This window comes from Roseateles sp. P2_H4, assembly GCF_056403315.1.
This window is the reverse complement of the sequence record NZ_JBFUFR010000007.1, coordinates 109613-164669: the sequence shown is the minus strand read 5'-3', so window position 1 is coordinate 164669 and position 55057 is coordinate 109613. Positions and strand designations below refer to the sequence as shown.

Here is a 55057-nt window from a genome sequence, read left to right as displayed (position 1 = left end):
CACCGCGCGCTTGACCAATTGGTTCAGCACGCCACCGTCGACGGCGCCGCTGTTGCGGGTCAGCATCTCGGCCTCCAGCGGGCTCAGCACCGCGGGGTCCACGCTCATGCCCTGGAACAGACCGCGGTTGTCGAAGGCATTGGCCAGCTTGGCGCCGCTGCCGGTCAGCTTGCCCTGGGCCAGGCCCACAGGGCTGGTCAGCCCGGTACGCGCCGAGGGCTTGTTCATGAAGACGGTGACCTTCTCGCCGACCGTCCAGCCCGGCAGGCCCTCGATACGCGTGGCCAGCAGGTATTTGCCATCGGCCATGCGGCGGTTCTTCAGCAGGCCGTACTGGCGAAAGCGGTAGCTGCTGTCCGTCGCCAGCTCGCGCTTCACGCTGCCCTTGACCTTGAGCGTGACCTCCGTGAAGGGCACGCCGCGGTCGAAGCCGTCGCTGATCTTGGCGACATCGCCGCTGACGATGACATCAGCGGTCGCGATCATCTGCTTGAGGTTCTGGTGCACCAGCTGGGTGGCGTGGGCGGCCGGCGCCAGCAAGGCGGCCAGGCCGCCCAGCAGGGCCAGGCGCCGCAGCGCGGAGAAGGGTTCTCGGTTCATGGCGAAAAGCGGTTGGGTTTGCGGGCGGACAGCGCTCCGCCAACCCAGGGCCCGCGCTCATGCCGCCGGCCCGGGTTCGTGGTCGTCCTGTCCGGGGTGAGGCCACTGTGCGGCCGCCTCCCGACCCCGCCCATCCCCCGCGGCGGGGGACCCGCGAGCGCGGGGAGGAGATTCCCTCAGCTCGTCAACCCGCGACGCCGATGACGCCCAGGGCGCGCGCGCGTGTCACCGCATGCTTGCGTGAGCCGGCCTCGAGCTTGGCGTAGATCTTCTTCAGGTGGGATTTGACGGTCTCGTCGCTGACCGCCAGCGCGGTGGCGATCTCCTTGTTCGCATAGCCGCGTGCCACCAGCACCAGCACTTCGCGCTCCTTGGGGCTGAGCAGGCGCTCGGCCGCCGTCGCGCCGGCCCGCATGGGCACCGGACCGCGGCGCAGGGCCGCCGGCGTCTGGCTCAGGCGCATGCGCTCGGCCTCGCCGTCCTTCAAGGCCAGGGCCTGGCGGGCATGGCCATAGGCGCGGGCCATGTCGCCCACCGCCGCCCAGTCCTCGGCCAGCGCGACATGCAGGGACGCCGGCGCCTTCCATCCGGCGATCTTGAGCCCCTCGGCCAGCGTCGCCTCGCCATGATGCAGGGCCGCGTTCGGCAGGGCCAGGCCGGGCGGGGGCGGCAGGCGCGGGTGGCGGCGGTGCATCTCGGTCAGCACCTCCTGCACGCCGATGACGAGGGCATTGAAGCCATGCCGGTTGATGAGCTGCTCGGCCTCGACCAGGGCCTGCTGGGCCGCCTCGATCTGCCCGGCCGCCGACAGCGCCCGCGCCAGTCCCAGCAGATTGACGGTCAGGTTGTCGGTCGAACGCGCCACGCGATACATCGCGATGGCCTCGGCCATGGGACCGACGGCCTCGACGCCGCGGCCCAGGGCCAGCAGGGTCTGGGCCAGCTCGGCACAGGCATTGGCCTTGTTGATGCCGGGCGGCACGCTCGCCAGTGAAGCGAGCGCATCGCCGAGCAGCACCAGGGCCTCGTCGAGCCGCCCGATCTCTTTGAGCAGCGCGCCCAGCCGCGTCTCGCAGGCGCCTATCAGTGCCGGCCAGCCGGCTGCGCGTGAGTCGAGCGTCGCCTGGTCGTAGCAGGCGGCGGCGCGGTCGAACTCGCCCAGGCCCTGCAGGGCCGTGCCGGCATTGATGGTGCAGACCAGGGCATGGCGCAGCAGGCCCCAGTGGCGGGCCGTATCGGCGGCGCGCAGGAAGAGCTCGGCCGCGCGCGCCGGGTCGCGGCGCGACAGCGGCAAGGCCAGGGCCGCGTCGACAAAGGCCGCGGCTGCGGGGTCGGCGACAGCATCGGCCGCGTCGGCAGGGTTGGCGAAGCTGCGCTCATAGGCCAGCCAGGCCTGGGCGACGGCCTGGCGGCGTGGGTCGGCACCGCGTGCATGGCAGGCGGCGGCGCGGGCATGGGCGTCCATCTCGCGTTCACGCTGGCCACGTGCCTTGGCCACGCAGGCCTCGGCCAGCAGCGCATCGCCCTCCAGCGCAGGGTCGCCGGCGCGCGCCTGGGCCAGCAGGCTCTCGGCGGCGTCGAAGCGGCCTTGCAGCGCGGCGATCTCGCAGCGGGTCAGCGCCAGCCGGGCCAACAGCGGCCCCGCCAGGCCGGGCTCGGCCTGCTCGCACAGGGCCAGCGCGCGCCCGCCATCACGCTGGCGCATTTGCCAGGCGAGCGCGACCCGCGCCTCGGCGTCACCGGACTCAGCGGCGGATTCGAGAGCGGCAAGCGCGCTGGCGGGAACCAGGAATTCCATGCAAAAAATTGTAGAAGCCCGTTCTGCCTAGACTGGGGCCATGCACCCTCCCCTGCCCCTGCGCCACTTCCTGCTCGCCCTGGCCGTCGTGGCGATCTGGGGCAGCAACTTCGTCGTCATCAAGTACGCCCTGCACACGCTGCCGCCGATGACGCTGGCGGCGCTGCGCTTCGGCTTCGCCTTCGTGCCGGCCTGCTTCTTCCTGCGCCGACCCGAGGTGGGCTGGCGCAACCTGGGCGGCTACGGCGTCCTCATCGGCGTGGGGCAGTTCGGCCTGCTCTACCTGGCCATGCGCAGCCAGATCTCGCCGGGCCTGGCCTCGCTGGTGGTGCAGACCCAGGTCTTCTTCACGCTGCTGCTGGCGGTCGGCCTGCGCGGCGAACGCGTGGCGGCGTCGACCTGGCTGGGCCTGGCCCTCGCCGCGGGCGGCGTCATCGTCATCGCCTCGCATACCGATGGCGCGACGACGGCCCTGGGCCTGGGCATGGTGCTGGCGGCGGCCCTGTCCTGGGCCTGCGCCAACCTGCTGACGCAGCGCGCCGGCCGCATCGACATGCTGGCCTATGTGGTCTGGAGCAGCGCCTTCGCACTGCCGCCGCTGATCCTGCTGGCCCTGCTGGTCGACGGGCCGGCGCAGGTGGCCGCCGGCCTGGCCGCGTCCGACGCCGGCACCTGGGCGGCGGTGCTGTGGCAGTCCATCGGCAACACGCTGTTCGGCTATGGGGTCTGGAGCTGGCTGCTGGCCCGCCACCCGGCCGGGCGCATCGTGCCCATGGCCTTGCTGGTGCCGGTGTTCGGCATGGGCTCGGCCAGCCTGTTGCTCGGTGAGCCGCTGCCGTCCTGGAAGCTGATCGCCGCGGCGCTGGTGCTGGCCGGTCTGGCGATCAACCTGTTCGGAGCGCGGCTTTTGCCGGCCAGCCTCCGCCCGATCAAGGACTAAGCTTGGACGCATGGAGCGCCGCGCCCTGCTGTTGAGCCTGCTGCCGTTGTCTGCCGCCGCGGCACCGCCGGCCGTCGCCTTGGTCGTCGAGTGGCGCTGGGTGGACAGCAACCTGCCGCCCGCCGCCCAGGCTGGCGTGCGCGATGGCGCCGTCGTCGTCGGTACAGCCGGCACGGTGTCGCCACGCGGCCCCGGCGTGGTCACATCGACCGTGCAGTCAGCGCCCCAGCCGGTTCAGCGCGTGCTGGTGCAGAACGGCCAACGCGCCGCCACCCGGCTGACCACGCGCGAGCCGCTGCAATGGGTGGACGCCGTCGTCCAGCTCGACCCGGCCTCCCGCAACCCGCAGCGCGTCTACGCCAGCCCGCGCAGCGGCGAGCGCCGCACGACGCAGAGCTTCGCCGTCACGCCCACCTGGCCCGGCGGCAGGGCGCCGGTGCAGGTCGAGTTCGACATCGACACAGGGGACAGCGCCTTCCAGTCGACGCTGCAGTTGCCGCTGGAGCGCTGGCAGACCGTGGCGCGCAGCGGCAGCACCGCCCCGCCGGCGCCGCGGGGGACCTTGAGCAGCGCCGATGCGGCCGGCCGGCCGGAGCGCGAGCTGCAGCTGCGCGTGTCGCTTCAGCCTTGAACCGAAGCCAAAGCGCCGTTGATCTGCGGATAGGGCGCGGCGCCGTCGAACAGCTCGGTGCCCGCGCCATGCTCGAGGAAACCCGCCGCCGCCCGCTGCGCCCGGCCCCAGGCCGCCTCGGCGATGGCGCTGCCGGCCGAAATGCGGCGCACGCCCAGGCGCTGCAGCTCGTCCAGGCCGGGCAAGGCCGGCCGCGCCATCACGTTCAAGGGCAGGGGCTGGCCGCCCACCAGGGCCTGGATGTCGGCCACCGTCGTCACGCCGGGGGCGAACAGGCCGTCGGCGCCGGCCGCCGCGTAGTCACGCGCGCGCAGCAGCACTTCTTCGACGGCGCGGCCCGGCGCGAGGTTCTTCAGCCAGACGTCGCAACGTGCATTGATGAAGACATCCACGCCGGCCCGGGCCGCGGCGGCCTTGATGGCTTCGATCTTGCGGCACAGCAGGGCGGGCGCGTCAGCCCCGTCCTCCAGGTTGATGCCGACGGCGCCGGCCTCGGCGAACTTCAGGATGTTGTCGGCCACCGTGGCCGGGTCATCGCTGTAGCCGGCCTCGCTGTCGGCCGACAGTGGCACCCGCGCGACACGGGCGATGCGCCGCAGGGCCGCAGCATGCTCCGCGACAGGCAGGTGATTGCCATCCGGGTAGCCCAGGGCCCAGGCCAGGCCGGCACTGGTCGTGGCCAGGGCGGGCACGCCCTGTGCCTGCACCAGGACCGCACTGCCGGCGTCCCAGACATTGGCGATCTTCAGGAGCTCGGGGCCCTGGTGGAGCTGGCGGAAGTTCATGGCGTTTGTACCGTTGGCGAGATAGATTGGCGATGCTGCCCGGGGCCGCTGCCAGACCATGGCAGCAGGCCGACGGCGGGTACGTGCAGTAACAGGTCCAGCCAATGACGCAATGTGCCAAGTCTTGCGCGTTCGTCGTCACGTCTTGCGTGTAACGTCAATCCTTTGCAGAACTCACCGCCTCCCCGACCATGAAGCTCGCCTTGATCGCCCACGACGGCAAGAAGGACGCCATGATCTCCCTGACCGCCGACTTCCTGCCGCTGCTGCGCCGCTGCCAGCTGATGGCGACCGGCACGACGGGCACGCGATTGAACGCCGCCCATGGCCTGACCATCGAACGCGTGCTTAGCGGCCCGATGGGGGGCGATCTGCAGATCGGCGCGCGGCTGGCCGTGGGCGAGCTGGACGGCGTCATCTTCCTGCGCGACCCGATGACGCCCCAGCCGCACGAACCCGACATCAATGCCCTGGTGCGCGCCTGCGATGTGCACGACGTGCCCTGCGCCACCAATGTGGCCACGGCACGGCTGCTGCTGACGCGCTGGAGCGAGTCATGACGCCCGAGGTGCCGGCGACCCCATGAGCAGCCCCACCAGGCCCCTGAGCCGGCTGTCGCGGCGGCTGCGCATCCGCACCCGGCTGGGCCTGGCCTTCGGCCTGCTGCTGCTGCTGCTGATGGGCCTCGCGGCCCTGTCGGTGCACCGGCTCACGGGGCTGTCGGAGGCGCTCAACCGCATCGTCGATGACCAGGCCGTCATCCGCGACTCGGTCAACGAGATCAACCGCAATGCCGAGGCCGTCGCGCGCAAGCTGCTGGTGCTGATGAGCCCCGACGCCGAGTTGCGCGTGGGCGCCTATCCCGAGATCGCCTCCGCCAACAACCGGCTCGACGACGCGATGCAGCGCCTGGCCATGGTGCTGCCGCCGGGGCCGCGCAGCGAGCGCCTGGCCGAGGTACGCCTGCGGCTGGCGGACTACCGCGCCAGCTACGTCGACGTGCGCAGCCTCATCGAGCGCGACGACTTCCAGGCCGCCCGGGCCCTGCTGGGCAGCGACACCGAATCCGCCCTGTCCCTCTTCGTCAGCGCCATCCACCAGCTCGCGGCCAGCGAGGAGCGCGCCGGCACCGCCCAGGCGCGCGAACTGCGCGACCAGATCGACGTCGACCGCACGCGCGTGCTGGCCCTGTGCATAGGCGCGCTGATTGCCGGCGCCTTGCTGGCCGTGGGCGTCACGCGGTCCATCGTCAACCCGCTCAAGCGTGCCGAAGACGGCGCCGAGCTGATCGCCCAGGGCCAGTACGGCCACCGCATCGAGATCGACTCGGCCGACGAGCTCGGCCACATGGCCGCCGCGATGAACACCATGGCCGAGGCCGTCGGCGAGCGCGAGGCCGAGTTGCGCCGCCTGGCCGACATCGACCTGCTGACTGGCCTGCCGCAGCGCGCCCGTTTCATCGCCGACGGCGACCGCCTGCTGGCCAAGCTGCCCGAGCGCGAGCAGCAGGCCGTGCTGATCTGCATCGACGTGGACCGCCTCAAGGCCGTCAACAGCGTGCTGGGCTTCGACGCCGGTGACGCGCTGCTGCGCGGCGCGGCGGCCAAGCTGGAAGGCCTGTTCGAGGGCGTGGCCGCCTATGGCCGCCTGGCCGGCGGCACCTTCGCCGCCCTCGCCCCGGTGGCGCGCCTGGACCACGGCACCGCGCTCGCGGCCCAGTTGCGCGAGGAGGTCGAGCACAAGCTCAGCTGGCAGGGCCAGTCCCTGGACCTGTCCGTGTCCCTCGGCGTGGCCCACTGGCCCGAACATGCCGCCGACACCGAGGCCCTGCTGCGCCGCGCCGAGCAGGCCATGTTCGAGGCCAAGCGGCTGCGCCAGGACGTGGCCGTCTTCAACCCCAGCGCCGAGGCCGCGCGCGCCCTGCACCTGAGCCTGCTGTCCGACCTCGCCACCGCCATCCAGCAGGACCAGCTGCGCCAGTTCCTGCAGCCCAAGCGCTGCCTGAAGACCGGCCGCATCACCGGCGCCGAGGCCCTGGTGCGCTGGCAACACCCGCAGCGCGGCTGGCTGCCGCCCGGCGACTTCGTGCCCTTCGCCGAGCGCAGCGGCCGCATCCGCCAGATCACCGACTGGATGCTGGCCCGTGCCGTGCGCACGCTGGCCGCATGGGAGGCCGAGGGCCGCAAACCCATGAGCATCGCCGTCAACATCTCGACGCTGGACATCCAGGACCAGACGCTGCCGGCCCGCCTCGCCGCCCTGCTGGCCGAATACCGCGTCGACCCCGGGCAGTTGCAGCTGGAAGTGACCGAAACCGGCCTGATGTCCAGCGGCACCGACCCCATCGCCGTGCTGAACGCGCTGAAGGCCTGGGGCGTCAGCCTGGCCATCGACGACTTCGGCACCGGGCAGTCGTCGCTCGCCTATCTGCAGCACCTGCCGGTGGATGAGCTCAAGATCGACCGCAGCTTCGTGCAGGACGTCGACGGAGACCCGCGCCGCCAGGCCCTGCTGAAATCCATCGTCGGCGTCGGCCAGGGCCTGGGCCTGACCGTGACGGCCGAGGGCGTGGAGAACGCCGCCGAACTGGCCTGCATCACGGCCTGCGGCTGCGACCTGATCCAGGGTTATCTGCTGGCCAAACCGATGGATCTGCCCGACTTCGAGACCTGGTTGGGCCGTACAGGCTAAAATCCCTGCCTTTCGTCGCTTTTTGCGACTTGCCTGCCCTGCGGGCTTTTTGTTTCACTGGAGAGCCATTCATGGGCAACAAGATCGTCACCGAAGCGGATCGCCGCGCCACCCCCCGTCCCGCCGCCCCCAAGGGCGTGACCTTCACGGCCGGCAAGGGCCAGCTGTGCAGCCTGGAGCGCGGTTCCCACACCCGCTCCAAGAAGAACCCGGGCAAGCGCCCCCATTCGGGTTGAGTCGCAGGCTGACCGCCTGACGGTTCCATGCACACAGGCCCCGCGGGGCCTGTTTGTTTTTGTCGTCGGATAACTACTGACCACCATGATCCGCATCAACGAACTCCGCCTGCCGTTGAACCACGCCGAAGAGGCGTTGCGCCCCGCGGCGCTGGCCCGCCTGAAGCTGGCCGACGCCGAGTTGGCAGGCATCCACATCGCCCGCCGCGGCTATGACGCCCGCAAGCGCAGCGACATCCAGCTCGTCTACACGCTGGACTGCACGCTGGCCGAAGGTGTCGACGAAGCCGCCGTGCTGGCCCGCTTCGCCGGCGACCACCAGGTCCGCCCGTCGCCCGACACCGGCTATCACTTCCTGGCCCAGGTCGGTGAGCACACCGGCCCGCGGCCCGTCGTCGTCGGCTTCGGGCCCTGCGGCCTGTTCGCCGCGCTGATCCTGGCGCAGATGGGCCTGCGCCCCATCGTGCTGGAACGCGGCAAGGCCGTGCGCGAGCGCACGCAAGACACCTGGGGCCTGTGGCGCGAGCAGAAGCTGCACCCCGAGAGCAATGTGCAGTTCGGCGAAGGCGGCGCCGGCACCTTTTCCGACGGCAAGCTCTATTCGCAGATCTCCGACCCACGCCACCTGACCCGCAAGGTGCTGACCGAGTTCGTCAAGGCCGGCGCGCCCGAGGAGATCCTCTTCGTCAGCAAGCCGCATATCGGCACCTTCCGCCTGGTCAGCATGATCATCAAGATGCGGGCCGACATCGAGGCGCTGGGCGGCGAGATCCGCTTCCAGCAGAAGATGACCGATCTGCTGATCGAGAACGGTGCCGTGCGCGGCGTGCAGCTCGAATCGGGCGAGCAGATAGCTACGACCCACGTCGTCATTGCGCTCGGCCACAGCGCCCGCGACACCTTCACGATGCTGCATGCCCGCGGCGTACAGATGGAAGCCAAGCCTTTTTCCATCGGCTACCGCATCGAGCACCCACAGTCGCTGGTCGACGCAGCCCGCTTCGGCGTCCACGCCGGCAACGAGATCCTCGGTGCGGCCGACTACAAGCTGGTGCACCACGCCAAGAACGGCCGCTCGGTCTACAGCTTCTGCATGTGCCCCGGCGGCACGGTCGTCGCGGCCACCAGCGAGCCCGACCGCGTCGTCACCAACGGCATGAGCCAGTACTCGCGCAACGAGCGCAACGCCAACGCCGGCATCGTCGTCGGCCTGACGCCTGAGGACTACCGCCAGGACGGCAAGCGCGACGGCAGCCTCGTGAACCCGCTGGACGGCATGGCCTTCCAACGCATCTGGGAAAGCCGCGCCTATGAGCTGGGCGGCGGCGGCTATCTGGCGCCGGGCTCGCTGGTGGGCGACTTCGTCAAGCGCCAGGTGAGCAAGGAATTTGGCGACGTGGTGCCCAGCTACAAGCCGGGTGTCACGCTGACCGATTTGCAGCAGAAGGGCCGTGGCTCGCTGCCGTCGTATGCGCTGGAGGCCATCCGCGAGGCCCTGCCGGCGTTTGCGCGCCAGATCCGCGGCTTCGACCGGCCGGATGCAGTGCTGACGGGCGTGGAAACGCGCACCTCATCGCCGCTGCGCATCAACCGTGGGCGGGACTACCAGAGCGTCAATGTGCGCGGCCTGTTTCCGGCCGGCGAGGGGGCGGGGTATGCGGGCGGGATCATGAGCGCTGGCGTTGACGGCATCGAGGTGGCCGAGGCCCTGGCGGCCGATCTGCTGGGCATGCCGGACGCGCCGGTGCTGCAGGGCAAGGGGGCGAAGGCGGGTGGGCAGGTCTAGGCGCCGCGCGCCTTTGCCCTGAAGCTTTTGACGAAGTCAGAAAGCGATCGATCGGCAAGGTCCTTGTACTCGCCAGCATCGAAGAATCGCCCATTGCACGACGGGCAGGCTTCGAACCAGATATGCGGCTGATCGTTGTCCACCATCCGTGTCAGCGGCGTGTTGGCGCACACGGGGCAGGAGATGCGATCCACCGTGTTGAACCTGGCCCCGCGTTCGGCGTCTCCGGTGTCAATCTGCTCGGCGAAGTCCAACTGTTTCTTGTCTTCGAGCCGATCGAACCAGAGCCCGCCGCAAGCGCTGCACTGATCGACCGCCCCCGCTTCGGTGCTGACGGAGACCATGGATGCTTGGCACTTGGGGCAGTTCATAGCGGCAGCGGGTTAGGAAGGTTGTTCACGCAACCAGTATGCCAGCCGAGACTTGTGCACCGCGCCACGCTTGAGCGGCATGGCAAGACGGCGTCGGAGTCAATCGTCAGGAAACCGCTCGCGCCACAGCGTCGCCAACCGAGGCTCTTCATCGACACGGCGGATGACCTGCGCCATCCGCGGCGCCGCCTCGTAGAACCGCTCCCGCCACGGCCCGAAGCGCGAGATGACAGCGACATAGAGGTCCAGCACGGTCAGCTCGTCACCCAGCAGCCAGCGCCCCGGAGTCAGCTGGCGATCCATATTGGCCCAGCAGAAGGCAATGCGTTCATGCACGGCATCGACCACGACGTCGCGAGCGCTGTCGGGCGCGCCAATGCGCTTCACGTCCGGCTTGATCCAGTGCAGCGAATAGATCGCCGACGACACATAGAGCATCCAGCGCAGGAACTGCCGCCGCAGCGGGTCGTCCGCCGCAGGCGCCAGCCGCGCCTCGGGATGCAGGTCGGCCAGATAGATCAGGATGGCCGCGCTCTCCGTCATGACTTCGCCGCCCTCCAGCACCAGCGTCGGGATCTGGCGCATCGGATTCGTCGGCGCAACGCGATCACGCGCGGCGGCCTCGGCCCAGGTCGCGCCTTCGATCAGTTGGCAAGGCAGGCCCAGCAGCGTCAGCGCGGCTTCGACAGCCACAGACCCCGAGGCAGCAGCCCCATAGAGGGTGAGCGGGGCAGCGGGAGAGTTCATGGTGCGGCCATCATCCCGATCAACTCCTTCACAAACGCCAGCGCCTCCTCCCACGTCTCGAAGTGCATCTCATTGTTGAGTTCGTCCACGTCGCCATCCGGCCCCTTGTGCACGACCGACCAGCCGCCCGCGCCGCCGTCGATGGCGAGCACGCCGAACTGTCCGGGGTCGAGATCCCGGGCGCTGCCGCCGGTGATGACGATGTCGCGGCCGAGGTGGGAGTGATAGCGTCGCATCCAACCCATTCTCACGGAGACCGCACATGAAGGCAGTTTGGAACGGCGTGACCATCGCCGAGAGCGATGACACGGTCGTCGTCGAAGGCAACCATTACTTCCCGGCCGATTCGCTGAAGAAGGAATACACGACCTTCTCCAACCACCGCAGCGGCTGCCCCTGGAAGGGCCAGGCGCAATACCTCAGCCTGTTCGTCAACGGCGAGATGAATCCGGATGCGGTCTGGTACTACGCCGACCCCTTGCCCGCCGCGGCCGAGATCAAGGGCCGCTACGCCTTCTGGAAGGGCGTCAAGGTTTCGGAGTAGCTCCGTCGGGCCATAGCGCCCACAGCCGCAGCGCCTGCTTGGTGCGGCTGGCCTGCAGCGCGGCCTCGTCGCCCCAGCCCCAGAACAGGTCGGCGCGCACGGCGCCGGTGATGGCGCTGCCGGTGTCCTGGGCCATCACGAGGCGGCGCATGGGTGTCGTGCTGAGCGGCTCGGTGCTGTCCAGCCACAGCGGCGTGCCCAACGAGACAAAGCTGCGGTCGATGGCGACGGAGCGCCCCGGCGTCAACGGCACACCCTGGGCGCCGCGCGGGCCACGGCCCGGGTCGGGCAGCGCCTCCTCGCGGAAGTAGACGACGCGCGGATTGACGGCCAGGGCCTCGCGCACCTTGGCGGGGTTGCGGCGCGCCCAGTCACTCAGCGTGCGTGGCGTCGCGTCGCCGACCTCACCGCGATCCAGCAGCGCCCGTGCCACGGATTGGAAGGGCTGGTCGTTGTGGCCGGCGTAGGCGACGCGACTGATGCGTTCGGCGCCTGCCGCGTCGCGCACGACGAGGCGCCCCGAGCCCTGGATCTGCAATTGCAGCAGGCCGAAGGGGTCGTCCAGATAGGCCATCTCCAGCGCAGCGAAGCGCGGATTGGCCTCGATGTCCCGGCGCGGCGTGCGGCGCAGCGCGGCGTCGCCCGGCAGGGCATGCAGCGGCCACTGGAAGGCGCCCTGGCGCGTGCGGCTGGCGCTGAGCTGGGGCTCGAAGTAGCCGGTCAGCAGGCCCGTGGCCTCGCCGCCGTCGGCCTGCAGCCGCCAGGGGCGCAGATGTTTCATCAGGAAGAGCGTGGCCTCCATCGGGTCGGCGGGTGCCTGCAGCGCGGCGCGGGCACAGAACTCGGCCCAGCCGGGTGCCGGGCGCTGGCAGCCGGCCAGCAGGGCCGGCCAGGCGGCGAGCAGGTCGTCGCCTCCCCAGCCGGGCAGATCCTTCCAGTCGGCGGCGACCCAGCGCTGTGTTGCCGGCCGCGGCATGGCCGGCACCGTCGGCGCCGGCTCGGGCGGCTGCAGTGGTGGCGATGAACAGGCAGCGAGGCTTCCTAGAATGACGGCCAGCCCACCACGCGCCCACCACCCCATGCTGCTCCTTGCCCTCGAAGCCCTCGGCGCGCTGCTGATCTTTGTCTTCATCATCTGGTGGACCATGTTCTCGGGCCGCAACAAGGGCGAGCGCAAGGACGACTAGTTCTTCGCTATCAAGAAGCTCAGCGGCTGGCGCCGCAGCCGCGCACGGATGGCGGCGTAGACGCGTTTGCGATCGGTCAGGCGCACGCCGCGCGAGCGCATGGCCACCTTGAAGGCGCAGAAGAAGCTGACACCGACATTGAGCATGCCGATGCCGGCGATGCACAGCACGCAGGACCAGAAAGCCCAGGTCGTCATGACACCGATACCCAGCGCACCCACGGCCGCGGCAAGCTGACCGGTGGACAGCGTCACGTGGCGCACCTCCAGGCCCAGGCCGACGAAGCCGAGCAGTGCCGGCGCCAGGCCCAGCATCAGGCCCAGGCTGATATTGGCCGTCAAGCCCGAGATATTGGCCCGCCACCAATGTGACCAGCGCTGAGCGCGCGTCTGGCCGAGGGTCGCGACGATGCGCGGGTTCCAGGCGATGGCGCTGTCCAGGCGGTGGAAGACGAACCAGTTCTCCACCCAGCCGGCGATCATGCTGGACGCAAACAGCAGCGTGCCGGTGAAGGCGGCGAACAGCAGCGAGGGGCCGAACAGGCTCAGCGAGTGCAGCACGTATTCGGCGTCCTGCACGCCCACCAGCGGCGCGCCAAAGGCCAGCCAGCACAGGCCCTGCACGGCCAGCACAAGAGGCGCCACGACGGTGAGATTGCCGATGATGCCGGCGACCTGGGAACGCACGAGATGGGTCACCTCGTCGACAAACGCCAGCACGCCGTCGTCGCGGTCGATGGTCAGCAGCTTGTCCGCCATGGCCGGCGCCGTCATTGCGGGCTGCTTGGTCGCCACCGTCCAGTGCAGCAGGTGGATGAGCACGAAGCAGGCCGCGTAGTTCACACCGGCCCAGAAACCGCCCCAGAAGGCCGTGAAACCGAGCAGGGCGATGCCGAACTTGAGGAAGGTGGTGCCCGCCAGCACGGCGCCACCACCGGCCGCGCGACGCAGCATGTCGCGGTATTCCTCGCGGCTGCGGGTGATGTAGTGCTCGCCCGTCTCGGCACCGCGCTCGGCCACCTTGCGCGCCAGCAGCGAGTAGTGGCGCGCGAACAGCGTGCGCAGGCTGCGCCGCTCGTGCACGACGCGCACGAGGCCGGCCACCAGGCGCAGCAGCTCGCGCCGCGGCTCATGGGACAGCAGGCAGGCCAGCAGCGCCTCGATGCGGTCCAGCCGCGCGGTGAGCTGCTCGACGGAGAACATCAGGTCCACCGACACGCCGTGGGCCTCCAGATGCTCGGGCACGGTCAGCGCGGCGGCGCGGCAACGGTCCAGCAGGGCGTGCAGGTATTGCATGGCCGTGGACAGCGCGGCCGCATCCGACACCGCCCCGCCCAGTGCACGCTCGACGGCCTCCCAGGCGGCGGGCAGCTGGTGGAAGGGCTTGTCCTGCAGCAAGGGCTCGTCCATGCGCACCCGCATCGGCCCGGCCAGGCCGGCGGCGTGCACGCTGCTGACCAGCACGGTGATGGCGGCGCGCGCCTCGATGCGCCAACCATCGTCGGGCGTGGCGGCGAACAGCAGGCTCAGGCGGGCCAGCAGTTCGTCGTCGATGGCGGCGATCCAGTCCTCGTCGCGCTCGTCGCCGAAGAGCAGCTCGAACAGCGCGGCGAGGTCGCGCGTGTCGGTGGTGGCCGGCAGCAGGCGGCGGCGCAGGCGGCCGAGGAACTCGTGCCAAAGCGCCATGCGCGGCGCAAAGCCCACCTCGGCGAACAGCGCGACCGCGTCGACATCGTTCCAGACCCCGCCGATGACATTGGCGAACGCCCAGGCGTGGTCGGGATGGCGCTCCAGCACATTGAGCAGGTGCTTGAGGCGCACGATGGGCAGCGGCGTGCCCGATGAGCTCTCTTCACGCGGCGCATGACGCAGCCATTCGAGCAGGCGCACCAGCCACAGATTGCGCTCGGCGAGCGCGGCCTGCGGGTCGGCCGCGTTCAGGAGGGCGGTGAGATCCCAAGTACGGTTGGTCAATTCAGTTGTCCGTGGCATTCGCGGGCCGAGCGCCGGGCCGCTCCCTAGCCGGCCCGCCCTGGGCGATGTGCTTGCCGGTCAATCCGGCAAGCATCGCCGTCCCCGCGGGGGACCGGCCAAGGTACGCCTTGGCCGAGGGGCTTCAATAACTTCAATGCAGGGAGGCGCTATCGGCGAGGAGGAACTCGTCGACCTCGGTGTGGAAGACCTCGCAGCCCTCGGTGACGCACAGGAAGCGCCCCTTCATCGTGCCCTGGGCCGTGCCGATCTGGGCCCAGGAGCTGTACTGGAAGCTCTGGCCGGGCGCGAGCACGGGCTGGTGGCCGACGACGGCCAGGCCATCGACGACCTGCACCTGGCCACGCGCATCGGTGATTTCCCAATGCCGGCCGATGAGCTGGGACAGCACGTCGCCGCTGTTCTCGATGGTGATGGTGTAGCTGAAGGCGTACAGGCCTTGCTCGAGATGAGTCTGCTCGGGCAGGGACTGCACAGTGACGCTGCAACTGAAACGGGGGTTCGCCATCAGGTGATTCTCGGTCTCGGGGGCTATGCTGCCGCATGTTCTTCGGGGAGTGTGATCCTAAGTGCTGCGCTGGCTCTGCCTGCTGAGTGCGCTGCTGAGCCTGGCGGCGCCGGCCCAGGAGCTGACGTTGCGCACGGTGCAGCAGGCCAGCTCCACCGTCAAGTACGACCCCGAAGGCAGCCCGCTCAAGCCGGGGTTGTGCCTGGAGATCCTGCGCGCCGTCGAAAGGCAGGACCCGGGCCTGCATTTCACGGGCCTGGACCAGCAGGTGCCGCTCAAGCGCGTGGAGCGACTGCTGGCCGATGGCCTCGTCGACGCCTTCTTCTGCCTGCTGAAGTCACCCGAGCGTGAGAAGCAATGGCGCTATGCGCCGGTGCCGCTGTACACCATCCGCCATGTCGTGCTGCAGCGCGCCAACGACCCGCGCACGCCCGACACGCTGGCCGAGCTGGCGGCCTGGAGCCGGCGCAAGCCGGTGCTGGTCATGCGTGGCACGGCGCTGGCACGCCGACTGCTGGCGGCCGACGTGACGGTCGCCGAGGTGGGCTCCGAGCGCGAGGCCCTGCAGATGCTGCAGCTGGGCCGCGCCGATGCGATCTATGGCCAGGACATCAATCTGCAGCACCATGTGACCGAGAGCAAGCTCGGCGACAAGGTCAAGTTCGGCCGCACCGTCTTCCAGGAAGAGCCGCAATGGCTGGCGCTGCGCGCCGACCTGCCCGCCGCTTACGAAGAGCGCCTGACCCAGGCCCTGCGCAAGCTGGAGAAGGACGGCACGCTGCGCCAACTCGCCGACAAATACCGATGAAACCTCTCTTCCTGCCCCCTGACGGCCGGCCGCGCTGCGCCTGGTGCGCCGCCGCGCCCGGCGATGAGTCCTATCTGCGCTATCACGACGAGGAATGGGGCCGGCCCGTGGCCGACGACTTCCGGCTGTTCGAGAAACTCTGCCTCGAAGGCTTCCAGAGCGGCCTGTCGTGGCGGACCATCCTGAACAAGCGCGAGGCGTTTCGCGCCGCGTTTGCCGGCTTCGACTACAACCAGGTCGCGAAGTTCGGCGAGAAGGATGTGAACCGCCTGCTGGCCGACGCCGGCATCGTGCGCCACCGCGGCAAGATCGAGGCGGCCATCCACAACGCCGGGCGCTGCGTCGAACTCGTGGCCGCCGAAGGCTCGCTGGCCGCCTATCTGTGGCGCTTCGAGCCACCGAAGAACTCGGTGGCCCACAACCTTGCCACGTCGGTGCCCTCGGAGGCCCTGTCCAAGGATTTGAAGAAGCGCGGCTGGAAGTTCGTCGGCCCGACCACGATGCATGCGCTGATCCAGGCCATGGGCCTGATCAACGACCACCAGCCCGGCTGCCACCACTGGAAGGAAGCGCAGCAGGCGCGGGACAGCTTCAAGAGGCCTGGAACCTAGAATCCGCGGCTATGCCCGCCGCACCTCAATACCGCATCGCCCCCAGCCTGCTGTCCGCCGACTTCGCCCGCCTGGGCGATGAAGTGAAGAACGTGCTGGCCGCCGGCGCCGACTGGATCCACTTCGACGTGATGGACAACCATTACGTGCCCAACCTGACCTTCGGGCCGATGGTCTGCGAGGCGCTGCGCAAGCATGCGGTGCTGCCCGACGGCACGCCGGCCGTCATCGACGTGCATCTGATGGTGCAGCCGGTCGACAGCCTGGCCCAGGCTTTCTGCCGCGCCGGCGCCGACGTGGTGACCTTCCACCCCGAGGCCAGCGCCCATGTGGACCGCACGCTGCAGCTCATCAAGGCCGAGGGCAAGCAGGCCGGTCTGGTGTTCAACCCGGGCACGCCGCTGGACGTGCTGGAGTGGGTCATCGACAAGGTCGACGTGATCCTGCTGATGAGCGTCAACCCCGGCTTCGGCGGCCAGAGCTTCATCCCGTCAGCGCTTCAAAAACTGAAGAAGGCGCGCGAGATCATCAGGGCCAGTGGCCGCGACATCCGCCTGGAGATCGACGGTGGCGTCAAGGCCGACAACATCCGTGAGATCGCCGCGGCGGGCGCCGACACCTTCGTGGCCGGCTCGGCCATCTTCGGCAAGCCCGATTACCAGGCCGTCATCGACGCGATGCGGACCGAATTGACGAAGGTCTGACCATGGCTGCCGTTCTGCTCGTCTGCACCGCCAACATCTGCCGCTCGCCGATGGCCGAGGCCATCTTCAGGGCCCGCCTCGGCGATGTGTTCAAGACCATCGCCTCTGCCGGCGTGCATGCCGACCCGCGCGGCGGCCCGGTGGATGCGCGCGCCGCTGCGGCGCTGGAGCGGCACAAATACAGCCTCGAGCGCAAATGGCGCTCACGCCGCGTCGAGCCCGAGCAGCTGGGCCAGTACGACCTGGTGCTGGCCATGGAGGTAGAGCACGTGGAGGCCCTGCGCAAGAAGGCCGCGCCCGAGCACCACGCCCGCATCCTGCTGCTGACCGACTTCGTGCCGGAGATGGCCGGTGAAGACATTCCCGACCCCTACTTCGGCCCGGTCGCGGGCTTCGATGCCGTCATCGGCATGATCGAGCGCGCGGCCCAGCGGCTGCTCACCGAGAGCCGCGAAGGCCGCCTCAGGCTGGGCTGAGGCCATGTCAGCCCGCAGGCTGTCGCTCGTTGCGCTGGCCGCCCTGCTGGTCTCCTGCGGCCGCGCCACCGAGGTCGAAGTCTTGAGCCGGGCACGCTCGCCCGACGGGCTTCGCGAGGCCACGGTCGAGCAACACATCTACGGGCCGCACCTGGGCGGAGAGACTCCAGCCATCGAAGTGCACATCCGCAGCGTGCAGCCCGACAACAAGGCGAGCGGCCTGGTCTTTCAGGCGCCGCTGGAGCGCAACACCGTGTCTGTCGAGTGGCTTGGCGCAAATCGCCTGGCCGTCACCCACTCGTCAAACGTCCCGGTCGGCTCGCTGAGCCAGTCATGCGACGGCGTGCTCGTCGAGCACATCGCCAAGTGAAGCGCTACTGATCAAGCCGTCTTGCTCTCGAAGTCGGCCACTTCGCGCACATCCGGCCCCTTGCCGCTGAAGCGGTCCAGCGCCAGGAAGATGACCGGCGTGATGTAGAGCGTCACCGCCTGCGACAGGATCAGCCCCCCCACCACGGCCAGGCCCAGTGGCTGGCGCAGTTCGGCGCCGGCGCCCAGGCCCAGGGCGATGGGCAAGGCGCCCATCAACGCGGCCAGCGTCGTCATCATGATGGGCCGGAAGCGCAGGATGCAGGCCTGGCGGATCGCCTCGGCGGGCGGCAGCCCCTGGCTGCGCTGCACGTCCAGCGCGAAGTCGATCATCATGATGGCGTTCTTCTTCACGATGCCGATCAGCATGACGATGCCGATGGTCGCGATGATGGTCAGCTCCATGCCGAAGAGCTGCAGCGTCAGCAGCGCACCGACCGCCGCCGACGGCAGGCCGGCCAGGATGGTGATGGGGTGGATATAGCTCTCGTAGAGCACGCCCAGCAGCACGTAGATGACCGCCACGGCCAGGCCGATCAGCAGCAGCTGGCCGCCCTGGGAATCCTTGAACACCGCCGCATCGCCGCCATAGCTCGTGATGACGCTGGGCGGCAGCTTGATCTCTTCGGTGAAGGCCTCGATCTGCTTGGTCGCGTCGCCCAGCGGCACATTGGGCGCGAGGTTGAAGCTGATGGTGATGGCCTGCAACTGGCCCTGGTGGTTGACCGCCGTCGGCCCCAGCGTGCGTTGCACGGTGGCGAAGGCCGTCAGCGGCACCTGGGCGCCGCTCTTGCCGCGCAGATAGATCTTGTCGAAGGCGGCCTCGCTGCTGCGATCCTCCTCGCCCGCTTCCATGATGACCTGGTAAGTGTTGCTCTCGGCATAGATGCTGGACACCTGGCGCTCACCAAAGGCGCCGTACAGCGCATTGCGCAGGTCCTGCATCTGCACGCCCAGGATGGCGGCGCGCTCGCGGTCGATGATGAGGCTGGCCTGCAGGCCGCGCAGTTGCGAGTCGCTGGTGATGTCGCGGAAGCGCTCGTCGCTGCGCAGCCTCTCCTGCAGCTTGAGGGCCCAGGTGTTGAGCTCGCCGGCCGACACCGACTGCAGCGTGTACTGGTAGCGGCTCTTGCTCTGGCGGCCGCCGAGCTGCAGGTTCTGCACCGGGCGCAGGTAGACGGCGATGCCCGGCACGGCGCGCAGCTTCTTGCGCAGGCCTTCCAGCACCTTGGGCATGGGCTCGCGGCTGCCACGGGCCTTCAGGTTGATGAACATGCGGCCGGTGTTGCTCGCGCTGCCCGAAGGCCCGCCGCCGACGGCGGAACTGACGGCGGCGATATTCGGATCGCTGCGCACGATGGCGGCCACGCGGTCCTGCAGCAGCGTCATCGCGGCAAACGACGTGTCCTCGGCGGACTCGGTGCTGGCCTGGATCTGGCCGATGTCTTCCTCGGGGAAGAAACCCTTGGGGATGGTCGTGTAGAACCAGATCGTCGCGACGAAACTCAAGAGCGCCACGCCCAGCACCCAGGGACGATGACGCAGCGCCAGGTCCAGCGTGCGGGTGTAGAAGTTCAGCGTGGCGGTGAAGCCGCGCTCGAAGAGACGCCCCATGGGGCCGTCCTCGTGATGCGCGTCGGGCTTGAGCAGGCGGCTGCACAGCATGGGCACCAGCGTCAGCGACACGACGGCCGACACCATGATGGCCAGGCCGACGACGACGGCGAACTCGTGGAAGAGCAGGCCGATGACGCCCGGCATGAAGAAGATGGGGATCAGCACCGCCACCAGCGACACCGAGATGGACAGGATGGTGAAGGCCATCTCGCGCGCGCCGCGCACGGCCGCGTCGAAGGGCTTCATGCCGTCCTCGACGTGGCGGACGATGTTCTCCAGCATGACGATGGCGTCGTCCACCACCAGGCCCACGGCCAGCGTGATGCCCAGCAGCGAGATGTTGTCCAGCGAATAGCCCAGCGCGAACAACAGCGTGAGCGCGCCGATCAGCGAGATCGGCAGCGAGGCCGTCGGGATCAGCGTGGCCACGGCGCGGCGCAGGAAGATGAAGATGACCAGCACCACCAGGCCCACGGTCAGGGCCAGCGTCACATAGACGTCGTGCAGCGATTCGCGGATGGACACCGAGCGGTCGTTCAGCGTGCTCATCTGCACCGAGGCCGGCATCTGCGCCGCGAAGCGCGGCAGCAGGGCCTTGACCTTGTCCACCACCTGCACGGTGTTGGCGTCGGGCTGGCGCTGGATGGCCAGCACGATGGAGCGTTCACCCTGGTAGGTGGAGTAGGTCTTGCTCGTCTCGACGCTGTCCTGCACCTCGGCCACGTCGCGCAGCAGCACCGGCGCGCCATTGCGCGAGGCGACGACGATGCGGCCGAATTCGGCGGCATTGCGCAGCTGGCGGTTGGCCTGGATGGTGAGCGTCTGGCGCGAGCCGTCCAGCACGCCGACGGGCGTGTTGGCATTGGCGGTGCGCACCGCCGTCTGCAGCTCTTCCAGCGTGATGTTGCGCTGGTTCAGCAGGTCGTTGCGCACCTTGATGCGCACGGCATAGCGCTTCTGGCCAAAGATGGACACCTGGGCCACGCCGTCGATGGTGGACAGGCCCGGCGACAGCAGGTTCTCGGCGTAGTCGTTCAGCTCGGTCAGGTCGATGGACGGCGAGGTCAGCGCCACCAGCAGCACCGGCGCGTCGGCCGGGTTGACCTTGCGGTAGTTGGGCGGCGAGGTCATCTCCGCCGGCAGCGCGCGCAGCGAGCGGAACAGCGCCGCCTGCACGTCGACGGCGGCGTCGTCGATATTGCGCGAGGGGTCGAACTCCAGCGTCAGCGAGGTGTTGCCCAGGGTGTTGGTCGACGAGATGGTCTGCAGGCCGGCAATCGTGGAGAACTGCTTCTCCAGCGGCAGGGCCACGGACGAAGCCATGGTCTCGGGCGACGCGCCCGGCAGCGAAGCGCCCACATTGATGATGGGCGTGTTGTAGGACGGCAGCGCCGCGACCGGGATCTTGCTCCAGGCCGCCAGGCCGGCGATGACCAGCGACAGGTTCAGCAGCACGGTCATGACCGGCCGCCGGATGAAGACCTCGGTGAGCCTCATTTGCTGGCGCCCGAAGCCGGTGCCGACGCCGATGCGCCCGCAGCAGGCATCGTGATGCGCAGCGGCGTGCCGGGACGCAGGTTCTGCTTGCCGTCCATGACGACCTGGGCCGTGGCATCCAGGCCTTCGACGACGGCCTGCTCGCCCATGGCTTGGCGCACCTGCACGCTCACCAGCTTGGCCGTGTTGTCCTGGCCCACGACGTAGACCGAGCGCTCGTTGCCGCGCATGATGATGGCGGCCTGCGGCACCACCGTCACGCCCTTGAGGGTGCGCAGCGTGACGCGCACGCGCAGGTACTGGCCGGGCCACAGCGACTGGGCCTTGTTGGCGAACTCGGCCTTGACCTTGATGGTGCCGGTGGCCGAGTCGACGAGGTTGTCCACCGCCGAGACGCGGCCTTTGATGGAGGCAGCGCCGCGCGGCGAACCCGGGGGCGGCAGGGCCTCGACATCCAGCTCACCGGCCCGCACGGCAGTCAGCAGCGAGGCCAGCTGGGTTTCGGGCACCGTGAAGGCGATGCCGATGGGATCGAGTTGCGCGATGTTGACCAGGGGCAGGCCCGAGGCATTGGCCTGCACGAGGCTGCCGGGGAAGACGCTGACGATGCCCACGCGGCCACTGATGGGCGCGCGCAACTCGTTGTAGCCCGTGGTGACCTGGGCGGCCTGCACGGCGGCCTCGTCGCTGCGGATCAGGGCCTGGCCGGCATCGAAGTTGGCCTGGGCCGTATCGACGGCGTTCTGGGCGATGAAGTTCTGCGCCTTCAGCTCCTTGGCGCGATTCAGCTGGCGCTCCAGATCGCTCAGGCTGGCGCGGTCACGGGCGACCTGGGCGCGCGCCTTTTCCAGTGCGGCGCGGTCGGCGCGGTCGTCGAAGCGGAACAGCAGCTCGCCCTTCTTGACGTTCTGGCCGTCCTTGACCAGCACCTGGGACACGATGCTGTTCGTCTGCGCACGCAGATCCACGCTCTGCAAGGCGGTGACCGTGCCGCTGGCTTCCACGGTGATGGGCACATCGGCCTGCTTCACGGGCATGACGCTGACGTTCTGCGGCGGCAGGGCGCCGGCGGGAGCGGAGGCGCCCGCCGCGGCTGCGCCATCGGCATCGGCCTTGCGGCCACAGCCGCCCAGGCCAGCCGCGATGGCCAGGCTGCAGAGGATCAAGGAAGAAGTCGAGCGCATGAGGCTGCCAAAAGTAATGGGGATTGACGGCAAAAACGAGTCAGCTTACCTGGGCCGTTTTGCTCGCAGATTGCTGGCCCGGCCCCGCTTGCGCGTTTTTCGTCTTCAGTTCTGCAACGCGCCCGCCAGCCGCGCCCCGACAACGGCGTTGTGCTTCACCAGAGCGATGTTGGTGGCCAGGCTGCGGCCGCCCGTCAGTGCCTTGATGCGGGCGAGCAGGAAGGGCGTGATGGCCTTGCCGGCGATGCCTTGCGCATCGGCCTCGGTCAGGGCCTGGGCCGTGATGGCGTCGATCTCCGCACGCGGCATGGCCTGGGCTGCCGGCACGGGATTGCTGACGACGACACCGCCGGACAGCCCCAACGCCCACTTGGCGCGGATGAAACGGGCCTGCGTGTCGGCGTCATCCATGCGGAAGTCAGCCTTGAGGCCGCTGTCGGGCGTGAAGAAAGCGGCGAAATTGTCCTGGCCGACCGACAGCACCGGCACGCCATGGGTCTCCAGGTATTCCAGCGTCAGGCCGAGGTCGAGGATGGACTTGGCGCCGGCGCAGACGACGGCCACCGGCGTGCGCGCCAGTTCCTGCAGGTCGGCCGAGATGTCGAAGCTCTCATGCCCGCCGCGGTGCACGCCGCCGATGCCGCCCGTCACGAAGACCTCGATGCCGGCCAGGTGGGCACAGATCATCGTGGCGGCCACCGTCGTGGCGCCCAGGCGCCCGGTGGCGATGGCGAAGGGCAGGTCACGGCGACTGAGCTTCATCGCATCCGGCGCCTGGGCGAGCTGCTTCAGCTCGTCATCCGTCAGGCCGACACGGATGCGCCCGCCGATGACGGCGATGGTGGCCGGCACGGCGCCCTCGGCACGGATGACGTCCTCGACCTCGCGCGCCGTCTCCAGGTTCTGCGGCCAGGGCATGCCATGGGCAATGATGGTCGATTCGAGGGCCACGACGGGCCGGCCCTCCGCTTTGGCGGCGGCGACTTCGGGCGAGAGCTGGATCAGTTCGTTCATCTTCTTCTATCGTTCTTCCAGGAAACGGGGGGTCAGTTCGGGGTGGACGCTGTCCGTGGTCTGCAGCGTCAGCGCGGCCAGGTCCAGGCCCAGGCGGGCGGCGGCGTCGAAGTCGTCGCAGTCGCGCAGCAGGGCCGCGCAGACGCCGGCCGACAGCGCGTCGCCGGCACCGGTCACGTCGACGACATGCACGTCGGGCGCCGGCCAATGCCGCGGTGCGTGGTCGGGCTCGCTGAGCAGCAGGCCTTCCGCGCCCTTGGACACGAGCACGCGGGCGACGCCGCGCGCATGCAGGGCCGCGAAGGCCTCCAGCGGATCTGCGGCCACGGTCGTGAGCTCGCCCACGTTCAGGATCAGCAGGTGCAGGCCGGCCAGCGACTCGGGCAGGCGCCCCATCTTGGCCTCGGACACGGCGACGCAAACGAGGGGGATGCCGTTGGCGCGGGCTTCGCCGAGCAGCAGCGGCCAGGCGTCGGTCGGCAGATTGCCGTCGGCGATGACCAGGGCGGCGCCGGCCCGCAGCGCCTTGCTGGCCTCCAGCGCCCAGGGGTTGAGGCTTTCGACCAGCGGCATGGCCGCCAGGCCCAGCTCCAGACTGCCGTCGGGCGCCAGCACGGCCGTGTAGCTGTCGCTGGCGTGCCGCCGCAGCCGGATGACGGCGCGGGTGTCCATGCCGACGGCGGCGGCCTGCTCCAGCAGCATGCGGCCGCCGGCGTCGTCGCCCACGGTCGCGACCAGGGCCACGGGCAGGCCCAGGCGCGCCAGGTTCTCGGCCACGTTGCGCACGACGCCGCCGGGCGTCTCATGCGATTCGCAGGGGTTGGACGATCCTCCCCAGGAGCTCGCCAGCAGCTTGAGCTTGCGGTCGATGTTGAGGCCGCCGATGCAGACGATGGGGGCGGCGGTGGTGTTCATCGCCCGATTCTAGGAAGTCACCCCGCCGCGCGTGCGCGGGCTTGCGCTAGGAACCACACCGCCATCGTCTGCGCCAAGGCCTGCACCACCTGCGCGTCGTTGCGCCCGCTGCGCGCCCTCACATGGAAGGCATGGTCGGCATCGTCCTCGAGATGCAACGTGGCCGGCTCGCCCAGCTGCTGGACAACGCCCCGCAGCAAGGCCAGCTCCGCCAACTCGTCGCGCGTGCCCTGCAGAAACAGCATCGGCCGCTGCACCTGCGCCAGGTGCGCCGCCCTCTCAATGCCCGGCTTGCCGGCTGGATGCAGCGGAAAGCCGACGAAGGCCAGCCCGCACACGCCGGGCATGGGCTCGGTGGCCTGGGCCTGAGACGTCATGCGGCCACCGAAGGACTTGCCACCCGCGAACAGCGGCGTGTCGGGCAGGCGCTTGCGTGCCGCGGCGACCGCGGCGCGCACGGCCGGATGCGCGACGGCGGGGGCGTCGGGCCGCTTGGAGCCTCGCTCCATATAGGGAAACTGATAGCGCAGCGTCGCCACCGAGTGGTCGAACAAGGCTTGCGACAACTCCGCCATGAAGCTGTGGTGCATGCCGGCCCCCGCGCCGTGGGCGAACACATAGACCGCTTCCGGCCGCGGCGGCTGCAGCCACAGTGCGGACACGCTGGTCTCGTCATCGACCTTCAACTTGAGGGGTTCGGCTTCACTCATGCGCTCAGCTTAGTGCGCTAGAGTCGACCGCGGTGCGGCGCCAAGCCGCCCACGTCGCTCGGACGGTTCCGGGCGCTCACGTGACACCGCAATGACTTCCTCCTCTTCCGCATCCGGCGGCAAGCGCCGTTTCGCGCGCATCGACCGCCTCCCTCCCTACGTCTTCAACATCACGGCCGAGCTCAAGCTCGCGGCCCGCCGGCGTGGCGAGGACATCATCGACATGAGCATGGGCAACCCCGACGGGGCCACGCCGGCCCACATCGTCGCCAAGCTCAACGAGGTCTCGCAACGGCCCGACACCCACGGCTACTCGGCCAGCAAGGGCATCCCGCGCCTGCGCCGGGCCATCTCACACTGGTACCAGCGCCGCTATGGCGTCGACATCAACCCCGACAACGAGGCCATCGTCACCATCGGCTCCAAGGAGGGCCTGGCGCATCTGATGCTGGCGACGCTGGACCGTGGCGACACCGTGCTGGTACCCGATCCCAGCTACCCCATCCACATCTACGGCGCGGTGATTGCCGGCGCCGACATCCGCGCGATTCCGGTTTCGAGTGAGGTGGATTTCTTCGCCGAGCTGGAGAAGACCATCCGTGGCAGCTACCCCAAGCCCAAGATGATGGTGTTCGGCTTCCCGTCGAATCCGACGGCGCAGTGCGTGGACCTGGGCTTCTTCGAGCGCGTCATTGCGCTGGCGAGGAAGCACGACATCCTCGTCGTGCACGACCTCGCCTATGCCGACATCGTCTACGACGGCTATGTCGCGCCGTCCATCATGCAGGTGCCCGGCGCCAAGGACGTGGCGGTCGAGTTCTTCACGCTCAGCAAGAGCTACAACATGGCCGGCTGGCGCGTCGGCTTCATGGTCGGCAACCCCGACCTCGTCGCAGCACTCGCCCGCATCAAGAGCTATCACGACTACGGCACCTTCACGCCGCTGCAGGTCGCGGCCATTGCCGCGCTGGAGGGCGACCAGCAATGCGTGCTGGACATTTGCGCCAGCTATCAGCGCCGCCGCGACGTGCTCTACAAGGGGCTGATCGAAGCCGGCTGGGACGTGCAATGCCCCAAGGCCAGCATGTACATCTGGGCGCCCATCCCCGAGGCCTACCGCGAGCTGGGCTCGCTGGAGTTCGCGCGCCAGCTGCTCGAAAAGGCCAAGGTCTGCGTGTCGCCCGGCATCGGCTTCGGCGACCACGGCGACGGCCATGTGCGCTTCGCGCTGATCGAGAACGAGTCGCGCATCCGCCAGGCGGTGCGCGGCATCAAGGCCATGTTCAAGGCGGATGGGCTGCTGAAGGCCTAGTTCGCCGCCGCGGCCTGCTCCCGCCGCCACGTCGCCGGCGGCAGGCCCGTCGCGCGCTTGAAGGCGCGTGAGAAGGCCGCCTCCGACTCGTAGCCCACCTGCACCGCCACGTCGGCGACGTTGGCCGGGCTCTCGCGCAGCAGCCGCGCGCCGCACTGGATGCGCCAGTGGGTCAGGTATTGCATCGGCGGCAGGCCGGTGAAGGCGACGAAGCGCTCATGCAGCGCCGAGCGCGACAGCCCGGCGCGGCGGCCCAGCTCGTCCAGGGTCCAGGGCTGCCCGGGCTCCGCGTGCATCAGCGACAGGGCGCGTCCGACCTGGCGGTCGCGCAAGCCGCCCAGCCAACCCTGGGCCTGTTCCGGCAGCGTGTCGAGGTAGCGGCGCGTCGCGTCCGCGAACACCATTTCGCTGACCCGCTGCAGCAGCGCACCGCCACCGGCGCGCGGTGTGTCCCACTCGGCCACCGCCTGCTCCATGATGGGCGCGACCCAGGCGCCGACATCGGCCGCCCGCAACCGCAGCAGCCGGGGCAGCGCGTCGATCAGGGGGTTGAAGGGCTTGAGGTCGCAGGCCACGAAGCCGCACAGCAGCACGGTGGACGCCTCCTCGCTGGGCAGCCCCTGGCCCGGCAGGAACATGCCACCACGGTAGGTGATGGGAATCGGCTTGGGCGCATCGCGCATCTCCAGCAGCCAGCCGCCGTCATCCTCGGCGGGCTTGAGCCCGGGCGCGCTCGACACCACATGGGCGTCGCCATGCGGCAGCATGATGAGGTCGCCCGGTTCCAGGCGCATCGGCGGCTCGCCGTCCACGGCCACCCAGCCGGCGCCCTTGACGAACAGGTGGTACTCGATGAGGTGCTCGGCGCCCGGCATCACCGCCGGGCCCAGTTCGCTCGCCGGCGCGGCTTGGGCGGACCACTCGTCCCGGCAACTGACGTGGAAGAACACGCCACCGCGCAGCCGCACGCTGCGCAGCACGTCGGACAGCGGGTCCATGCCGCTCATGCCGGCCCGCCGGTAATTTGCACGGACGCTCGAGCAAACGCCGGCGACGCCGGGTGAAGCGCAAAAAGCCCTGAAGACGAAACATGCAGGCACCGATGCAGATGACATCGGGCTCTCTTCACCACCAAGGAAATACCTGTCATGACCACCCCCAGCACCCCGACCCCGGCAACCCCTGACTATGCCGCCATCAAGCAACGCCAGCAGGCCACCTGGGCCAGCGGCGACTATGCCGTCGTCGGCACCACGCTGCAGATCGTCGGCGAGCAGCTCGCCGAGGCTGCCGATGTGCGCGCCGACGAAAGCGTGCTAGATGTCGCTGCCGGCAACGGCAACGCGACGCTGGCCGCCGCGCGCCGCTACGCCCGCGTGACCTCCACCGACTATGTGGGCGCCCTGCTCGACAAGGGCCGCCAGCGCGCCGAGGCCGAGGGCCTGGCCGTGCATTTCGAAGTCGCCGACGTGGAAGCCCTGCCTTTCGAGGCCGGCATTTTCGACGTCGTCATGTCGACCTTCGGCGTCATGTTCGCCCCCGACCACGCGACGTCGGCGCGCGAGATGCTGCGCGTCGTGCGCCCGGGCGGCCGCATCGCGCTGGCCAACTGGACGCCCGAGGGCTTCATCGGCCAGCTGTTCAAGACCCTGGGCAAGCATCTGGCGCCGCCCGCCGGCCTGCGCTCGCCGGCGCTGTGGGGCTCGGAGGCCCACATCACCACGCTGTTCGGCCCGTCGGCCAGCGACCTTCAGGTGATGCGCAAGCACTTCAACTTCCGCTACCGCTCGGCGGAGCACTTCCTGCAGGTGTTCAAGACCTTCTACGGCCCCACGCACAAGGCCTTCGCGGCGCTCGACGCCGAAGCCGGCGCCGCGCTGGAGCGCGACATCCTCGCGCTGACGAATGAGCACGACATCGGCGGCGGACGCGGTCTGGTCGTGCCCAGCGAATACGCCGAGATCGTCGTCACCACTGCCTGATCCCTTCTCTGCCATGCAGTCCGTGCCTCCGGGCCGGGCCGCTGCATGGCTCATCGACTCCCCACCATGAAAACCTATTTCTCGATCTGCACCCTCGCGGCTCTCGCGGCCGCCCTGCCGGTACACGCCGACGTCGTCACCGCCTGGAACCTGACCGCCGGCGAGCTGCTGATCCAGTCCCGCATGGGCACGCCGCCCGCCGTGCGCGCCATGGCCATCGTGCAGACTGCCGTCCACGAAGCCGTCGCTGACGCACAGCGCCTGCAGGCCAACCCCGACGCCGCGGTGGCAGCCGCCAACCGCGCCACCCTGCTGCAGCTGATGCCCCAGCAGGAGGCCGACATCAACGCGGCCTACCGCAAGGCCATGGACAAGCTCGGCAACGCGCCTGCGGTGGCCGAGGGCGCTGCCGCCGGCGAACATGCCGCTCGCCGCGTGCTGGCCTGGCGCGCCAGCGACGGCGCCGCGGCCAAGGACGCCTACCGCCCCCACACCGCCGCCGGCCAGTACGTACCGACCGCATCGGTCGCCACGCCGCACTGGGGCCAGCGCAAGCCCTGGCTGATGAACGATGGCGCGCAGTTCCGCCCGGCGCCGCCGCCGGCCCTGGACAGCGAAGCCTGGGCGCGCGACTTCAACGAGGTCAAGGCCCTGGGCGGCAAGACCAGCGCGCAGCGCACGGCCGCGCAGACCGAAGTGGCGAAGTTCTGGGAGTTCTCGCTGCCGCCCATCTATATGGGCGTGCTGCGCTCGGTCGCGGACGCCCCCGGGCGCAGCGTCGCGCAGAACGCCAGGCTGTTCGCCGCCGCCACCCAGGCCATGGACGACGGTCTCATCGCCATCATGGACGCCAAATACCACTACGGCTTCTGGCGCCCCGTCACGGCCATCCGCAATGGCGACCGCGATGGCCGCGAAGACACCGCGATCGAAGGCGGCTGGGCGCCGCTGATCGACACCCCGATGCATCCCGAGTACCCCAGCGCCCACAGCGTCCTGGCGGCATCCATGGGCGAAGTGCTGAAGGCCGACAGCGCCGGCCGGCGCCTCCCCGAACTCTCGACGAGCAGCCCGACGGCCGGCGGCGCGACGCACCGCTGGCCCTCCGTGGAGGCCTTCAGCGAAGAGGTGTCCCTGGCGCGCATCTGGGCGGGCATTCACTACCGGACCTCGACCGAGGTCGGCCTGGCCATGGGCCGGCGTGTCGGGGCGCTGGCGGCGCAGCGGGTCGCCGCGGCGCCCGTCGACGCCGGCCTGCCGGTGGCGATCGCGGCGGGCGGCGGCGCCAAGGTACTGGAGCGCATCAGCGCCCGCGGTGTGCAGATCTACGAATGCCGCGCCGACGCCTGGCAGTTCGTCGCACCGCAGGCGACGCTGTTCGACGCCAGCGGCAAACAGATCGGCAGCCATGACGCCGGTCCGCATTGGCAAGCCGTCGACGGCAGCCGTGTGCGCGGCGCGGTGCAGGCCAAGGCGGATGCCACCCAGCCGGGCGCCATCCCGTGGCTGCTGCTGTCGGCCAGCTCGGTCGGCGCCAACGGCCGCTTCTCCGCGGTGACGGCCATCCAGCGCGTCAACACCCAGGGCGGCGCAGCGCCGCAACGCGCCTGCTCGACCGCCGAGGTGGGACAGTTGGAGAAGGTGCCCTACACGGCGGACTATCTGATGCTGGCGTCCTGACCATGACAATGGCGGGGAACTCCGCCCCGCCATTGAATACCATGCCCGCCCCTCTGCCGCCCCAGGCCTGCATCCTCGATCTCGACGGCACGCTGATCGACACCCTGGGCGATTTCGTCGCCGTGCTGGGCAGCGTGCTGGCCGACCTGGGCCTGCGCGGCGTCACGCGCGACTTCATCGAGCACACCATCGGGCGCGGGAGCGAGCATCTGGTGCGGACGACGCTGGCCCATGTGGGCGCCGATCCCGCCCTTTTCGACCGCGCCTGGCCGCTCTATCAGCAACACTACGCGGCCTTGAATGGCGAGCACGCCGTCATCTACCCAGGCGTGGTCGAGGGGCTGGAGCTGCTGCGCGGCCACGGCCTGCCGCTGGCCGTGCTGACCAACAAGCCCGGCGCGCCGGCCCGTGAGCTGCTCAGGCGCAAGGGCCTGGACGGGTATTTCAGCCACGTCTTCGGCGGCGACGACTTTGCGCGCAAGAAGCCCGACCCGCTGCCGCTGGTCAAGACCTGCGAGGCGCTGGGCACGCCGCCTTCAGCGACGTGGATGGTGGGCGACTCGCGCAACGACGCCGAGGCCGCGCGCGCAGCCGGCTGCCCGCTGGTGCTGATGACCTATGGCTACAACCACGGCGAGGACATCCGCGCCGTGCCGGCGCTGCAGCACCTGGGCCGGCTCGACCAGATCAGCGTCGACGTTCCTTCTTGATGCCCAGCAGAGCGTCCTTCAACGCGTCGTCGGCCGGCTTGTCGCCCAGCCAGATGCGCAGCAGGGCCGTGAAGAACTCGGGTTCCTTGATGGGCTCGGTCATCAGCGGCTTGCCGTTGAGCAACAGCGTCGAGCCCAGGCCCGGCACATAGTCCACCGAGAAGCTGTCGCCACTGTTCAGCTGCTTGCGGCTGGCGAAGACTTCGCTGAGCTTGAGCACGCCGTTGATGCACTTGATGAACTCCTCGCGCGGCGAGTTGGCTTCCATGCCCTTGGTGAAGAGCTTGCCCAGTTCATTGCCGTCGATGTCGCGCAGCATCTGGATGTGGATGCGCTTGGGGCCGGCGGCGCTCAGCACCTCCGGCGGCGTGCTGGCCTTGTGCGTCAGGTAAAGCCCGGCCGTGTAGACCTTGAAGATGGCCTTGTAGCGCACGCCGGCGCCGTTGAGGACCAGCTTCTGGCCGGCCAGGTCCATGGCCGTCTCGTACTTCACATTGGCCACTTCGACGGTTTCCGCCCAAGCTGCCGCTCCCCCCAGACTCCCCACGGCCACCAGGGCCGCGACGATGAATGCGCGCATGTCTCGCTCCGTTGCTGTGCCGCGATGGCGGCATCTTCGTGAGCCGAAGTATGGCGCGACATGCTCAAAAACCCGCTGATACACTGATCCGATCATGTTCATCACGCGGAAGTACATCACGGGGTCGAGCGACCGGGGAGCCTGGCCCTGGCGTCGCTGGGTCACTGCCGACTGATGCTGCTTGGCGCGCCCTGACGCGCTTGTTTCCTGCGTTGCCCGTTCTCCACGGGCTGCACGCCAAGCCCTGAAACTTGCTTTTTCAAGGTTTGAGACGTGATCACCGAACTCGAATTCCAGAGCCTCGCCGCCGAAGGCTACAACCGCATCCCGCTCATCAGCGAGGCCTTTGCGGATCTCGAAACCCCGCTGTCCCTCTACCTGAAGCTCTGCTCAGGCTCCGGCCATGGCCGCAACAGCTTCTTGCTCGAATCCGTCGTCGGCGGCGAGCGCTTCGGGCGCTACTCCTTCATCGGCCTGCCGGCGCGCACGCTGATCCGGGCCAGCGGCCACCTCAGCGAGGTCGTCACCGACGGCGCCGTCATCGAGACGCACGAGGGCAACCCGCTGGACTTCATCGCGGCCTACCAGGAGCGCATCAAGCCCAAGATCCCGACCGGCCTGCCGCGCTTCTGCGGTGGCCTGGCCGGCTATTTCGGCTACGAGGCCGTGCGCGCCATCGAGAAGCGCCTGGACCGCGAGCACAAGGGCGAGTCCCTGGGCACGCCGGACATCGTGCTGCTGCTGTCGGAAGAAGTCGCCGTCATCGACAACCTGTCCGGCCGCCTCTACCTCATCGTCTGGGCCGACCCGCGCCAGCCCGAGGCCTACTTCCGTGCGACGAAGAAGCTCTCGCAGCTGCGCGACAAGCTGACCTACTCCGTCAGCGTGCCGCGCGTGCAGCGCAGCGAGGCCCACCCGGTCACGCGCGGCTTCGCCAAGGCCGACTACCTGGAAGCCGTCGCCAAGGCCAAGGAATACATCGCCGCTGGCGACCTGATGCAGGTGCAGGTGGGCCAGCGCATCTCCAAGCCCTACAAGGCCGAGCCGATCGCGCTGTACCGGGCGCTGCGGGCGCTGAACCCCAGCCCCTATATGTATTTCTACGATCTGGGCGACTTCCAGATCGTCGGCGCCAGCCCCGAGATCCTGGTGCGCGAGGAACACATTGGCGACGGCAGCCGCAAGGTCACCATCCGCCCGCTGGCCGGCACCCGCCCGCGCGGCGCGACGCCTGAGCGCGACCTCGAGCTGGAAGCCGAGCTGCAGGCCGACCCCAAGGAGCGCGCCGAGCACCTGATGCTGATCGACCTGGCCCGCAACGACATCGGCCGCATCGCGCGCACCGGCAGCGTCAAGGTCACGCAGGCCTTCACCATCGAGCGCTACTCCCACGTCATGCACATCGTCAGCAACGTCGAAGGCGTGCTGCGGCCCGAGGTCGGCCAGCTCGACGTGCTCAAGGCCACCTTCCCCGCCGGCACGCTGACCGGCGCACCCAAGGTGCGCGCGATGGAGCTCATCGACGAACTCGAGCCCGTGCAGCGCGGCATCTACGGCGGCGCCTGCGGCTACCTCAGCTTCGCCGGCGACATGGACCTGGCGATTGCGATCCGCACCGGCATCATCAAGAACGGCATGCTGTATGTGCAGGCCGCCGCCGGCGTTGTCGCCGACTCGGTGCCGGAACTTGAATGGCAGGAAACAGAGGCCAAGGCGCGCGCCTTGCTCCGTGCGGCCGAACTCGTCGAGGAGGGCTTCTAAATGCTGCTGATGATCGACAACTACGACAGCTTCACCTTCAACCTCGTCCAGTACTTCGGTGAACTGGGCGCCGACGTGAAGGTGGTGCGCAACGACGAGATCACCGTGGCCGAGATGGCGGCGCTGAACCCCGATCACATCGTCTTCTCGCCCGGCCCCTGCACGCCCAACGAGGCCGGCGTCTGCGTGGAAGCCATCCAGCATTTCATCGGCAAGAAGCCGCTGCTGGGCGTGTGCCTGGGCCACCAGTCCATGGGCCAGGCCCTGGGCGGCAAGATCATCCGGGCCCAGCGCCAGATGCACGGCAAGGCCAGCACGATCACCACGGACGGACGTGGCGTCTACACCGGCCTGCCCAAGGACTTCTCGGTCATCCGCTATCACTCCCTCGTCATCGAGGAAGCGACGTGCCCGGCGGTGCTGGAGATCACGTCGCGCAGCGACGACGGCGAGATCATGGGCGTGCGCCACCGCGAACTGGCCGGCACGGCCACGCCGTGCGAGGGCGTGCAGTTCCACCCCGAGTCCATCCTCAGCGAGCATGGCCACGCCATGCTGCGCAACTTCCTGGAGCTGAAGGCATGAGCGACTACGCACCTGGGTCCGGTGGCAGCGGCGGTGACGCCGTCGTGGACCTGCGCAGCGACACCGTCACCAGGCCGACGCCGGCCATGCTGGAGGCGATCAAGGCCGCCAAGGTCGGCGACGATGTTTTCGGCGACGACCCCACCGTCAATGCTTTGCAGGAGCGCGTCGCCGCGCTGCTCGGCAAGGAAGCCGCCCTCTTCATGAGCAGCGGCACGCAGAGCAATCTCTGCGGCCTGCTGGCCCACTGCGGCCGTGGCGACGAATACATCGTCGGCCAGCTCGCCCACACCTACCGCTACGAAGGTGGCGGTGCCGCCGTGCTGGGCAGCATCCAGCCGCAGCCGCTGCCCAATCAGCCCGACGGCTCGATCAGGCTCGAAGACATCGCTGCCGCCATCAAGCCCGACGACCCGCACTTCGCGCGCACACGGCTGCTGGCGCTGGAGAACACCTGGAGCGGCAATGTGCTGCCGGCCAGCTATGTGCGAGATGCCTGCGAACTGGCTCACTCGCGTGGCCTGGCCACGCATCTGGACGGCGCCCGCCTCTTCAACGCCGCCGTCGCCTCGGGTCGCACGGTGGCCGATCTCACGCGAACCTTCGACTCCGTCTCCATCTGCTTCAGCAAGGGCCTGGGCGCGCCCATCGGCTCCATGCTGGTCGGCTCCAGGGAGCTGATCGCCCGGGCCCACCGCGTGCGCAAGATGGTGGGTGGCGGCCTGCGCCAGGTCGGCCTGCTGGCCGCCGCGGCCGACCATGCGCTGACGCATCACGTCGACCGCCTGGCTGACGACCATGCACTGGCCAGGCGCCTGGCCGAGGGCCTGGCGGCCCTGCCGGGTGTCACGGTCACGCCACCGCAGACGAATATCGTCTTTGCCCAGGTCGAGAGCGGCCGCACGCCGGCGCTGCTGGAGCATCTGAAGTCGCGCGGCGTGCTGGCCACCGGCCTCATCGGCCTGCGCTTCGTGACCCATCTCGATGTCGACGCCGCCGGCATCGACCACGCGATTGCCTCCGCTGCCGAATTCCTGAAGGGTTGACCCATGGCCATCACCGACACCGAAGCCCTGACGCGCGTCATCGAGCACCGCGAGATCTTCCACGACGAGATGCTGACGCTGATGCGCCGCATCATGGCTGGCGAGATGTCGCCCGTCATCGCCGCCGCGCTGCTGACCGGCCTGCGCGTGAAGAAGGAAACCATCGGCGAGATCACCGCCGCCGCGCAGGTCATGCGCGAGCTGTCCAACAAGGTGCCGCTGGGCCCGCTGCCGCATCTGGTGGACGTCGTCGGCACCGGTGGCGACGGCGCGCACAGCTTCAACATCTCGACCTGCTCGATGTTCGTCGCCGCGGCCGGTGGCGCCCAGGTGGCCAAGCATGGCAACCGCAGCGTCAGCAGCAAGACCGGCAGCGCCGACGTGCTGGAGGCGCTGGGCGCCAACATCCAGCTGGCACCTCGCGCCGTGGCGGCCTGCCTGGACGAGTGCGGCATCGGCTTCATGTTCGCGCCCAACCACCACCCGGCGATGAAGAACATCGCCCCGGTGCGCCGCGAACTCGGCGTGCGCACCATCTTCAACATCCTGGGCCCGCTGACCAACCCGGCCGGCGCACCCAACATCCTGATGGGCGTCTTCCACCCCGACCTCGTCGGCATCCAGGTGCGCGTGCTGCAGCGCCTGGGCGCCGAGCATGCGCTGGTCGTCTACGGCAAGGACGGCATGGACGAGATCTCGCTGGGCGCGACGACGCTGGTCGGCGAGCTCAAGGACGGCGCGGTGCGCGAGTACGAGATCCACCCCGAGGACTTCGGCATGGCCATGGCCAGCAACCGCAGCCTCAAGGTCGACAACCCCGAGCAGTCGCGCCAGATGCTGGTCGGCGTGCTCGACGGCAACCCCGGCCCGGCGCGCGACATCGTGCTGCTGAACGCCGGCGCGACGCTGTATGCGGCCAACGTAGCGCCGACGCTGAGCGACGGCATCGCCCGCGCCCGCGTGGCCCTGGACAGCGGCGCGGCGCGCGCCAAGCTCGATGCCTTCGTGAAGCAGACTCAAGGCCTTGGGGCGAAGTGATGAGCGACATCCTGAACCGCATCGTCGAGGTCAAGTGGGAAGAGATTGCCGCGGCCAAGCTGAAGCGCTCGCTGGCCTCGCAGCGTGAAGAAGCCGAAGCCCGCAAGGCCGAGCGCCTGGGCTTCGAGCGCTCGCTGCGCGCCAGCATCGCGGCGGGCCATGCGGCCGTCATCGCCGAGATCAAGAAGGCCAGCCCCAGCAAGGGCGTGCTGCGCGAGGATTTCAAGCCGGGGCTGATCGCCGAGAGCTATGCCCGCAATGGCGCCGCCTGCCTCAGCGTGCTGACCGACGAGCGCTTTTTCCAGGGCTCGGCTGCCTATCTGCGCGAAGCCCGCGCCGCCTGCGAGCTGCCGGTGCTGCGCAAGGACTTCATGGTGGACGAATACCAGGTCATGGAAGCCGGCGCGATGGGCGCCGACTGCATCCTGCTGATCGCCGCCTGCCTGGCGGACTCGCAGATGGCCGACCTCGAGGCCGCGGCCCATGCCCTCGGCCTGGACGTGCTCGTCGAAGTGCACGACGGCGATGAACTCGACCGTGCACTGAAGCTGAAGACGCCGCTGGTCGGCATCAACAACCGCAATCTGCGTACCTTCGACGTGACGCTGGACACGACGCTGGCCCTGCTGCCGCGCGTACCGGCCGACAAGCTGCTGGTGACCGAATCCGGCATCCTCGGCGCGGCCGATGTGAAGCGCATGCGCGACGCCAAGGTCAACGCCTTCCTCGTCGGCGAGGCTTTCATGCGGGCGCCCGACCCGGGCCAGGCGCTGGCAAACTTGTTCGGATGAAGCTGCCGCTGCAACTGCCGAACACGGACTGGCGACCCGTCGTCGAAGCCTGGGCTGATTCGCCGGTCGGCCAGAAGCTGCAAGCCTTCCTGGCAGAGCGCGCCGCCGCCGGCGCCACCATCTACCCGCCCGAGCCGCTGCGCGCCTTGACGCTGACGCCGCTGGCCGCGACCCGCGTCGTCATCCTCGGCCAGGACCCGTATCACGGCCCGGGCCAGGCCGAGGGCCTGTCCTTCAGCGTGCCGCCTGGCGTGCCGCTGCCGCCCAGCCTGCGCAATATCTTCAAGGAGATCCAGCGCGACCTCGGCAAGCCTTTCCCGCCCAATGGCAGCCTGGTGCGCTGGGCCGAAGGCGGCACGCTGCTGCTGAACGCCGTGCTGACGGTGGAAGACGGCCAGCCCGCCAGCCACGCCAACCGCGGCTGGGAGGTGCTGACCGACGCCCTCATCAAGGCGGCCGCCGAGGATCCTGCCCCCAAGGTCTTCATGCTCTGGGGCGCCTATGCCCAGGCCAAGGCGCCGCTGATCGAGGCTGCGCGCCAGGATCACCTGGTGCTGAAGTCCAACCACCCTTCGCCGTTGTCGGCGCTGAAGCCGCCGCGGCCCTTCATCGGCTGTGGCCACTTCTCGACCGCCAAGGCCTGGCTGGAAGAGCGCGGCCGCGGCGCGCCCCGGTCGCCCCGCAGCGAAGACGGCCACTGACGTCAGCGCCGTCTGAGCAGCCGAGGGCGACTGCCGCAGAGACTCAATCAGTCTGTTCCGTGGCCGCGGCGCCTATCGACCGGTAGCGTTCAAAAGCATGGGCGCTGGCCCCAAGCGTCACAAAGGCAAGCACCAAAGCCAAGGCAACGGCGAGGGCGACAGTCCAACGGCGAGGAGACATTGATTGACCGGGTTGTTGAGTCGAACCCAGTGTCCAAATCTGCCCCGGAGGCTTCCAGACGGCCCCGCGGAGACTTCCTTCCGCGCCGGCGATTGTTCCGCTGACAGCAACTCGCCGTTCTACCTGGCCCGCTTTTTCTCGAGGCGCGCAATTCCTACAGTGACAACCTATCGGCACACCCCATTCCAACAAGAGGATGCCGACCAGGAGAGTCACCATGAACACCACCCGAAACCTCTTCACGCTGATCACCGCCGCGACGGCCGTCGCAGCGCTGGCGGCGGGCATGCTGCTGGCGATCAGTGCGCCTGCACCCACGGCTTCCGACTTCGGTCCGGCGGCCCTGGTGGCCAGCAGCGCGGCGGACGAGGCCTAGTCCGGATATTTCGCGGGGGACGCGGGACTGGCGTGGATGTCGGGCGTGGCGGGATGGCCCGAGACGGCCACAGCCAATGCCCGTTGGCATTGGCGAGGAGTTGAGGGCCAGCCCGGCCGGCCGGCGCCGCGCCAGCCCGCGTAGGCCCTCGATCCCAAATGGATATGGCGTTGACCGCAGGGATCGCCGTGTTGATCGGTGTTGCAGGTCGACCAGGGCCGACCTCGCGAAATATCCGGGCTCGCCTCAGCTCGTCGTACAGCGCATCTTGACGCCGCCCAGCGCCTCGCGGCCGATCAGCTCGACGACCCAGTCGACGAACACCCGCAGCTTGCTGCTGAGGTGGCGGTTGGGCGGGTAGACGACGTAGACCGGCACCGGGTCGGCGTCCCACTCCTCCAGCACCCGCACCAGCTCGCCCTTCTTCAGCAGCGGCCCGGCCATGAAGCAGGTCACCTGCACCACGCCCAGATGGGCCAGGCCGGCGTTCAGATAGGCATTGGCGTCATTGACGGCGATGACATGGTTGCCCACCACCTCCACCTCTTCGTCGCCGCGCCGGAAGGTGTCTGACATGACCTTGCCGCTGCGCGCCGAGAAATAGCCCACCATGCGGTGCGGCGCCTGGCTCAGCTCCAGCGGGTGGGCCGGCATGCCGTGGCGGCGCAGGTATTCGGGCGTCGCGCAGGTGATGAAACGGAACTCGCCGATGCGCCGCGCCACCAGGCTCTGGTCGGTCAGCTCGCCACCGCGGATCACGCAATCGATGTTGTCGCTGATCAAGTCCACCGTGCGGTCGCTGACGCCCAGTTCGATCTGGATGTCCGGGTACTTCGCATAGAAGTCCGGCAGGTGGGGAATGATCATTTCGCGGCCCACGACGCCGGGGACGTCGATGCGGATGCGCCCGCGCGGCGTCATGCGCGCCTGGCTCATGCTGCCTTCCAGCTCCTCCAGGTCGCCCAGCAAACGCATCGCGCGCTCGTAGTAGGCGGCGCCATCGGGCGTCACGGTCACGCGCCGCGTCGTGCGGTTCAGCAGCTTGGTGCGCAGATGGCCTTCCAGCGTCTGGATCAGGCGGGTGACGGTGGCCTTGGGCAGGTCCAGGGAGTCGGCGGCCTTGGTGAAGGTGCCGGCCTCGACGACCCGGACATAGGCTTGCATCGCGGAGAGTCGGTCCATGCCCTCATTGTTCCATGTGAAGGAAAAGTGAGTCACCTGAAGGGGCGTTTATCCCAAAGCCATTGATCCCTATCTTTCGGTCCATGGACAAGATCGCCTCCCCTGCCACTTTGCGCCTCGGCCCCGCGCCCGGCCTGGTGGCCCAGGTCTACACGGCACGCCGCCCGCTGGAAGGTGGCGACCGCGCCCTCTTGTTGTGGTTGCACGGCGGCAGCTTCACTGACGGTTCGCTGGAAGCCACCCAGGCGCGCGGCGAGATGCTGGCCGCGGCCGGCGCCGACGTCGTTGCGCTGAGCTACCCGCTGGCCCCTGAACACCCCTTCCCAGCCGGCCTGAGCGCTTCCTTCGAGGCCCTGCAGGCCCTGGCCGCCAAGCCGGCCAAGCTGACGGGCAGCCCGCACACCGCTCTCTTCGTCGCCGGTGAGGAAGCGGGCGGCAACCTCGCCGCCGCCCTCGCACTGATGGCCCGTGACCAGCATGCGCCCAAGCTCGCCGGCCAGTTGCTGATCTCGCCGATGCTGGATCCCCACCTCGGCAGCGCCTCCATGCGCGAGGGCGAATGCGGTGGCTGTGAATGCATCTACGCCAAGGGCTGGCAGGCCTATCTGGGTGGCAGCACACGCGCCGACCACCCCTATGCGGCGCCGCTGAACGCCAGCCGCCTGGGAGGCCTGGCGCCCGCGCTGATCCTCAGCGCTGCCGGCCACCCGCTGAACGACGAGTCGCGCCGCTATGCCATCGCCTTGCGCGAGCAGGGTGGTGCCGCCAAGGAACTGACGCTGCCCGCCATCGCGCCCGGCTATGCGCTGAATCCCATCCACGAGTTCCTGCGCGAGGCGGCCCGCCGTGCGCTGTCGCTTCCTGCCTGATTGATTGACCTTCGGAGAGAAATAGAAATGCAGTCCACCCCTCGTTTCAACCGTCGTGCCGGCTTGATCGCTGGCGCCGCCGCCCTCGTCGCCCTGGGCGCCGTGGGCTTCGCCCAGTTCGGCTCGGGCGCAGCCCTCGCCAACTCCGGCCCCGCGGCGCCACCGGCCACGCCGGTGTCCGTGGCCCAGGTCGTCAGCCAGGAGGTCTCGGCCTGGAACGAGTTCTCCGGCCGCCTGGAGGCCGTGGAGCGCGTCGATGTGCGGGCGCGCGTGTCGGGCGCCGTGCAGGCCGTGCACTTCCGCGAGGGCAGCCTCGTGAAAGCGGGCGATCTGCTGGTCACCATCGACCCTGCGCCCTACCAGGCCGAGGTGCAGCGCCTGGAAGCCCAGGTGGCCGCCGCCCAGGCCCGCGTGACCTACACGCAGAGCGAGGCCCAGCGCGCCAAGTCCCTGCTGGAAGAGCGCGCCGTGGCCCGTCGCGAGTTCGACGAGAAGGACAACGCCGCGCGTGAAGGCGCCGCCAACCTGCGCGCTGCGCAGGCCGCATTGCAGTCGGCCCAGCTCAACCTCGGCTACACCCAGGTGCGCGCCCCGGTGGCCGGCCGCGTCGGCCGGATCGAGGTGACGACGGGCAACCTCGTTGCCGCGGGCGCCGGTGCGCCGGTGCTGACCAACCTGGTGTCGGTCAGCCCCATCTACGCCAGCTTCGACGCCGACGAGAAGATCGTCAGCAGCGCGCTGGCAACCCTTCCCGCTGACCGCCGCGGCCTGGACCGCATTCCGGTCGAGATGAGCAATGGTGCGGACGCGATGACCGGCCGCCTGCAACTGGTCGACAACCAGGTGGACGCCAAGAGCGGCACGCTGCGTGTGCGCGCCGTCTTCGACAACAAGGACGGCCGCCTGCTGCCGGGCCAGTTCGCCAAGCTGCGCATGGGCCAGGCGAAGAACGAGCCGGCATTGCTGGTGAATGAGCGCGCTGTCGGCACCGACCAGGACAAGCGTTATGTCATCGTCGTCGGCGCGGGCAACCAGGCCGAATGGCGCGGCGTGACGCTGGGCGCCAACGTCAACGGCCTGCGTGTCGTGACCAGTGGCCTCAAGGGCGGCGAGCGCATCGTCGTCGGCGGCGTGCAGCGCGTCAGACCGGGTTCGGTTCTCGCGCCCAAGGACGTCGCCATGGACGCCAAGCCCGAACTCGCGGCCCAGCAAGCCGCCGCCAAGAACTCCTAAGCCCTTCCCTCACAGAAACCCCGCTCGGCGGGCCGGTTCAGCCGGCCTGCGGGCGGTGTGCTGCCGGAGCACCTCATGAATCTCTCCAAATTCTTCATCGACCGCCCCATCTTTGCGGGCGTGCTGTCGCTGCTGATCTTCATCGGCGGCCTGCTGTCGATCCGCGCGCTGCCGATTTCGGAATACCCCGACGTCGTGCCGCCCTCGGTCGTCGTGCGCGCCCAGTACCCCGGCGCCAATCCCAAGGTCATCGCCGAGACGGTGGCGACGCCGCTGGAAGAAGCCATCAACGGCATCGAGGACATGCTCTACATGAGCAGCCAGGCAACCACCGACGGCCTCATGACGCTGACCGTCAGCTTCAAGCTCGGCACCGACCCCGACAAGGCCCAGCAGCTGGTGCAGAACCGCGTCAGCCAGGCCGAGGCGCGCCTGCCCGAGGAGGTCAAGCGCCTGGGCGTGACGACGGTCAAGAGCAGTCCCGACCTGACCATGGTCGTGCACCTGACCTCGCCCAACGACCGCTACGACATGACCTATCTGCGCAACTACGCGCTGCTCAACGTCAAGGACCGCCTCGCGCGCATCCCGGGCGTGGGCCAGGTGCTGATGTTCGGCTCGGGCGACTACGCGATGCGCGTCTGGCTGGACCCGCAGAAGGTCGCCGAGCATGGCCTGTCGGCCAGTGACGTGGTGGCAGCCATCCGCGGCCAGAACGTGCAGGCCGCGGCCGGCGTCGTTGGCGCTTCCCCGGGCCTGGCGGGCATCGACCTGCAGCTGTCCGTCAATGCGCAGGGCCGCCTGCAGACGGCGGAGGAGTTCGGCGACATCATCGTCAAGACGGGCTCGACCGGTGCCGTCACGCGCCTGCGCGACCTCGGCCGCGTCGAGCTGGGTGCCAGCGAATACGCGCTGCGCTCGCTGCTGGACAACAAGTCCGCCGTGGCCGTGCCCATCTTCCAGGCCCCGGGCGGCAATGCGCTGGACATCTCCAAGAACGTCCGCGAGACCATGGCCGAGCTGAAGGCCGGCATGCCCGAGGGCGTGGAATACACCATCGTCTACGACCCGACGCAGTTCGTGCGCGCCTCCATCGAGTCGGTCATCCACACGCTGCTGGAAGCCGTCGCGCTGGTGGTGCTGGTCGTCATCCTGTTCCTGCAGACCTGGCGCGCCTCCATCATTCCGCTGCTGGCCGTGCCGGTGTCGATCATCGGCACGTTCGCCGTCATGCACGGCTTCGGCTTCTCGATCAACGCACTGAGCCTGTTCGGCCTGGTGCTGGCCATCGGCATCGTCGTGGACGACGCCATCGTGGTGGTGGAGAACGTGGAGCGCAATATCGCCGCGGGCCTGAGTCCGCGCGAAGCGACCTACCAGGCCATGCGCGAGGTGTCCGGCCCCATCATCGCCATCGCACTGACGCTGATCTCGGTGTTCGTGCCGCTGGCCTTCATCACCGGCCTGACCGGCCAGTTCTACAAGCAGTTCGCGCTGACCATCGCCATCTCGACGGTGATCTCGGCGATCAACTCGCTGACGCTGTCGCCGGCCCTGGCCGCCCTGCTGCTGAAGGACCACCACGCCCCCAAGGACGCGCTGACCCGCGGCATGGACGCCGTGCTGGGCCGCTTCTTCGGCGGCTTCAACCGGCTGTTCTCGAGCGGCTCCGCCAAGTACGGCAGCGGCGTGAAGACGCTGATGTCGCGCAAGGCCGTCATGATGGTCGTCTACCTCGTGCTCGTCGCGGCGACGGCCGGACTGTTCAAGGCCGTGCCGGGCGGCTTCGTGCCGGGCCAGGACAAGCAGTACCTGATCGGCTTTGCCCAGCTGCCCGACGGCGCGACGCTGGACCGCACCGAGGACGTCATCCGCCGCATGACCGACATCACGCTGAAGACGCCGGGTGTCGAACACGCGGTCGCCTTCCCCGGCCTGTCGATCAACGGCTTCACCAACAGCGCCAGCTCGGGCATCGTCTTCGCGACGCTCAAGCCCTTCGACGAGCGCAAGAGCAAGGACCTGTCGGCCGGTGCCATCGCAGGCAAGCTGAACGCCCAGTACGGCGCCATCGAGGACGCCTTCATCGTCATGTTCCCGCCGCCGCCCGTGCAGGGCCTGGGCACGACGGGTGGCTTCAAGCTGCAGTTGCAGGATCGCGGCGGCCTCGGCTACGAGGCCCTGGACCAGGCGCTGAAGGCCTTCATGGCCAAGGCCTACAAGACGCCTGAACTGGCCGGCCTGTTCTCGAGCTTCCAGGTCAATGTGCCGCAGCTGTTCGCCGACCTCGACCGCACCAAGGCCCGCCAGCTCGGTGTCGCCGTGACGGACGTGTTCGACACCATGCAGATCTACCTCGGCAGCCTGTATGTGAACGACTTCAACAAGTTCGGCCGCACCTACTCGGTCCGCGTGCAGGCGGATGCCGCCTACCGCGCCCGTGCCGAGGACATCGGCGCGCTGAAGGTGCGCTCGTCCACCGGCGAGATGGTGCCGCTGTCCGCGCTGATGAAGGTCACGCCCAGCTTCGGCCCCGAGCGCGCGCTGCGCTACAACGGCTTCCTGTCCGCCGACATCAACGGCGGCGCCGCGCCCGGCTTCTCGTCGGGCCAGGCCCAGGCCGCCGTCGAGCGCATCGCCGCCGAGACCCTGCCCCCGGGCATCGGCTATGAGTGGACCGACCTGACCTACCAGGAAAAGATCGCCGGCAACTCGGGTGCGTGGGTCTTCCCGCTGGCCATCCTGCTGGTCTTCCTGGTGCTGGCCGCGCAGTACGAGAGCCTGACCCTGCCCATCGCCATCCTGCTGATCGTCCCGATGGGCCTGCTGGCGGCGATGACCGGCGTGTATCTCAGCCACGGCGACAACAACGTCTTCACGCAGATCGGGCTGATCGTGCTTGTCGGATTGAGTGCGAAGAACGCCATCCTGATCGTCGAGTTCGCCCGCGAGCTGGAGTTCGCCGGCCGCACGCCGATGCAGGCGGCACTGGAGGCGGCGCGGCTGCGGCTGCGCCCCATCCTGATGACGTCGATGGCCTTCGTCATGGGCGTGCTGCCCCTGGTGCTGTCCACCGGCGCCGGCGCCGAGATGCGCCAGGCCATGGGCATCGCGGTGTTCGCCGGAATGATCGGCGTGACGCTGTTCGGCCTGTTCCTGACGCCGCTGTTCTACGTCATCGTGCGCCGCGTCACCGGCAATGCACCGCTGCGCCACCACGGTGGCCAGGTGGCATCGCCTGCGGCCCCCGCAGCTCCCGCGCAGCCCGTCATCGACGCCCTGCCGCAACGAGGAAAGTGAGCTTCCCCATGAAATTGAACCTGACCCCACTTTTTGCAGCCTTGCTGCTGGCCGGTTGCGCCTCGGTCGGCAGCGTCGACCCGGCCCAGCTGCCGCAGGCACCTGCCGCCTACAAGACGACCTCCGCGAACGGCGCAGCTGCGCTGACCGCCAGCTGGTGGCAGCCCTTCGCCGATCCGGTGCTCGACGATCTCGTCGGCCGCGCGATGGCGGCCAACACCAGCGTGCAGGCGGCGGCCAACCGCCTGGCACAGGCGCGCGCCGCGCTGGGTGGCGCCGAGGCTTCGCGGCTGCCGCAGCTGGGCGCCTCCGCAGGCGCAGGTCGCTTCGCCGATCCCGGCGCCCGTGGCGCCAACCAGTACAGCGCCGGCCTGAACCTGGCCTATGAGCTGGACCTCGGCGGCCGCCTGCTGCACGAGCGCGATGCCAGCGCCCTGGACGTCAGGGCTCGCGAGCAGCTGCTGGCCGACGCCCGCCTGCTGGTGCAGGCCAATGTCGCCCGCGGCTATCTGGCGCTGCGTGCGCTGGACGCCGAGCGCGAGATCGTCCGAGGCACCGTCGCCGCCTATGGCGAGACGCTGTCGCTGACCGAGAAGCGCGCCCGCGCCGGTGACGTGGCCGACCTCGACCTGGCCCGCGTGCGCGCCGAGCTGGCCGCCAACGAGGCCGAGGCGCTGGCGCTGGACCGCCGTCGCCTGGAACTGGAAACGGCGCTGGCGGTGCTGCTGGGCGAGCCGGCCTCCAACTTCCGCCTCGCGTCGACGGCATGGTCGACCGCCTTGCCCACGGTGCCTGCCGGCCTGCCGAGCGAGCTGCTGCAACGTCGCCCCGACCTCGCTGCCGCACGCAGCCAGCTGCAGGCCGCGCAGGCACGGGTGGGTGTGGCGCAGGCAGCCTGGTGGCCCAGCCTGTCGCTGACGGCCCAGGGCGGTGGCGTGTCCAACGAGGTGTCCAACCTGCTGAAGAGCGGTGCCAGCACCTGGGGTATCGGCCTGCTGGCGGCGCTGCCGATCTTCGACGGTGGCCGCCGCGAGGCGGGCGTCAACACGGCCAAGGCCCAGCTCGACGGCTCTGCCATCGCCTTCCGCGAGCAGTTCCTGCTGGCGCTGAAGGACGTGGAGGACCAGCTCGGTGCGCTGACGCTGCTGCAGCAACAGGGCGAGGCCAATGCCCGCGCGGTCAGCGCGGCCAGCCAGGCCCTGAAGCTGTCGGACACGCGCTACCGCAACGGCCTGGTCAGCCAGCTCGAACTGCTGGACGCGCGCCGCAGCGAGCTCGCCAACAAGCGCGCCGCGCTGCAGGTGCGCTCGGCGCAGTACCAGGCCACGGTCGGCCTGATCCGCGCGCTGGGTGGGGGCTGGGTCAGCCCCGCTTGAGGACGGCGATGTTCAGCGTCGCGCGCTGCACGAAGCCCAGGCTGTCGTAGAGCGCGATCGCGGCGGTGTTCGCCGTCCAGGCGTGCAGAAAGGCCTGCTCGCCGCGCCGCTGGATGTCGGCCGTCACCGCGGCCGACAGCCGGCGTGCCAGGCCCCGGCCACGGAAATCGGGATGGGTGCAGACGGCGCTGACCTCGACATGGCCGGGGAAGCGCATGCGCTCGCCGGCCATCGCGGCGAGCCGCCCGCCGATGCGGACGCCGATGAAGCGGCCCATGGTGTGGGTGCGGGGCAGAAAGGGCCCCGGCTCGGTCAGCGTGGCCAGGGCCAGCATGTCGGCCGCATCGGCGTCGCCGAGCAATTGCACGTCCTCGTCGGGCTCGAGTGCTTGCATCGCCACCATCTGCACGCCCAATGCCTCCTTCACGGCGACCAGCCCCGGCGGCACGGCGATGGGCGGCACCTGGGCGAGGTAGACCGCGTCATCGCCGGGCTGCACCAGCGCAGCCAGGGCGGCCAGGCTTTCCGCGCTGTCGTCACGCGCGGCGGCGAAGCGGTTGATGTCGGCCTTGAAGCGCCGCGCGCACGGGTCGCCCAGCGCCCACTGCGGCTGGTGCAGCAGGCTGGCCCAGACGGGTCGGTCGAGGTCGCTCATGGCTTCACCCGCTGCGGCAGCGGCGTCGCCACCAGCGCGTCTTCCAGCATCGCCAGCTGCCTGAGCAGATCGCCTTCCAGCCCCGCACAGGTTTCGGCCACGGCCGCCTCGATGGCGGGCCAGGCCTCGCGCTGCGAGCGCTCGACGAGCCCCCGGCCCTTGCCGCTCAGCGCCACCCGGCGCACGCGCCGGTCCTGTTCCGAAGCCTCCGACGCCACCAGGCCCTCGTCCTCCAGCCCCCGCAGGGAGCGCGTCACGACGGGCTGGCTGACGCCCACGGCCTGGCTCAGCTCGCCGACGCTCAAGGGCCCGAGCCGGTCCAGTGCCGCCAGCAGCGGGAACCAGGCCGCCGGCTGCTCGAAGCCATGCGTGGCGAGCACCACCTGGGTCTGCGCCTGCAGCGTCTCGCCAATGCGCTTGAGCCGCGTGCCCAGGCTCAGATGGCCCAACTCCCTGACAACGTCTTCGACCACGGCAACTCCTGCCATCCGATATACATACCATGCTATGCATTACGTCGCGACTTGTCCAGGGCGGGCCAAAAAGCGGGAATTCGGGTGGAGACGAGACCGCAACCGCGGCGCGCGCGGTCTTCAGCGGTCTTCCCAAGGCGGCGGCGCCTCAGCGCCGCCTAGGCGCTGCGATCAGGGCAGCGTCTTGCAGTTGGGCTTGCAGACCACCTCGTTGCGGCCAAGCAGCCGGATGGACTGCAGGCTGGCCGGCGCGCGGTGCTTGCCGCACTTGAAGCAGGAGCGGGTGTGCCCGCTGCCCAGGAAGGGCGAACCGCCGATTTTCGACTGGTAGCGCAAGCCATCCTGGCGGACCGCGGTGACGGTGTCTTTGCTCATTCTTCAGACAGGTCGGGACGAAACGTGAATTGACTCATGGCGAAGATGACAGCGCCATCTCGCAAGCCCGAGGTTGCCGCCTCCAGAAGGCAAAAACGCGGGCTTTCCCTACCTCGATCTGCGGGGTGAGCGAACGAGGACAATGCCGCTCCGCTCGAGAACACGACATGGCCAAGCTCTTTTTCCGCTACGCCGCGATGAACGCCGGCAAGTCCACCGCCCTGCTGCAGGTGGCGCACAACTACGAGGAACGCGGCCACCGGGTGCGCATCTTCACGGCGCGGTTGGACGACCGCTATGGCCATGGCTTCGTCACGTCACGCCTGGGGCCGCAGCGCCAGGCCGAGCAATTCGATGCCAGCACCGATTTCCTGTCCCTGGTTGCCGAGACCCCCGGCATCGCCTGCCTGCTGGTCGACGAGGCGCAATTCCTGTCCAAGCAGCAGGTGCAGCAGCTGCACGAGCTGGCGCATCTGCGCAATCTGCCGGCCATCTGCTACGGCCTGCGCACGGACTTCCAGGGCGAGCTCTTCCCCGGCTCGGCCACGCTGCTGGCGCTGGCCGACGAGATGGACGAGATGAAGACCATCTGCGACTGCGGCCGCAAGGCGACGATGAACATGCGGGTGGACGCCAACAACCGCAAGGTCACCGAGGGCGCCCAGGTCGAGATCGGCGGCAATGCCCGCTACCGGTCCGTCTGCGGCCGCTGCTTTCGCCAGGGGTGAATGCAAAGCGCCGCCACGGGCACGGGGCCGGTGGCGGCACTTGTCGTTCATGAACCTCGCGCGTGGCGAGGCGGCGAAGCCTTATTTGGCGGCGATCTGAGCGTCGAGTTCCTTGCAGGACGGCGAGCAGACCGGCTGGGACTTGCCCAGCAGTTTCTTGGACTTGAGCATCGCACGCGGGCGGTGCTTGCCGCAGAGGAAGCAAGACATCGTTGCTGCGCCGAAAGAAGAGGTTGCCGCGAAGGGCGAACCGGGAGCTTTGGAGCGGTAGCGCAGACCATCCGCTTCGATGGTGGTCTTGGTGGTTTCTTTGGCCACGCTGGTCCTGTCGAAGAGTGTGTGAAAAGGGGCGCCGGGCAGAGGCGCAAGCCCCGTATTTTCCACGATGTGGCGAAAGCCCCGGCCTAGGGCTTTCAACCCCCCTTGAATTGCGCCGGTCTTTTGCCCGCCCAGGCCGCCTGGCCCTCGGCGAGATCGGCCGAATCACGGGCACGCAAAACGTCCTGCGCAAGCTGCGCCGCGTCGAGCCGTCCGGCCGCAATCGCGTTCAGATGCTGCTTCATCGGCAGCAGCGCCAGCGGCGCCATGCCCAGCAGTTCCCGGGTCAGCGCCTGCAAGGCGGCGTCCAGCGTTTCGATGTCCGGCAGCAACTGGTCCAGGTAGCCGCAGCCGAGCAGGGCCGCGGCATCCAGCGTGCGCCCGGCCAGCAGCACCTGCTTGGCCGTCGCGAGGCCGAGGCGGTCGACGAAACGCTGCAGACCGCCGGCATAGAAGTGCAGGCCGATGCGCGCGGCCGGCACGAACATCTCGACGGCCGGCGCGCCGAGCCGGAAGTCGCAGGCCAGCGCGAGATCGGCCGCGCCGCCATAGACGCCACCATGCAGGCGGGCGATGGTGATGGGCCGCGCGGCTTCCAGCGCATCGGCCAGCTCCCCGAAGCGGGCGCCGGCGTCGATGGCCCCCAGCGCGACGAGATCGAAGCCGCTGCAGAAGTGCTTGCCTTCGCCGGCCAGCACGAGGACGCGCACGGCCTCGTTCGCGTTCACCTCATCGATGAGGCCGCGCAGGCAGCCGAGGTCATCCACGGCCAGCCGGTTGGCCTGGCGCGGCCGGCGCAGCGTGATGCGCGCCACACCGGCGTCGACCTCCAGCAGCGGCGCCTGCCCGCTGCTCACTCGCGCCGCCTCGCCACGTGACCCTGCAGCGCATAGGCCGCGTCGAGCCGCACCAGGTGGGCATCGCGCTCCGCCGCCACCAGCGCGTGCAGCGCACGGGCTTGCGTCGGCCTCAGGCCGGTGTCCTGGCGCAGCACGAGTTCGGCCACCAGGCCCCAGTCCGCCTCCAGCTCGGTGAACCACAGCGGGTCGTCGCCCGGCAGCTCGACGAGCAACCGCTGCAAGGCTGCAGCGCCGGTTTCGGCAGCCACCAGGGCGGCGAGTTCCGGCCAGCGGCCCAGGGGCAGGTCGGCCTGCTGCGGCGGCCAGATCGCGCACAGCCATTGCGGCGCGTGGCTGTCGACTTGCGGGCCATCCGGCGCCTGCGACACCTCCGTGCTCGCGCCCGCGACCCGGCGGGTCAGCGCCGTCCATGCCTGCGGCTGCCAGCCGGCAACCATCCTGGGGTCGGGATCGGCGCGCGGCGCGCGGGCATGGACATCCAGCACGGGTGCCTCGGCGACAGCCGGCACGGGCTGCACTTCGGGCAGCTCGATGTCGGCGATGACCTGCTGCGGATCGGGCGTGGGCGGTGGGGGCGCCACCCGCAAGTCCAGCACCGGCGCTTCGACGACCGCGGGCGGAGGTGGCACCTGGGGCAGCTTGATGTCGTCGAAGAACTGCTGCAGCTCCGGCGGGTGCGCAGGCGACCCGCCCTCGGCTTCAGGCCCGGACTCGGCGAGCGAGGGAGCTCCGGCATCCAGGACCTGCGCCTCCGCCGTGAAAAGGGGCCAGGGCACTTCGGGCGGCGGCGCAACGGCTGGCTCGATGACTTCGACAGCGGGCGGTGGCGCGGGCGGCGGTACCTCGGACAGCTCGATGTCCTCGACGTCATGCATCTCGTAGCCACGCGCCTTCAGCCGCGCCTTCTTGGCCTCGTCCGGCCCGCTGCGGCCGGCGCGCGCCAGCGACCCGAGCTCCAGGTCCAGCGGTGCCGGCGTGGGAGGACGCCAGCCGTCCAGCAGATGGGTGGGGTCGAAGGCGCCCGGCTCGGTGCCGAGCACCGGCAGCCGGGCCGGCTGGCTGCCGTCATGCAGCAGCGCGCCAAGGTCCAGGCTCTGCAGCGGCGCGCGCGCGGGTGGGCGCCAGCCGTCCAGCGCGTGGGTGGGATCGAATGCGTCGGGCTCGGCCATGGCTTTACAAGCCAGACATTGTGACGACGTAAGCTCGCGGACTCACTGTCACAAAAACGTCATGTTGCACACTCGCCGTCGCCTGTTGAGCCTGGCCTTCGCCGCCGCCGCCTCGCCCCTGTTCAGTGCCTGCAGCACGACGCCGCCGCCCGCCGCGGCGCCGCAGACCAAGCCCAAGCTCCTCGTCCTCGTCGTCATCGACGGCCTGCCGATGCGCCAGGTGACGGGCTACCGGGACCAGCTCGCACCGGACGGCTTCGCCCGCTTCCTGGACCGCGGCCGCTGGTTCGCCGACGCCCACTACGGCCATGGCCACACCGTCACGGCGGCGGGCCACTCGGTGATGCTGTCGGGCGCCTATCCACAGCGCAGCGGCATCATCAGCAACGAGTGGCGCAACCCGGCCACGGGCGAGCAGGTCTACAACACCGGCGATCCGGACTACCAGTACATCGACAGCCCGACCGCGCCACTGTCCGGCACCAGCCCGCGCAACCTCAAGGTCGAGACGCTGGGCGATGTGCTGCGCACGGGCTCGCCCACGTCCAAGGTCATCGGCATCTCGGGCAAGGACCGCGGCGCCATCCTGCCGGCCGGCCACAAGGGCACGGCCTATATGTATATGACGGAGACGGGCCGTTTCGCGTCCAGCACCTATTACATGCAGGCCCATCCGCAGTGGGTGACGGACTTCAACGCCGCCAGGCCCGCCGATGCCTTCTTCCAGAAGACCTGGGCGCCGCTGTTGCAAGGCTACGACTGCCCCCAGTTCGCGACTTCGTCGCTCCAACCCCCCGAGGGGGCTACACCGGCTAGGGGCGGCCCGTCGCCGGCGTGCGCCTACGCCCGCTCGGTGCCGGATGGCCAGTCCTGGCAGATCGCCAGCGGCAACGGCAACAAGCTGCCGGCCGTCATCGGCGACAAGATGGACGGTCCCGGCCCGCGCTTCTACGGCGGCCTGCTGGCCTCGCCCTTCGGCGACGAGCTGACGCTGGTCTTCGCGCGCGCGGCCGTCACGAACGAGAAGCTGGGCCAGCGCGGCGTGCAGGACATCCTGTCCGTCAGCCTGTCCAGCCACGACTACATCAATCACGCCTTCGGCCCCGAGTCGCGCCTGTCGCAGGACCACACCCTGCACCTGGACCGCCATCTGCAGGCCTTCTTCCAGTTCCTCGACAAGACAGTGGGCGCCGGCAACTACGTGCTCGCGCTGACGGCCGACCATGGCTTCACCGACACGCCGGAATGGGCCGTCACCCAGGGCCGCGATGCCGGCCGCTTCACCAACGCCCCGTCGCTGGCGGCCGTGAATGGCGCGCTGGCCGCGAAGTTCGGCGTCGACAAGCTGGCCTGGAGCTTCTCCGCCTCTGGCCTGCTGCTCAACGAGAAGCTCGCCGCCGACAAGGGCCTGAAGTTCGCCGACGTGCAGGCCACGGCGCGTGAGGAGCTGCTGAAGCTGCCCGGCGTGGCGGCCGTCTTCACGCGCGAGCAACTGCTCGGCAATGACAAGACGACGCCCTACCTGGAAGCCATGCGCAAGTCCTTCGACCCGACGCGCGCCGCCCAACTGCAGATCGTGCTGAAGCGTGGCTGGATCTTCAGCTACCGCGCCGGCGGCAGCACCCACGGCAGCCCCTACGACTACGACACCCATGTGCCCCTGCTGTTCTGGGGGCCGGGCTTTGTCGGCCAGGGCGAGATGAAGGCACGCGTCGAGGTGGCCGACCTGGCGCCCACGCTGGCCGCCGTTGCCGGCCTGAAGGCGCCCGCCCAGGCGCAGGGCCGCGACCTGCAGCTCAAGCCCTGAGGATCAGCGCCGCGGCCGACTCGCCCCAGACGGCCTCGGTCAGCGTCAGGGCCCCGAGCCGCTCGCCCAGGGCCGCGGCCTGGGCCGGCCCGGTGGACGGCAGCATGACGAGCAGCCGCCCATCGTCCAGCCGCATGCAGCCGTCCTCACCGCGGATGCGGGCCAGCAGCTCGGCGGGATCGGCATCAAGCGCCAGCGTTGCCACGGACAGGGGCCAGGCGCGCGGATCGGCCAGCAGGGCCTGCAGCAACTCGCGGCCGGCCTGGAGCGACAGCAGCTGCCCCGTCAGCGGCCTTGGCCCGGCCAGTGCACTGATGTCCACCCCGGTCAGCGCCAGGCAGCCCGCCGGCGTGCGCTGCTCCACCCACCACAGCCGGCGGCCATCGCGCCAGGCCTGCTCGTAGCCGCGCTGGGCGATGCGGCTGCGGCGCTCCGGCGTGTCGACCGGGCCGATGCTGCCACCGCGCGCGGCCTCGACCATCTGGCCCCAGGCCGGTGACGCATCGGCAGCCAGGCCCCAGGCCTGGCGATAGGCGGCGTTGGCGCGCAGCAGCCGGTCGTCCGCATCGAAAAGGGCCAGCAGCAGCGGGCCGTCGGCCAGCGTCTGCCACCAGAGGTCGTCTTCAGTCACGGCCCCGATTCTGGGCCGCCGGGACTCACCTGCGGCTGATCTCGCCCGAGCCGCTGACGCTTTGGCGCAACTGCGGCCGGCCGGCATAGCTGAGGTCGCCGGAACCGCTCAGTTGGACGTCCAGCTGTTCCGTGACGCCGATCGACACATCGCCGGAACCGTTGATGTTGACCTTGGCGGCCCGCCCGGCCAGTGCGCGGGCATCGACATCGCCCGAACCGCTGACCGTCCAGCTCTGCTGGTCGGCCCGGCCGGCCAGGCGCACATCGCCAGAACCGCTGATGCTGACGTTCAGGTCCTTCAGCTCGACGACACCGAAATGCACGTCGCCCGAGCCGATGATGCTCAGGCTGAGGTTGTCGGCCTTGAAGCGCTCGACGGCCAGGTCGCCCGAACCGTTGATGGCGATGGCCTGCAGGGCGCGGGCGTCGACGCGCACCACCGGCGCGGAGCGTGTCGTGAAGCCGGTTTCGCGCTTCATGCGCACCACCAGGGCGTCACCCTCGACGACGGTCTCGACCAGCGGCTCGATGTTGTCGTCGGCGACGACGGTGGCCTGGTCGCTGCCGGCCTGGGTCAGCCTGACATCGAAAGGCCCATCGATGCGCAGCTTGCTGAAAGCTCCCAGCGCCCGCGCCTTCTCGACCTTGACGCCCGATCCCTTGATGCGGTTCTTGCCGCTGCCGTAGTCCATCGGGCCGCTGAAATGGGCCGTCCAGCCGTCGGACTCCTTCTTGATGCGCAGCCGCCAGTCGTTGTCACCGGCGGTGGCCGTGCCGCAGGCGGCGGCGATCAGGATGAGGAAGGCGAGTCGTTTCATGGCGGTTCCCGGTTCGGACAATGACGGCAGTCTGTCCGACAGGCCGGCGCGGCGCGCCCCTCGGGCGACAGACTGCATTTCTGCGGTCATGGGCCGTAGGATGGCCCGATCTGCAGGAGAACCAGCATGAAGATGGATGGCCAGCGCGAGAGCGACAACGTCGAGGACGTACGAGGCAGCGGCGGCGGGGGCGGTGGCGGCCTGCCGATCGGCGGGCGCGGCATCGGGGTGGGCGGCATCGTCGTCGCGCTGCTCGCATCCTGGGCCTTCGGCATCAACCCGCTGACGGTGCTGGGGCTGCTGGATGGCGGCGGGGGCGCGCCGCCCGTGCAGTCCAGCGCGCCAGCCGAGCACCACCCGAAGGACCCCGGCGCCGTTTTCGTCAGCCGGGTGCTGGCCGACACCGAGGACGTCTGGGGCGCCTACTTCCAGCGTTCCGGCCAGCAATACCCCGCGCCCAAGCTCGTCATCTTCCGCGACCGCTGGCCCACCGGCTGCGGAGCCGGCGAGGCCGCCATGGGCCCCTTCTACTGCCCCGCCGACCGCAAGGTCTATATCGACCTGGGCTTCTATGACGTGCTGCGCCAGCGCCTGGGCGCGCCGGGCGACTTCGCCCAGGCCTATGTCATCGCCCACGAGGTCGGCCACCACCTGCAGAACCTGATGGGCACCACCGACAAGCTGGACAAGGCCCACGGGCGCGTTTCCGAGCGCGAGGCCAACGCGATGAGCGTCAAGCTGGAGCTGCAGGCCGACTGCTTCGCCGGCGTCTGGGCCAATTTGTCGCAGCGCAGCAAAGGCTGGCTGGAGCAGGGCGACGTCGAGGAGGCGCTCAATGCCGCCGCCCAGATCGGCGACGACACGCTGCAGAAGCGCTCCCGGGGTGCAGTCGTGCCCGAAAGCTTCACCCACGGCAGCAGCGCCCAGCGGGTGCGCTGGTTCAAGACCGGCCTGCAGGCGGGCGACTTGAAGGCATGTGACACCTTTTCGTCAGCCGCCCTCTGAGTCCCCGATTCGGGCCCACCCAATCAAGGGGGCCTCAGATGACCCTCAAAAGGCTTTGTGTGAAACACTTCCGTCCAAACCGCCGAGCCCTCAAATAGCATCGGCGCCCTGCAGCCCAGGGGAGTTGCTCCCTAGTCTGGTGCAACTTAAAACGACACGAGGCCCACTGTCATGAGCGAACGCCACATCAACGACCCGCAGTCGACGCCCCAGGCGCCGGCCTCCGTCGACGCGTCTGCCCGCCAACTGGCCTCGGCACGCCGCCGCCGCTTCATCAAGCTGGGTGGCGCCGCCGTCCCGACCGCCCTGACCCTGGCCAGCCGCCCGGTCATGGCCTGGCATTGCAATACGGCGTCGACCTGGGGTTCTGCCCAGGGCCAGTCCAACAGCTCGTACACCCGTTCGCAGGACGCCACCCGGCTGTTCCCCGACGAGACCTACACGACGACCTGCTGGCTGAACAACACGACCCGTGCCACGCTGAACACCAATCCCTGGGCCCAGGCGCCGCTGAGCCGCAACACGGTGACCAGCACGAATTCTTCGTATTACAAGGGCTACACGGTCGCGCAGCTGCTTTCGGGCACCGGAGCGACCATCAGCGGTGTCAACACGGCGGATACCGTCTGGAGCATCCTGAACGGCTCGCCCAAGAAGCCCGCCACGAGTCCTTTCAACGGCACCTTCGCCGCCGGCTCCTCCACCTGCGGTGAGTTCCAGAAGCTGATGCTGGTGGCCTGGCTGAATTTCAAGGTGCTGAACTCGACGCTGAACAAGTGCCTGATGCCCGGCT

The 55057-nt window shown here is 69.4% G+C and carries 56 protein-coding genes (2 of these 56 cut by a window edge); 31 read left to right on the top strand and 25 right to left on the bottom strand.

The genetic code is table 11. The features are described from left to right. Window positions 1-600: the 5' portion of a hypothetical protein gene (locus tag AC1DW3_RS07865; RefSeq protein ID WP_477930230.1), read on the bottom strand. Its footprint begins 36 nt before the window's first position; only the first 600 of its 636 coding nucleotides appear in the window; its start codon is at window positions 598-600; its stop codon lies beyond the left edge, outside the window. 184 nt (window positions 601-784) lie between these two features. Continuing rightward, the gene (locus AC1DW3_RS07860) at window positions 785-2398 is read right to left on the bottom strand and encodes a response regulator transcription factor (RefSeq protein ID WP_477930228.1); all 1614 of its coding nucleotides are present in this window, start codon (window positions 2396-2398) and stop codon (window positions 785-787) included. A 52-nt stretch (window positions 2399-2450) separates the two neighbouring features. On the opposite strand from AC1DW3_RS07860, the gene AC1DW3_RS07855 reads away from it, so the two are divergent. Both AC1DW3_RS07855 and AC1DW3_RS07850 read left to right on the top strand, forming a co-directional pair. After that, a complete protein-coding gene (locus tag AC1DW3_RS07855) occupies window positions 2451-3338 on the top strand; it encodes an EamA family transporter (protein WP_477930278.1) in 888 nt (295 codons plus the stop codon). Between the two features lie 10 nt (window positions 3339-3348). Further along, window positions 3349-3969: a hypothetical protein gene (locus AC1DW3_RS07850; RefSeq protein WP_477930226.1), complete on the top strand. Its 621-nt coding sequence runs from the start codon at window positions 3349-3351 to the stop codon at window positions 3967-3969. On the opposite strand, the gene AC1DW3_RS07845 is transcribed toward AC1DW3_RS07850, so the two are convergent. After that, complete coding sequence (locus AC1DW3_RS07845; RefSeq protein ID WP_477930224.1) at window positions 3960-4754, bottom strand: isocitrate lyase/PEP mutase family protein; 795 nt, start codon at window positions 4752-4754, stop codon at window positions 3960-3962. The genes AC1DW3_RS07850 and AC1DW3_RS07845 overlap by 10 nt on opposite strands. A 191-nt stretch (window positions 4755-4945) precedes the next feature. Between AC1DW3_RS07845 and AC1DW3_RS07840 the strand changes: the two genes are divergently transcribed. From AC1DW3_RS07840 to AC1DW3_RS07825, 4 genes are all read left to right on the top strand, one after another. Beyond that, the gene (locus AC1DW3_RS07840; protein WP_477930222.1) at window positions 4946-5314 is read left to right on the top strand and encodes a methylglyoxal synthase; all 369 of its coding nucleotides are present in this window, start codon (window positions 4946-4948) and stop codon (window positions 5312-5314) included. Between the two features lie 22 nt (window positions 5315-5336). Beyond that, window positions 5337-7445, top strand: coding sequence for a putative bifunctional diguanylate cyclase/phosphodiesterase (locus AC1DW3_RS07835; RefSeq protein WP_477930221.1), 2109 nt, complete (start codon window positions 5337-5339; stop codon window positions 7443-7445). Window positions 7446-7516: 71 nt separating this feature from the next. Next, window positions 7517-7681, top strand: coding sequence for a hypothetical protein (locus tag AC1DW3_RS07830; RefSeq protein ID WP_477930219.1), 165 nt, complete (start codon window positions 7517-7519; stop codon window positions 7679-7681). Between the two features lie 85 nt (window positions 7682-7766). Continuing rightward, on the top strand, window positions 7767-9467 hold the full coding sequence (locus AC1DW3_RS07825; RefSeq protein ID WP_477930217.1) for an NAD(P)/FAD-dependent oxidoreductase: 1701 nt from the start codon (window positions 7767-7769) through the stop codon (window positions 9465-9467). Here AC1DW3_RS07825 and AC1DW3_RS07820 read toward each other — a convergent pair. The 3 genes from AC1DW3_RS07820 to AC1DW3_RS07810 form a co-directional block, all read right to left on the bottom strand. Beyond that, the gene (locus tag AC1DW3_RS07820; protein WP_457351238.1) at window positions 9464-9838 is read right to left on the bottom strand and encodes a zf-TFIIB domain-containing protein; all 375 of its coding nucleotides are present in this window, start codon (window positions 9836-9838) and stop codon (window positions 9464-9466) included. The two genes, AC1DW3_RS07825 and AC1DW3_RS07820, sit on opposite strands and share 4 nt — an antisense overlap. A gap of 99 nt (window positions 9839-9937) precedes the next feature. After that, window positions 9938-10585: a glutathione S-transferase family protein gene (locus tag AC1DW3_RS07815; protein ID WP_477930215.1), complete on the bottom strand. Its 648-nt coding sequence runs from the start codon at window positions 10583-10585 to the stop codon at window positions 9938-9940. Continuing rightward, entirely contained in the window at window positions 10582-10821 is a 240-nt protein-coding gene (locus AC1DW3_RS07810; protein WP_477930213.1) for a hypothetical protein, read from the bottom strand. The genes AC1DW3_RS07815 and AC1DW3_RS07810 overlap by 4 nt, the downstream gene beginning before the upstream one ends. 26 nt (window positions 10822-10847) lie before the next feature. On the opposite strand from AC1DW3_RS07810, the gene AC1DW3_RS07805 reads away from it, so the two are divergent. After that, window positions 10848-11129, top strand: coding sequence for a DUF427 domain-containing protein (locus AC1DW3_RS07805; protein WP_477930211.1), 282 nt, complete (start codon window positions 10848-10850; stop codon window positions 11127-11129). On the opposite strand, the gene mltA is transcribed toward AC1DW3_RS07805, so the two are convergent. From mltA to apaG, 3 genes are all read right to left on the bottom strand, one after another. Continuing rightward, on the bottom strand, window positions 11113-12105 hold the full coding sequence (gene mltA / locus AC1DW3_RS07800; RefSeq protein WP_477930209.1) for a murein transglycosylase A: 993 nt from the start codon (window positions 12103-12105) through the stop codon (window positions 11113-11115). The two genes, AC1DW3_RS07805 and mltA, sit on opposite strands and share 17 nt — an antisense overlap. 207 nt (window positions 12106-12312) lie before the next feature. Further along, the gene (locus AC1DW3_RS07795; protein ID WP_477930207.1) at window positions 12313-14289 is read right to left on the bottom strand and encodes a site-specific recombinase; all 1977 of its coding nucleotides are present in this window, start codon (window positions 14287-14289) and stop codon (window positions 12313-12315) included. Between the two features lie 151 nt (window positions 14290-14440). Beyond that, window positions 14441-14815, bottom strand: coding sequence for a Co2+/Mg2+ efflux protein ApaG (apaG, locus tag AC1DW3_RS07790; protein ID WP_477930205.1), 375 nt, complete (start codon window positions 14813-14815; stop codon window positions 14441-14443). Window positions 14816-14876: 61 nt separating this feature from the next. Here apaG and AC1DW3_RS07785 point away from each other — a divergent pair, with 61 nt between their 5' ends. Genes AC1DW3_RS07785 through AC1DW3_RS07765 form a run of 5 tightly spaced genes read left to right on the top strand, consistent with a single transcriptional unit; the run spans window position 14877 to window position 17784 of the window. Further along, complete coding sequence (locus AC1DW3_RS07785; protein ID WP_477930203.1) at window positions 14877-15623, top strand: substrate-binding periplasmic protein; 747 nt, start codon at window positions 14877-14879, stop codon at window positions 15621-15623. Next, the gene (locus tag AC1DW3_RS07780) at window positions 15620-16234 is read left to right on the top strand and encodes a DNA-3-methyladenine glycosylase I (protein ID WP_477930201.1); all 615 of its coding nucleotides are present in this window, start codon (window positions 15620-15622) and stop codon (window positions 16232-16234) included. The genes AC1DW3_RS07785 and AC1DW3_RS07780 overlap by 4 nt, the downstream gene beginning before the upstream one ends. An 11-nt stretch (window positions 16235-16245) precedes the next feature. After that, window positions 16246-16938 (top strand): ribulose-phosphate 3-epimerase, encoded by a 693-nt coding sequence (gene rpe / locus AC1DW3_RS07775; RefSeq protein ID WP_477930199.1) that lies wholly within the window; start codon window positions 16246-16248, stop codon window positions 16936-16938. 2 nt (window positions 16939-16940) lie between these two features. Next, window positions 16941-17414 carry a low molecular weight protein-tyrosine-phosphatase gene (locus AC1DW3_RS07770; protein ID WP_477930197.1) on the top strand — a complete coding sequence of 158 codons (474 nt, stop codon included), beginning with the start codon at window positions 16941-16943 and terminating at the stop codon, window positions 17412-17414. Between the two features lie 4 nt (window positions 17415-17418). Then, window positions 17419-17784 (top strand): hypothetical protein, encoded by a 366-nt coding sequence (locus AC1DW3_RS07765; RefSeq protein ID WP_477930195.1) that lies wholly within the window; start codon window positions 17419-17421, stop codon window positions 17782-17784. Between the two features lie 11 nt (window positions 17785-17795). On the opposite strand, the gene AC1DW3_RS07760 is transcribed toward AC1DW3_RS07765, so the two are convergent. From AC1DW3_RS07760 to AC1DW3_RS07740, 5 genes are all read right to left on the bottom strand, one after another. Beyond that, entirely contained in the window at window positions 17796-20897 is a 3102-nt protein-coding gene (locus AC1DW3_RS07760; RefSeq protein ID WP_477930194.1) for an efflux RND transporter permease subunit, read from the bottom strand. Further along, the gene (locus AC1DW3_RS07755; RefSeq protein ID WP_477930192.1) at window positions 20894-22081 is read right to left on the bottom strand and encodes an efflux RND transporter periplasmic adaptor subunit; all 1188 of its coding nucleotides are present in this window, start codon (window positions 22079-22081) and stop codon (window positions 20894-20896) included. The genes AC1DW3_RS07760 and AC1DW3_RS07755 overlap by 4 nt, the downstream gene beginning before the upstream one ends. A gap of 105 nt (window positions 22082-22186) precedes the next feature. Continuing rightward, window positions 22187-23095, bottom strand: coding sequence for a pseudouridine-5'-phosphate glycosidase (locus AC1DW3_RS07750; RefSeq protein ID WP_477930190.1), 909 nt, complete (start codon window positions 23093-23095; stop codon window positions 22187-22189). Between the two features lie 6 nt (window positions 23096-23101). Next, a complete protein-coding gene (locus AC1DW3_RS07745) occupies window positions 23102-24010 on the bottom strand; it encodes a carbohydrate kinase family protein (RefSeq protein ID WP_477930188.1) in 909 nt (302 codons plus the stop codon). 17 nt (window positions 24011-24027) lie between these two features. Continuing rightward, a complete protein-coding gene (locus AC1DW3_RS07740) occupies window positions 24028-24720 on the bottom strand; it encodes an alpha/beta hydrolase family protein (protein ID WP_477930186.1) in 693 nt (230 codons plus the stop codon). Window positions 24721-24811: 91 nt separating this feature from the next. On the opposite strand from AC1DW3_RS07740, the gene alaC reads away from it, so the two are divergent. Beyond that, a complete protein-coding gene (alaC, locus tag AC1DW3_RS07735; RefSeq protein ID WP_477930184.1) occupies window positions 24812-26032 on the top strand; it encodes an alanine transaminase in 1221 nt (406 codons plus the stop codon). Here the strand turns inward: alaC and AC1DW3_RS07730 are convergent. Beyond that, a complete protein-coding gene (locus tag AC1DW3_RS07730; protein WP_477930182.1) occupies window positions 26029-27039 on the bottom strand; it encodes an AraC family transcriptional regulator in 1011 nt (336 codons plus the stop codon). The genes alaC and AC1DW3_RS07730 overlap by 4 nt on opposite strands. Before the next feature lie 141 nt (window positions 27040-27180). Here AC1DW3_RS07730 and AC1DW3_RS07725 point away from each other — a divergent pair, with 141 nt between their 5' ends. The 3 genes from AC1DW3_RS07725 to AC1DW3_RS07715 all read left to right on the top strand — a co-directional run bounded on the left by AC1DW3_RS07725 (window position 27181) and on the right by AC1DW3_RS07715 (window position 30404). Then, a complete protein-coding gene (locus AC1DW3_RS07725) occupies window positions 27181-28014 on the top strand; it encodes a class I SAM-dependent methyltransferase (RefSeq protein WP_477930180.1) in 834 nt (277 codons plus the stop codon). Window positions 28015-28080: 66 nt separating this feature from the next. Further along, window positions 28081-29694, top strand: a complete 1614-nt coding sequence (locus AC1DW3_RS07720; protein ID WP_477930179.1) for a DUF3455 domain-containing protein — start codon at window positions 28081-28083, stop codon at window positions 29692-29694. Window positions 29695-29735: 41 nt separating this feature from the next. Continuing rightward, entirely contained in the window at window positions 29736-30404 is a 669-nt protein-coding gene (locus AC1DW3_RS07715; RefSeq protein WP_477930177.1) for an HAD-IA family hydrolase, read from the top strand. On the opposite strand, the gene AC1DW3_RS07710 is transcribed toward AC1DW3_RS07715, so the two are convergent. Next, complete coding sequence (locus tag AC1DW3_RS07710; RefSeq protein ID WP_477930175.1) at window positions 30382-30984, bottom strand: chalcone isomerase family protein; 603 nt, start codon at window positions 30982-30984, stop codon at window positions 30382-30384. The genes AC1DW3_RS07715 and AC1DW3_RS07710 overlap by 23 nt on opposite strands. Window positions 30985-31257: 273 nt before the next feature. Here AC1DW3_RS07710 and trpE point away from each other — a divergent pair, with 273 nt between their 5' ends. The 7 genes from trpE (at window position 31258) to AC1DW3_RS07675 (ending at window position 37463) form a co-directional block, all read left to right on the top strand. After that, the gene (gene trpE / locus AC1DW3_RS07705; RefSeq protein ID WP_477930173.1) at window positions 31258-32745 is read left to right on the top strand and encodes an anthranilate synthase component I; all 1488 of its coding nucleotides are present in this window, start codon (window positions 31258-31260) and stop codon (window positions 32743-32745) included. Then, a complete protein-coding gene (locus tag AC1DW3_RS07700) occupies window positions 32746-33330 on the top strand; it encodes an anthranilate synthase component II (protein WP_477930171.1) in 585 nt (194 codons plus the stop codon). Then, complete coding sequence (gene ltaE / locus AC1DW3_RS07695; RefSeq protein ID WP_477930169.1) at window positions 33327-34376, top strand: low-specificity L-threonine aldolase; 1050 nt, start codon at window positions 33327-33329, stop codon at window positions 34374-34376. The genes AC1DW3_RS07700 and ltaE overlap by 4 nt, the downstream gene beginning before the upstream one ends. 3 nt (window positions 34377-34379) lie before the next feature. Beyond that, window positions 34380-35414: an anthranilate phosphoribosyltransferase gene (trpD, locus tag AC1DW3_RS07690; protein ID WP_477930168.1), complete on the top strand. Its 1035-nt coding sequence runs from the start codon at window positions 34380-34382 to the stop codon at window positions 35412-35414. Next, window positions 35414-36205: an indole-3-glycerol phosphate synthase TrpC gene (trpC, locus tag AC1DW3_RS07685; RefSeq protein WP_477930166.1), complete on the top strand. Its 792-nt coding sequence runs from the start codon at window positions 35414-35416 to the stop codon at window positions 36203-36205. Before trpD ends, trpC begins: the two co-directional genes overlap by 1 nt. Then, a complete protein-coding gene (locus AC1DW3_RS07680; RefSeq protein WP_477930164.1) occupies window positions 36202-36906 on the top strand; it encodes a uracil-DNA glycosylase in 705 nt (234 codons plus the stop codon). The genes trpC and AC1DW3_RS07680 overlap by 4 nt, the downstream gene beginning before the upstream one ends. Window positions 36907-37304: 398 nt before the next feature. Then, window positions 37305-37463 carry a hypothetical protein gene (locus AC1DW3_RS07675; protein ID WP_477930163.1) on the top strand — a complete coding sequence of 53 codons (159 nt, stop codon included), beginning with the start codon at window positions 37305-37307 and terminating at the stop codon, window positions 37461-37463. Between the two features lie 246 nt (window positions 37464-37709). On the opposite strand, the gene AC1DW3_RS07670 is transcribed toward AC1DW3_RS07675, so the two are convergent. Beyond that, window positions 37710-38645, bottom strand: a complete 936-nt coding sequence (locus AC1DW3_RS07670; protein WP_477930161.1) for a LysR family transcriptional regulator — start codon at window positions 38643-38645, stop codon at window positions 37710-37712. A gap of 83 nt (window positions 38646-38728) precedes the next feature. Between AC1DW3_RS07670 and AC1DW3_RS07665 the strand changes: the two genes are divergently transcribed. The 4 genes from AC1DW3_RS07665 (at window position 38729) to AC1DW3_RS07650 (ending at window position 45423) form a co-directional block, all read left to right on the top strand. Further along, complete coding sequence (locus tag AC1DW3_RS07665; RefSeq protein WP_477930159.1) at window positions 38729-39514, top strand: alpha/beta hydrolase fold domain-containing protein; 786 nt, start codon at window positions 38729-38731, stop codon at window positions 39512-39514. A 27-nt stretch (window positions 39515-39541) separates the two neighbouring features. Beyond that, the gene (locus AC1DW3_RS07660) at window positions 39542-40747 is read left to right on the top strand and encodes an efflux RND transporter periplasmic adaptor subunit (RefSeq protein WP_477930157.1); all 1206 of its coding nucleotides are present in this window, start codon (window positions 39542-39544) and stop codon (window positions 40745-40747) included. Between the two features lie 75 nt (window positions 40748-40822). Next, window positions 40823-44047 carry an efflux RND transporter permease subunit gene (locus AC1DW3_RS07655; RefSeq protein ID WP_477930155.1) on the top strand — a complete coding sequence of 1075 codons (3225 nt, stop codon included), beginning with the start codon at window positions 40823-40825 and terminating at the stop codon, window positions 44045-44047. A gap of 8 nt (window positions 44048-44055) precedes the next feature. Beyond that, window positions 44056-45423, top strand: a complete 1368-nt coding sequence (locus tag AC1DW3_RS07650) for an efflux transporter outer membrane subunit (protein WP_477930153.1) — start codon at window positions 44056-44058, stop codon at window positions 45421-45423. On the opposite strand, the gene AC1DW3_RS07645 is transcribed toward AC1DW3_RS07650, so the two are convergent. The 3 genes from AC1DW3_RS07645 to AC1DW3_RS07635 all read right to left on the bottom strand — a co-directional run bounded on the left by AC1DW3_RS07645 (window position 45410) and on the right by AC1DW3_RS07635 (window position 46926). Beyond that, window positions 45410-46078, bottom strand: coding sequence for a GNAT family N-acetyltransferase (locus tag AC1DW3_RS07645; RefSeq protein ID WP_477930151.1), 669 nt, complete (start codon window positions 46076-46078; stop codon window positions 45410-45412). The genes AC1DW3_RS07650 and AC1DW3_RS07645 overlap by 14 nt on opposite strands. After that, on the bottom strand, window positions 46075-46551 hold the full coding sequence (locus tag AC1DW3_RS07640) for a MarR family winged helix-turn-helix transcriptional regulator (RefSeq protein ID WP_477930149.1): 477 nt from the start codon (window positions 46549-46551) through the stop codon (window positions 46075-46077). The genes AC1DW3_RS07645 and AC1DW3_RS07640 overlap by 4 nt, the downstream gene beginning before the upstream one ends. Window positions 46552-46722: 171 nt before the next feature. After that, the gene (locus AC1DW3_RS07635) at window positions 46723-46926 is read right to left on the bottom strand and encodes a hypothetical protein (RefSeq protein WP_056266871.1); all 204 of its coding nucleotides are present in this window, start codon (window positions 46924-46926) and stop codon (window positions 46723-46725) included. A gap of 167 nt (window positions 46927-47093) precedes the next feature. Between AC1DW3_RS07635 and AC1DW3_RS07630 the strand changes: the two genes are divergently transcribed. Then, the gene (locus tag AC1DW3_RS07630; protein WP_477930147.1) at window positions 47094-47654 is read left to right on the top strand and encodes a thymidine kinase; all 561 of its coding nucleotides are present in this window, start codon (window positions 47094-47096) and stop codon (window positions 47652-47654) included. 81 nt (window positions 47655-47735) lie between these two features. On the opposite strand, the gene AC1DW3_RS07625 is transcribed toward AC1DW3_RS07630, so the two are convergent. The 3 genes from AC1DW3_RS07625 to AC1DW3_RS07615 form a co-directional block, all read right to left on the bottom strand. Continuing rightward, window positions 47736-47972, bottom strand: coding sequence for a hypothetical protein (locus AC1DW3_RS07625; protein ID WP_056266878.1), 237 nt, complete (start codon window positions 47970-47972; stop codon window positions 47736-47738). A gap of 95 nt (window positions 47973-48067) precedes the next feature. After that, window positions 48068-48829, bottom strand: coding sequence for an enoyl-CoA hydratase/isomerase family protein (locus AC1DW3_RS07620; protein ID WP_477930145.1), 762 nt, complete (start codon window positions 48827-48829; stop codon window positions 48068-48070). Then, window positions 48826-50001, bottom strand: coding sequence for a hypothetical protein (locus tag AC1DW3_RS07615; RefSeq protein ID WP_477930144.1), 1176 nt, complete (start codon window positions 49999-50001; stop codon window positions 48826-48828). The genes AC1DW3_RS07620 and AC1DW3_RS07615 overlap by 4 nt, the downstream gene beginning before the upstream one ends. A 61-nt stretch (window positions 50002-50062) precedes the next feature. Here AC1DW3_RS07615 and AC1DW3_RS07610 point away from each other — a divergent pair, with 61 nt between their 5' ends. Beyond that, complete coding sequence (locus tag AC1DW3_RS07610) at window positions 50063-51808, top strand: alkaline phosphatase family protein (RefSeq protein ID WP_477930142.1); 1746 nt, start codon at window positions 50063-50065, stop codon at window positions 51806-51808. Here AC1DW3_RS07610 and AC1DW3_RS07605 read toward each other — a convergent pair. Together AC1DW3_RS07605 and AC1DW3_RS07600 are read right to left on the bottom strand one after the other, a co-directional pair. Continuing rightward, entirely contained in the window at window positions 51798-52439 is a 642-nt protein-coding gene (locus tag AC1DW3_RS07605) for a hypothetical protein (RefSeq protein WP_477930141.1), read from the bottom strand. The two genes, AC1DW3_RS07610 and AC1DW3_RS07605, sit on opposite strands and share 11 nt — an antisense overlap. Before the next feature lie 25 nt (window positions 52440-52464). Next, complete coding sequence (locus AC1DW3_RS07600; RefSeq protein ID WP_477930139.1) at window positions 52465-53259, bottom strand: head GIN domain-containing protein; 795 nt, start codon at window positions 53257-53259, stop codon at window positions 52465-52467. A 126-nt stretch (window positions 53260-53385) separates the two neighbouring features. On the opposite strand from AC1DW3_RS07600, the gene ypfJ reads away from it, so the two are divergent. Then, the gene (ypfJ, locus tag AC1DW3_RS07595) at window positions 53386-54264 is read left to right on the top strand and encodes a KPN_02809 family neutral zinc metallopeptidase (RefSeq protein WP_477930137.1); all 879 of its coding nucleotides are present in this window, start codon (window positions 53386-53388) and stop codon (window positions 54262-54264) included. A 171-nt stretch (window positions 54265-54435) separates the two neighbouring features. Then, window positions 54436-55057: the 5' portion of a hypothetical protein gene (locus tag AC1DW3_RS07590; protein WP_477930135.1), read on the top strand. The gene runs 131 nt beyond the window's last position; the window shows 622 of its 753 coding nt (coding positions 1-622); it begins with the start codon at window positions 54436-54438; its stop codon lies off the right edge, out of view.

Bases quoted from the DNA above. Each gene is read 5' to 3' on its own strand.
- AC1DW3_RS07860 (WP_477930228.1), bottom strand. From the start codon at position 2,398: ATGGAATTCCTGGTTCCCGCCAGCGCGCTTGCCGCTCTCGAATCCGCC.
- AC1DW3_RS07850 (WP_477930226.1), top strand. From the start codon at position 3,349: ATGGAGCGCCGCGCCCTGCTGTTGAGCCTGCTGCCGTTGTCTGCCGCC.
- AC1DW3_RS07845 (WP_477930224.1), bottom strand. From the start codon at position 4,754: ATGAACTTCCGCCAGCTCCACCAGGGCCCCGAGCTCCTGAAGATCGCC.
- AC1DW3_RS07840 (WP_477930222.1), top strand. From the start codon at position 4,946: ATGAAGCTCGCCTTGATCGCCCACGACGGCAAGAAGGACGCCATGATC.
- AC1DW3_RS07835 (WP_477930221.1), top strand. From the start codon at position 5,337: ATGAGCAGCCCCACCAGGCCCCTGAGCCGGCTGTCGCGGCGGCTGCGC.
- AC1DW3_RS07830 (WP_477930219.1), top strand. From the start codon at position 7,517: ATGGGCAACAAGATCGTCACCGAAGCGGATCGCCGCGCCACCCCCCGT.
- AC1DW3_RS07825 (WP_477930217.1), top strand. From the start codon at position 7,767: ATGATCCGCATCAACGAACTCCGCCTGCCGTTGAACCACGCCGAAGAG.
- AC1DW3_RS07820 (WP_457351238.1), bottom strand. From the start codon at position 9,838: ATGAACTGCCCCAAGTGCCAAGCATCCATGGTCTCCGTCAGCACCGAA.
- AC1DW3_RS07815 (WP_477930215.1), bottom strand. From the start codon at position 10,585: ATGAACTCTCCCGCTGCCCCGCTCACCCTCTATGGGGCTGCTGCCTCG.
- AC1DW3_RS07810 (WP_477930213.1), bottom strand. From the start codon at position 10,821: ATGCGACGCTATCACTCCCACCTCGGCCGCGACATCGTCATCACCGGC.
- AC1DW3_RS07805 (WP_477930211.1), top strand. From the start codon at position 10,848: ATGAAGGCAGTTTGGAACGGCGTGACCATCGCCGAGAGCGATGACACG.
- mltA (WP_477930209.1), bottom strand. From the start codon at position 12,105: ATGCCGCGGCCGGCAACACAGCGCTGGGTCGCCGCCGACTGGAAGGAT.
- apaG (WP_477930205.1), bottom strand. From the start codon at position 14,815: ATGGCGAACCCCCGTTTCAGTTGCAGCGTCACTGTGCAGTCCCTGCCC.
- AC1DW3_RS07780 (WP_477930201.1), top strand. From the start codon at position 15,620: ATGAAACCTCTCTTCCTGCCCCCTGACGGCCGGCCGCGCTGCGCCTGG.
- rpe (WP_477930199.1), top strand. From the start codon at position 16,246: ATGCCCGCCGCACCTCAATACCGCATCGCCCCCAGCCTGCTGTCCGCC.
- AC1DW3_RS07770 (WP_477930197.1), top strand. From the start codon at position 16,941: ATGGCTGCCGTTCTGCTCGTCTGCACCGCCAACATCTGCCGCTCGCCG.
- AC1DW3_RS07765 (WP_477930195.1), top strand. From the start codon at position 17,419: ATGTCAGCCCGCAGGCTGTCGCTCGTTGCGCTGGCCGCCCTGCTGGTC.
- AC1DW3_RS07760 (WP_477930194.1), bottom strand. From the start codon at position 20,897: ATGAGGCTCACCGAGGTCTTCATCCGGCGGCCGGTCATGACCGTGCTG.
- AC1DW3_RS07755 (WP_477930192.1), bottom strand. From the start codon at position 22,081: ATGCGCTCGACTTCTTCCTTGATCCTCTGCAGCCTGGCCATCGCGGCT.
- AC1DW3_RS07750 (WP_477930190.1), bottom strand. From the start codon at position 23,095: ATGAACGAACTGATCCAGCTCTCGCCCGAAGTCGCCGCCGCCAAAGCG.
- AC1DW3_RS07745 (WP_477930188.1), bottom strand. From the start codon at position 24,010: ATGAACACCACCGCCGCCCCCATCGTCTGCATCGGCGGCCTCAACATC.
- AC1DW3_RS07740 (WP_477930186.1), bottom strand. From the start codon at position 24,720: ATGAGTGAAGCCGAACCCCTCAAGTTGAAGGTCGATGACGAGACCAGC.
- alaC (WP_477930184.1), top strand. From the start codon at position 24,812: ATGACTTCCTCCTCTTCCGCATCCGGCGGCAAGCGCCGTTTCGCGCGC.
- AC1DW3_RS07730 (WP_477930182.1), bottom strand. From the start codon at position 27,039: ATGAGCGGCATGGACCCGCTGTCCGACGTGCTGCGCAGCGTGCGGCTG.
- AC1DW3_RS07725 (WP_477930180.1), top strand. From the start codon at position 27,181: ATGACCACCCCCAGCACCCCGACCCCGGCAACCCCTGACTATGCCGCC.
- AC1DW3_RS07720 (WP_477930179.1), top strand. From the start codon at position 28,081: ATGAAAACCTATTTCTCGATCTGCACCCTCGCGGCTCTCGCGGCCGCC.
- AC1DW3_RS07715 (WP_477930177.1), top strand. From the start codon at position 29,736: ATGCCCGCCCCTCTGCCGCCCCAGGCCTGCATCCTCGATCTCGACGGC.
- AC1DW3_RS07710 (WP_477930175.1), bottom strand. From the start codon at position 30,984: ATGCGCGCATTCATCGTCGCGGCCCTGGTGGCCGTGGGGAGTCTGGGG.
- AC1DW3_RS07700 (WP_477930171.1), top strand. From the start codon at position 32,746: ATGCTGCTGATGATCGACAACTACGACAGCTTCACCTTCAACCTCGTC.
- ltaE (WP_477930169.1), top strand. From the start codon at position 33,327: ATGAGCGACTACGCACCTGGGTCCGGTGGCAGCGGCGGTGACGCCGTC.
- trpD (WP_477930168.1), top strand. From the start codon at position 34,380: ATGGCCATCACCGACACCGAAGCCCTGACGCGCGTCATCGAGCACCGC.
- trpC (WP_477930166.1), top strand. From the start codon at position 35,414: ATGAGCGACATCCTGAACCGCATCGTCGAGGTCAAGTGGGAAGAGATT.
- AC1DW3_RS07680 (WP_477930164.1), top strand. From the start codon at position 36,202: ATGAAGCTGCCGCTGCAACTGCCGAACACGGACTGGCGACCCGTCGTC.
- AC1DW3_RS07675 (WP_477930163.1), top strand. From the start codon at position 37,305: ATGAACACCACCCGAAACCTCTTCACGCTGATCACCGCCGCGACGGCC.
- AC1DW3_RS07670 (WP_477930161.1), bottom strand. From the start codon at position 38,645: ATGGACCGACTCTCCGCGATGCAAGCCTATGTCCGGGTCGTCGAGGCC.
- AC1DW3_RS07665 (WP_477930159.1), top strand. From the start codon at position 38,729: ATGGACAAGATCGCCTCCCCTGCCACTTTGCGCCTCGGCCCCGCGCCC.
- AC1DW3_RS07660 (WP_477930157.1), top strand. From the start codon at position 39,542: ATGCAGTCCACCCCTCGTTTCAACCGTCGTGCCGGCTTGATCGCTGGC.
- AC1DW3_RS07655 (WP_477930155.1), top strand. From the start codon at position 40,823: ATGAATCTCTCCAAATTCTTCATCGACCGCCCCATCTTTGCGGGCGTG.
- AC1DW3_RS07650 (WP_477930153.1), top strand. From the start codon at position 44,056: ATGAAATTGAACCTGACCCCACTTTTTGCAGCCTTGCTGCTGGCCGGT.
- AC1DW3_RS07645 (WP_477930151.1), bottom strand. From the start codon at position 46,078: ATGAGCGACCTCGACCGACCCGTCTGGGCCAGCCTGCTGCACCAGCCG.
- AC1DW3_RS07635 (WP_056266871.1), bottom strand. From the start codon at position 46,926: ATGAGCAAAGACACCGTCACCGCGGTCCGCCAGGATGGCTTGCGCTAC.
- AC1DW3_RS07630 (WP_477930147.1), top strand. From the start codon at position 47,094: ATGGCCAAGCTCTTTTTCCGCTACGCCGCGATGAACGCCGGCAAGTCC.
- AC1DW3_RS07615 (WP_477930144.1), bottom strand. From the start codon at position 50,001: ATGGCCGAGCCCGACGCATTCGATCCCACCCACGCGCTGGACGGCTGG.
- AC1DW3_RS07610 (WP_477930142.1), top strand. From the start codon at position 50,063: ATGTTGCACACTCGCCGTCGCCTGTTGAGCCTGGCCTTCGCCGCCGCC.
- AC1DW3_RS07600 (WP_477930139.1), bottom strand. From the start codon at position 53,259: ATGAAACGACTCGCCTTCCTCATCCTGATCGCCGCCGCCTGCGGCACG.
- ypfJ (WP_477930137.1), top strand. From the start codon at position 53,386: ATGAAGATGGATGGCCAGCGCGAGAGCGACAACGTCGAGGACGTACGA.